Source organism: Microbacterium sp. Root61 (assembly GCF_001427525.1).
Taxonomy (GTDB): Bacteria; Actinomycetota; Actinomycetes; order Actinomycetales; family Microbacteriaceae; genus Microbacterium.
Genome location: NZ_LMGU01000001.1, coordinates 2,605,743 through 2,662,978, shown reverse-complemented (window position 1 = coordinate 2,662,978; position 57,236 = coordinate 2,605,743). Strand labels below are relative to the sequence as shown.

Annotated in this window: 53 protein-coding genes and 3 tRNA genes (1 of these 56 only partly in view); 25 read left to right on the top strand and 31 right to left on the bottom strand. The window is 67.9% G+C overall.

Annotation, left to right across the window (positions count from 1 at the left end; translation table 11 throughout):
- Positions 1-2,736 precede the first annotated feature (2,736 nt).
- From rsmG to rpmH, 6 genes are read right to left on the bottom strand one after another with little or no spacing between them, the layout of a single operon-like run.
- A complete protein-coding gene (gene rsmG, locus ASD65_RS12620; RefSeq protein WP_056223163.1) occupies positions 2,737-3,360 on the bottom strand; it encodes a 16S rRNA (guanine(527)-N(7))-methyltransferase RsmG in 624 nt (207 codons plus the stop codon).
- A 16-nt stretch (positions 3,361-3,376) separates the two neighbouring features.
- A complete protein-coding gene (locus tag ASD65_RS12615) occupies positions 3,377-3,898 on the bottom strand; it encodes a Jag family protein (RefSeq protein ID WP_056223161.1) in 522 nt (173 codons plus the stop codon).
- 36 nt (positions 3,899-3,934) lie between these two features.
- A complete protein-coding gene (gene yidC / locus ASD65_RS12610; RefSeq protein WP_082561743.1) occupies positions 3,935-5,044 on the bottom strand; it encodes a membrane protein insertase YidC in 1,110 nt (369 codons plus the stop codon).
- 3 nt (positions 5,045-5,047) lie between these two features.
- Positions 5,048-5,404, bottom strand: coding sequence for a membrane protein insertion efficiency factor YidD (yidD, locus tag ASD65_RS12605; protein WP_056223159.1), 357 nt, complete (start codon positions 5,402-5,404; stop codon positions 5,048-5,050).
- Positions 5,401-5,736, bottom strand: a complete 336-nt coding sequence (gene rnpA / locus ASD65_RS12600; protein ID WP_056223157.1) for a ribonuclease P protein component — start codon at positions 5,734-5,736, stop codon at positions 5,401-5,403. The genes yidD and rnpA overlap by 4 nt, the downstream gene beginning before the upstream one ends.
- A 9-nt stretch (positions 5,737-5,745) precedes the next feature.
- On the bottom strand, positions 5,746-5,883 hold the full coding sequence (gene rpmH / locus ASD65_RS12595; RefSeq protein ID WP_056223155.1) for a 50S ribosomal protein L34: 138 nt from the start codon (positions 5,881-5,883) through the stop codon (positions 5,746-5,748).
- A 309-nt stretch (positions 5,884-6,192) separates the two neighbouring features.
- Here rpmH and dnaA point away from each other — a divergent pair, with 309 nt between their 5' ends.
- From dnaA to ASD65_RS12560, 7 genes are all read left to right on the top strand, one after another.
- Positions 6,193-7,629: a chromosomal replication initiator protein DnaA gene (gene dnaA / locus ASD65_RS12590; RefSeq protein ID WP_056223152.1), complete on the top strand. Its 1,437-nt coding sequence runs from the start codon at positions 6,193-6,195 to the stop codon at positions 7,627-7,629.
- A 483-nt stretch (positions 7,630-8,112) separates the two neighbouring features.
- Positions 8,113-9,264, top strand: coding sequence for a DNA polymerase III subunit beta (gene dnaN / locus ASD65_RS12585; RefSeq protein WP_056223151.1), 1,152 nt, complete (start codon positions 8,113-8,115; stop codon positions 9,262-9,264).
- A gap of 60 nt (positions 9,265-9,324) precedes the next feature.
- Positions 9,325-10,479 (top strand): DNA replication/repair protein RecF, encoded by a 1,155-nt coding sequence (gene recF / locus ASD65_RS12580; protein ID WP_056223149.1) that lies wholly within the window; start codon positions 9,325-9,327, stop codon positions 10,477-10,479.
- Positions 10,472-10,993 carry a DUF721 domain-containing protein gene (locus tag ASD65_RS12575; protein WP_156378867.1) on the top strand — a complete coding sequence of 174 codons (522 nt, stop codon included), beginning with the start codon at positions 10,472-10,474 and terminating at the stop codon, positions 10,991-10,993. The genes recF and ASD65_RS12575 overlap by 8 nt, the downstream gene beginning before the upstream one ends.
- A gap of 122 nt (positions 10,994-11,115) precedes the next feature.
- On the top strand, positions 11,116-13,158 hold the full coding sequence (gyrB, locus tag ASD65_RS12570) for a DNA topoisomerase (ATP-hydrolyzing) subunit B (RefSeq protein ID WP_056223145.1): 2,043 nt from the start codon (positions 11,116-11,118) through the stop codon (positions 13,156-13,158).
- A 33-nt stretch (positions 13,159-13,191) separates the two neighbouring features.
- Positions 13,192-15,759 carry a DNA gyrase subunit A gene (gene gyrA, locus ASD65_RS12565; protein WP_056223143.1) on the top strand — a complete coding sequence of 856 codons (2,568 nt, stop codon included), beginning with the start codon at positions 13,192-13,194 and terminating at the stop codon, positions 15,757-15,759.
- A complete protein-coding gene (locus ASD65_RS12560) occupies positions 15,756-16,157 on the top strand; it encodes a DUF3566 domain-containing protein (protein ID WP_056223141.1) in 402 nt (133 codons plus the stop codon). Before gyrA ends, ASD65_RS12560 begins: the two co-directional genes overlap by 4 nt.
- Before the next feature lie 54 nt (positions 16,158-16,211).
- Here the strand turns inward: ASD65_RS12560 and ASD65_RS12555 are convergent, their stop codons facing one another.
- Positions 16,212-16,928 carry a VIT1/CCC1 transporter family protein gene (locus ASD65_RS12555; RefSeq protein ID WP_056223139.1) on the bottom strand — a complete coding sequence of 239 codons (717 nt, stop codon included), beginning with the start codon at positions 16,926-16,928 and terminating at the stop codon, positions 16,212-16,214.
- 139 nt (positions 16,929-17,067) lie between these two features.
- Here ASD65_RS12555 and ASD65_RS12550 point away from each other — a divergent pair.
- The 4 genes from ASD65_RS12550 to ASD65_RS12535 all read left to right on the top strand — a co-directional run bounded on the left by ASD65_RS12550 (position 17,068) and on the right by ASD65_RS12535 (position 18,478).
- A tRNA-Ile gene (locus tag ASD65_RS12550) sits at positions 17,068-17,141 on the top strand.
- Positions 17,142-17,157: 16 nt separating this feature from the next.
- Positions 17,158-17,230, top strand: a tRNA-Ala gene (locus tag ASD65_RS12545).
- Between the two features lie 365 nt (positions 17,231-17,595).
- Positions 17,596-18,021 carry a GreA/GreB family elongation factor gene (locus tag ASD65_RS12540; protein WP_056223137.1) on the top strand — a complete coding sequence of 142 codons (426 nt, stop codon included), beginning with the start codon at positions 17,596-17,598 and terminating at the stop codon, positions 18,019-18,021.
- A 31-nt stretch (positions 18,022-18,052) separates the two neighbouring features.
- On the top strand, positions 18,053-18,478 hold the full coding sequence (locus ASD65_RS12535) for an NUDIX hydrolase (RefSeq protein ID WP_056223135.1): 426 nt from the start codon (positions 18,053-18,055) through the stop codon (positions 18,476-18,478).
- Here ASD65_RS12535 and ASD65_RS12530 read toward each other — a convergent pair whose 3' ends face one another.
- Complete coding sequence (locus ASD65_RS12530; RefSeq protein WP_056223133.1) at positions 18,479-18,970, bottom strand: aminoacyl-tRNA deacylase; 492 nt, start codon at positions 18,968-18,970, stop codon at positions 18,479-18,481.
- Complete coding sequence (locus tag ASD65_RS12525; protein WP_056223130.1) at positions 18,967-19,557, bottom strand: hypothetical protein; 591 nt, start codon at positions 19,555-19,557, stop codon at positions 18,967-18,969. The genes ASD65_RS12530 and ASD65_RS12525 overlap by 4 nt, the downstream gene beginning before the upstream one ends.
- 96 nt (positions 19,558-19,653) lie before the next feature.
- On the opposite strand from ASD65_RS12525, the gene ASD65_RS12520 reads away from it, so the two are divergent.
- Both ASD65_RS12520 and ASD65_RS12515 read left to right on the top strand, forming a co-directional pair.
- A complete protein-coding gene (locus ASD65_RS12520) occupies positions 19,654-20,211 on the top strand; it encodes a peptidylprolyl isomerase (protein ID WP_056223128.1) in 558 nt (185 codons plus the stop codon).
- A 21-nt stretch (positions 20,212-20,232) separates the two neighbouring features.
- Entirely contained in the window at positions 20,233-21,135 is a 903-nt protein-coding gene (locus tag ASD65_RS12515; RefSeq protein WP_056223126.1) for a rhomboid family intramembrane serine protease, read from the top strand.
- A gap of 254 nt (positions 21,136-21,389) precedes the next feature.
- Here the strand turns inward: ASD65_RS12515 and ASD65_RS12510 are convergent, their stop codons facing one another.
- Complete coding sequence (locus ASD65_RS12510) at positions 21,390-21,629, bottom strand: cell division protein CrgA (protein WP_056223124.1); 240 nt, start codon at positions 21,627-21,629, stop codon at positions 21,390-21,392.
- 54 nt (positions 21,630-21,683) lie between these two features.
- Here ASD65_RS12510 and ASD65_RS12505 point away from each other — a divergent pair, with 54 nt between their 5' ends.
- The 3 genes from ASD65_RS12505 to ASD65_RS12500 are packed head-to-tail and all read left to right on the top strand — an operon-like array spanning position 21,684 to position 23,307.
- Positions 21,684-22,475 (top strand): class E sortase, encoded by a 792-nt coding sequence (locus ASD65_RS12505; protein WP_235566695.1) that lies wholly within the window; start codon positions 21,684-21,686, stop codon positions 22,473-22,475.
- Positions 22,475-22,630: a DUF4175 domain-containing protein gene (locus ASD65_RS19160; RefSeq protein ID WP_162248501.1), complete on the top strand. Its 156-nt coding sequence runs from the start codon at positions 22,475-22,477 to the stop codon at positions 22,628-22,630. Before ASD65_RS12505 ends, ASD65_RS19160 begins: the two co-directional genes overlap by 1 nt.
- Entirely contained in the window at positions 22,627-23,307 is a 681-nt protein-coding gene (locus ASD65_RS12500) for an anthranilate synthase component II (RefSeq protein ID WP_235566693.1), read from the top strand. Before ASD65_RS19160 ends, ASD65_RS12500 begins: the two co-directional genes overlap by 4 nt.
- 12 nt (positions 23,308-23,319) lie before the next feature.
- On the opposite strand, the gene pknB is transcribed toward ASD65_RS12500, so the two are convergent.
- The 7 genes from pknB to ASD65_RS12465 form a co-directional block, all read right to left on the bottom strand.
- Positions 23,320-25,020, bottom strand: a complete 1,701-nt coding sequence (pknB, locus tag ASD65_RS12495) for a Stk1 family PASTA domain-containing Ser/Thr kinase (protein ID WP_056223122.1) — start codon at positions 25,018-25,020, stop codon at positions 23,320-23,322.
- Between the two features lie 82 nt (positions 25,021-25,102).
- Complete coding sequence (locus ASD65_RS12490) at positions 25,103-26,806, bottom strand: serine/threonine-protein kinase (protein ID WP_056223120.1); 1,704 nt, start codon at positions 26,804-26,806, stop codon at positions 25,103-25,105.
- Positions 26,803-28,260, bottom strand: a complete 1,458-nt coding sequence (locus tag ASD65_RS12485) for a peptidoglycan D,D-transpeptidase FtsI family protein (protein WP_056223118.1) — start codon at positions 28,258-28,260, stop codon at positions 26,803-26,805. Before ASD65_RS12485 ends, ASD65_RS12490 begins: the two co-directional genes overlap by 4 nt.
- A 48-nt stretch (positions 28,261-28,308) precedes the next feature.
- Positions 28,309-29,697, bottom strand: coding sequence for an FtsW/RodA/SpoVE family cell cycle protein (locus tag ASD65_RS12480; RefSeq protein ID WP_056223116.1), 1,389 nt, complete (start codon positions 29,695-29,697; stop codon positions 28,309-28,311).
- Positions 29,694-30,932, bottom strand: a complete 1,239-nt coding sequence (locus ASD65_RS12475; protein WP_056223114.1) for a PP2C family protein-serine/threonine phosphatase — start codon at positions 30,930-30,932, stop codon at positions 29,694-29,696. Before ASD65_RS12475 ends, ASD65_RS12480 begins: the two co-directional genes overlap by 4 nt.
- A gap of 16 nt (positions 30,933-30,948) precedes the next feature.
- Positions 30,949-31,488 (bottom strand): FHA domain-containing protein FhaB/FipA, encoded by a 540-nt coding sequence (locus tag ASD65_RS12470; protein WP_056223112.1) that lies wholly within the window; start codon positions 31,486-31,488, stop codon positions 30,949-30,951.
- Positions 31,485-32,225: an FhaA domain-containing protein gene (locus ASD65_RS12465; protein WP_056223110.1), complete on the bottom strand. Its 741-nt coding sequence runs from the start codon at positions 32,223-32,225 to the stop codon at positions 31,485-31,487. Before ASD65_RS12465 ends, ASD65_RS12470 begins: the two co-directional genes overlap by 4 nt.
- Positions 32,226-32,531: 306 nt before the next feature.
- Between ASD65_RS12465 and ASD65_RS12460 the strand changes: the two genes are divergently transcribed.
- Positions 32,532-32,615 (top strand) — tRNA-Leu (locus ASD65_RS12460).
- 58 nt (positions 32,616-32,673) lie between these two features.
- Here ASD65_RS12460 and ASD65_RS12455 read toward each other — a convergent pair.
- The 3 genes from ASD65_RS12455 to ASD65_RS12445 form a co-directional block, all read right to left on the bottom strand.
- Positions 32,674-34,074, bottom strand: a complete 1,401-nt coding sequence (locus ASD65_RS12455) for an MFS transporter (RefSeq protein WP_235566691.1) — start codon at positions 34,072-34,074, stop codon at positions 32,674-32,676.
- Positions 34,075-34,238: 164 nt separating this feature from the next.
- Positions 34,239-34,724, bottom strand: coding sequence for a GNAT family N-acetyltransferase (locus ASD65_RS12450; protein WP_056224820.1), 486 nt, complete (start codon positions 34,722-34,724; stop codon positions 34,239-34,241).
- 27 nt (positions 34,725-34,751) lie between these two features.
- Entirely contained in the window at positions 34,752-35,396 is a 645-nt protein-coding gene (locus ASD65_RS12445) for a GntR family transcriptional regulator (RefSeq protein WP_056223106.1), read from the bottom strand.
- A 318-nt stretch (positions 35,397-35,714) separates the two neighbouring features.
- Between ASD65_RS12445 and ASD65_RS12440 the strand changes: the two genes are divergently transcribed.
- Positions 35,715-35,921 (top strand): cold-shock protein, encoded by a 207-nt coding sequence (locus tag ASD65_RS12440; RefSeq protein ID WP_056223104.1) that lies wholly within the window; start codon positions 35,715-35,717, stop codon positions 35,919-35,921.
- 49 nt (positions 35,922-35,970) lie between these two features.
- Here the strand turns inward: ASD65_RS12440 and ASD65_RS12435 are convergent, their stop codons facing one another.
- The 5 genes from ASD65_RS12435 to ASD65_RS12415 form a co-directional block, all read right to left on the bottom strand.
- On the bottom strand, positions 35,971-38,052 hold the full coding sequence (locus tag ASD65_RS12435) for a bifunctional lysylphosphatidylglycerol flippase/synthetase MprF (protein WP_056223102.1): 2,082 nt from the start codon (positions 38,050-38,052) through the stop codon (positions 35,971-35,973).
- Between the two features lie 126 nt (positions 38,053-38,178).
- Complete coding sequence (locus ASD65_RS12430; RefSeq protein WP_056224818.1) at positions 38,179-39,447, bottom strand: hypothetical protein; 1,269 nt, start codon at positions 39,445-39,447, stop codon at positions 38,179-38,181.
- Positions 39,440-40,141, bottom strand: coding sequence for an HAD hydrolase-like protein (locus ASD65_RS12425; protein WP_056223100.1), 702 nt, complete (start codon positions 40,139-40,141; stop codon positions 39,440-39,442). The genes ASD65_RS12430 and ASD65_RS12425 overlap by 8 nt, the downstream gene beginning before the upstream one ends.
- A gap of 89 nt (positions 40,142-40,230) precedes the next feature.
- On the bottom strand, positions 40,231-40,926 hold the full coding sequence (nucS, locus tag ASD65_RS12420) for an endonuclease NucS (protein ID WP_056223098.1): 696 nt from the start codon (positions 40,924-40,926) through the stop codon (positions 40,231-40,233).
- A 57-nt stretch (positions 40,927-40,983) separates the two neighbouring features.
- Positions 40,984-42,228 (bottom strand): MFS transporter, encoded by a 1,245-nt coding sequence (locus ASD65_RS12415; protein ID WP_056223096.1) that lies wholly within the window; start codon positions 42,226-42,228, stop codon positions 40,984-40,986.
- Positions 42,229-42,288: 60 nt separating this feature from the next.
- Here ASD65_RS12415 and ASD65_RS12410 point away from each other — a divergent pair, with 60 nt between their 5' ends.
- The 7 genes from ASD65_RS12410 to mnhG all read left to right on the top strand — a co-directional run bounded on the left by ASD65_RS12410 (position 42,289) and on the right by mnhG (position 49,804).
- Complete coding sequence (locus ASD65_RS12410; RefSeq protein ID WP_056223094.1) at positions 42,289-43,374, top strand: LacI family DNA-binding transcriptional regulator; 1,086 nt, start codon at positions 42,289-42,291, stop codon at positions 43,372-43,374.
- A gap of 147 nt (positions 43,375-43,521) precedes the next feature.
- Complete coding sequence (locus ASD65_RS12405) at positions 43,522-46,524, top strand: Na+/H+ antiporter subunit A (protein ID WP_056223092.1); 3,003 nt, start codon at positions 43,522-43,524, stop codon at positions 46,522-46,524.
- Positions 46,521-47,057 carry a Na(+)/H(+) antiporter subunit C gene (locus ASD65_RS12400; protein WP_056223090.1) on the top strand — a complete coding sequence of 179 codons (537 nt, stop codon included), beginning with the start codon at positions 46,521-46,523 and terminating at the stop codon, positions 47,055-47,057. The genes ASD65_RS12405 and ASD65_RS12400 overlap by 4 nt, the downstream gene beginning before the upstream one ends.
- Positions 47,054-48,613 carry a Na+/H+ antiporter subunit D gene (locus ASD65_RS12395; RefSeq protein ID WP_056223088.1) on the top strand — a complete coding sequence of 520 codons (1,560 nt, stop codon included), beginning with the start codon at positions 47,054-47,056 and terminating at the stop codon, positions 48,611-48,613. Before ASD65_RS12400 ends, ASD65_RS12395 begins: the two co-directional genes overlap by 4 nt.
- The gene (locus tag ASD65_RS12390) at positions 48,610-49,185 is read left to right on the top strand and encodes a Na+/H+ antiporter subunit E (RefSeq protein ID WP_442922440.1); all 576 of its coding nucleotides are present in this window, start codon (positions 48,610-48,612) and stop codon (positions 49,183-49,185) included. The genes ASD65_RS12395 and ASD65_RS12390 overlap by 4 nt, the downstream gene beginning before the upstream one ends.
- A gap of 5 nt (positions 49,186-49,190) precedes the next feature.
- Positions 49,191-49,451, top strand: a complete 261-nt coding sequence (locus tag ASD65_RS12385; RefSeq protein ID WP_442922455.1) for a monovalent cation/H+ antiporter complex subunit F — start codon at positions 49,191-49,193, stop codon at positions 49,449-49,451.
- Entirely contained in the window at positions 49,448-49,804 is a 357-nt protein-coding gene (gene mnhG, locus ASD65_RS12380; RefSeq protein WP_056223084.1) for a monovalent cation/H(+) antiporter subunit G, read from the top strand. Before ASD65_RS12385 ends, mnhG begins: the two co-directional genes overlap by 4 nt.
- A 137-nt stretch (positions 49,805-49,941) precedes the next feature.
- Here mnhG and ASD65_RS18820 read toward each other — a convergent pair whose 3' ends face one another.
- The 6 genes from ASD65_RS18820 to argG all read right to left on the bottom strand — a co-directional run.
- Positions 49,942-50,718 (bottom strand): hypothetical protein, encoded by a 777-nt coding sequence (locus ASD65_RS18820; RefSeq protein WP_082561741.1) that lies wholly within the window; start codon positions 50,716-50,718, stop codon positions 49,942-49,944.
- Between the two features lie 344 nt (positions 50,719-51,062).
- Positions 51,063-53,669: a penicillin acylase family protein gene (locus tag ASD65_RS12370; protein ID WP_200948665.1), complete on the bottom strand. Its 2,607-nt coding sequence runs from the start codon at positions 53,667-53,669 to the stop codon at positions 51,063-51,065.
- 172 nt (positions 53,670-53,841) lie between these two features.
- Entirely contained in the window at positions 53,842-55,653 is a 1,812-nt protein-coding gene (locus ASD65_RS12365) for a YhgE/Pip family protein (RefSeq protein ID WP_056223083.1), read from the bottom strand.
- Positions 55,650-56,411 (bottom strand): hypothetical protein, encoded by a 762-nt coding sequence (locus tag ASD65_RS12360; protein ID WP_200948664.1) that lies wholly within the window; start codon positions 56,409-56,411, stop codon positions 55,650-55,652. The genes ASD65_RS12365 and ASD65_RS12360 overlap by 4 nt, the downstream gene beginning before the upstream one ends.
- Positions 56,412-57,035, bottom strand: coding sequence for a TetR/AcrR family transcriptional regulator (locus tag ASD65_RS12355; protein ID WP_056223081.1), 624 nt, complete (start codon positions 57,033-57,035; stop codon positions 56,412-56,414). It abuts the gene before it with no gap.
- Positions 57,036-57,086: 51 nt separating this feature from the next.
- On the bottom strand, positions 57,087-57,236 hold the 3' portion of the coding sequence (argG, locus tag ASD65_RS12350) for an argininosuccinate synthase (protein WP_056223079.1). 1,293 nt of this gene lie beyond the right edge of the window; 150 of the gene's 1,443 nt are visible here — the last part of the coding sequence; the start codon falls outside the window, past its right edge — the gene reads right to left on this strand; the stop codon is at positions 57,087-57,089.

The window sequence follows — 57,236 nt, the reverse complement described above, 5'->3', positions numbered from 1 at the left end:
GATGCCGAGTCGCCCGCACGCGGTCGCGTGGATCCCGCCTCTCGGCGCCGCGTGAGGGAGCTGATTGACGCAGTGAATGACCATTTCCGCGCCCTCCCCCTCTCCGAGCAACCACCGATCCGCCACCTCAGGATCTTCCCCGCTACGTGCCTTCCCAGCCCGCGAGCGGCCTTTGTCTCCTGTCGCTCATCATCCGTGGGTGGGGTCGTTCCTGTCCCGCCATCCCCCATACCGCCGGTTCCCGCGGCCGGTAGGTCACGACCGCGCTCGTTCTGGGCTTGTCGATCTCGATTGCGAGCCAAATCCCATCCGGTGCCGTGACGTGCGGTCATGCCGGGCAGGTTGGGTTCCCCGTGGACGCGTGATCTCCTTGCTGCGACTTCGGTGGCCACAGGACTCCCCTGCCCGCTACTGTCTCTTCCCGGTAGTTGCGCTTCCGTCAGCTCTCCGCCCATTGCGAACTCCGGACCCGAACGATCTTTGCCCCAGGTCACTGATTTGGCCGCCGCCCACACCCGCCCGTCCCCTTGCGTGACACCGTTCCGTGCTTCTGGTCGGCCGACGAGCACAGCGAGGAGACGAAACGCCGCGCGAACCCCAGCCCACAGAAGCGGGTTTGGCCACGCCTCCTCCGTCGCGCGCTGCGATCGCCACTACATGAGGTCGATGCAGGAAGTCGGGCTCCCCTCTCCCTACATCGCGATTCCTGGGCCTGTCATTGGCGGCGCGATGCCTTTCGGAGTCACGGCAGTGTCTACGCCTTCTCGGTTCGGCGATCGCACTTCTCGGGGCTACGGTGACTTCTTCCGCATGTGGCCCTTCCCTCCACCAGGCCAGCACGGCTCCCCGCAACGGCCACTCAGTCGACAAACTCCCCTCTCGGAGCTTTGTGTTCACGCCGAGTGAGTACGAAGTTGGCATCGGCGACATCTGATCCGACCGTCTTGGCGGGCCCTCCGTTGGCAGCCGCTGGACCTGCGCATCGCAGTGCAGCAAGGTGAGGTGACGCGACGCGCTCGCTCCGACGGCCGACCCCACGTCCCTCATATACCTTCCAGCACGCTTCAACGGCATCGCTAAGGGCCCAATTTGCGCTGGTTTTGGGCTCTCTACGGTTCTCTGAGCGCCTTTGAGAGCCCAAACTGCTGCCGAATTGCCAGCCGTGACGGTCTCGGCCGCGCTCTCAGGGCTTCCTGACGAACTCAAATGCCCCGAAGTCACCCGTTTCACGTGAAACATCGTCAAGTTTCGACGTCCAGGATGGCGGTTGCGAGGCCGTCCGCACCACATCGCGCCACCGGTGCGGTGTCGAGACAATGCCCCTCACGGTCGCGAGCCCCGGGTGACAGCCCGGTTCATCCCCCGGTGATAGCTCCACGGAGTCGATCCCCACGGGAACCTCCCCGCTGAATACGTCCAGCGCCTTCTGTACGCCCCACCTCTACTGGTCGACATCGTGATCCGCGTCGTCCAGAGCTATGCGAAGAATGGCGTCACAGTGCGGCCCACGGTGTCGAAGCTCTGGTGAGGGATGGTCGCGTCACCTATCCACCCAGACCTGGTCTCGGCACCGGCACCGCGACAGAGCCCGATCCCCCTGTGAGGGCACGACCATGCTTGTGCTGCGACAACACCCCGCCCATGGCCCCTGGCGGCATCCGGCGGCACGTTCCGCGTGGGTCACGCCGTCAATTCGCACACAGATCGCCTCCCACAGACTGTTTCACGTGAAACATCACACGTTTCAAGCCGCGCTCCGCAGCGCAGCGTTGCTCGTCGGGGCGAGCAGTCCAGCCCGTACCCGATTGACTGCCCCATGAAACGCACGACTCTGGGATGAAGTCAGAAGCGACGCGATGTGTGAATCCGAAGGTGGTCGCGCCCTAAATCGCCGGACATCGGCGGCGCCGGATGCACGCGGCGACGTCATCCCGAATCATCAAGGGCCACGCTTCTTGCCGGATAGTGCGTTCGCGCTCGGAAGCGGGACGCCCCTCTGAGTGGGGATGCGCCTAGTCCTGCACGCTAGACACGACAGGCGAGGCACCGCACATCCGGTTCCCTACTCGGATTCCGCGGCGTTCACGAAACCAGTCAGAACCCGGGCTACCTCCCGTTCGTCCTGATGAACTGCTGGGCACGACGTTTCACGTGAAACATGTTGCTGCTGTCACTGACTTCGCGGAACCCGTCTCAACACAGGTGGCCGCCACAACCACGACGCGCACGGAACGCCACCCACTGTCCGGACGCAGGTGCTCCCGCTCCACCGTCAGCGTTGAGCCGGACGACACCTTCCAGCTGGCATCGACCACAAGCACCACACATTCGGCTGCTCTCTCCGGTGACTCCACTGAGCACTCGATGGACCTCCAGCACGACGACATCGGCGTCCGTGCATCCTTCGATCGCGCACGCGGCTCGATTCTCAACACCAGACCCGTCCGCTCGCGCCGATTCGGGCGCTGTGGGAGCGATTCTGAGGGTCATTCTCCGATGAATCGGCCGCGAAGGCAGCTGGAGTGACGCTCTCAGGGCTTCCTGACGAACTCAAATCGATCGTTTCACGTGAAACATCGACCTGCACGGCTCCCACCGCGCATGTACGCGTCATCCGCAACGCACGCAACAAGCCGGCAGGCTCTCAACGTGAGCACCGCGCGAGTGCGGGCATCCCTCAAAACGAGAGAACGCACCGTTTCACGTGAAACAGTGCGTTCTCGAAGGGTCGGAGCATCAGCCCACCGTGGCGCGCAGGACGCGTGTGGGTTCATCGAGGAGATCCTCCCCGATGAGTTCGACGCGGACATCGGTCAGCTTGAACTTGCGGATCTGTTTCTGCGCCGCATCGATCTCACCTTCGACGCTGGCACCCTTCAAAAGGATCAGCTCACCGCCGCTGCGGACCAGGGGAGCGGTGAGGGGAATCAGTGTACGGAGTGCACTGACGGCACGCGCCGTCACCATGTCCAGTGTGGGCCCCTGACGCCACTCCTCAGCACGCGCCCGCACGACCTCGACGTTGTCGAGGCCGAGAGCATCCACCTGCTCGTTCAGCCAGGCGATGCGTCGTTCCATAGGCTCGATCAGCACCCATTCCACGTCCGGCCGCGCAATAGCGAGGACCAAACCGGGCAGGCCCGCACCGGATCCGACGTCTCCAACTCGTCCGGAGAACAGCGGAGCGGCGACGGCACTGTTCAGGATGTGACGTGACCACAGGCGCGGCGGTTCCAGAGGTCCGATCAGACCGCGTTCCTCACCGTGCTCCGCGAGTGCCTTCGTGAAGCTGCGGGCGAGCTCGATGCGTTCCCCGAAGATGACGGCTGCGGACGCGGGTTCGGCTTCAAGCTCGGTCATTGTTTCACGTCAAACATCAGCCACGGCTGATGACGGTGTGGCGGTCTGCGCCTTCGCCATAGGACTCGGACGTCAGGCCCCGCTCCGACACGATGTCGTGCACGAGCTTGCGCTCGTAACTCGACATCGCGGGCAGCGATGCCTGCGATGCGCCTTCGTCGAGTCGCGCGATTGCGCGGTCGACGAGGTGCTCCAGCTCACGCTGACGCGTGTCGCGCGAGCCGCCGACATCCAGGATCAGGCGGGAGAACCGGCCGGTCTTGTTCTGCACCGCGATGCGGGTGAGCTCCTGCAGCGCCTGCACCGTGTCGGGGTCCGACAGCAGGCGCAGCGAGGCGACGTCGTCGGCTTCGACCGAGACGTACGCGCGGCCGGCGCGCACATCCATCGCCAGGTCGCCGTCGATGTCGGTGATGTCCAGGAGCGCCTCGATGTAGTCGGCCGCGACATCGCCTTCCTGCTCGAGCTGCTCGACGGTGGCCGCCGCGCGCTCGGGGTGCTCTGACACGACAGGGGTGGATTCAGAAGTGCTGGTCATCGGATTCCTCGTCAGGACGGTGCGCGGTCAGGGAAGTCAGGGCGCGGCGGGTTCGTTGGAACCGGCATCCGCTGGACGTGCCGGATCTTTGCGGGGCGGGGGAGTGGTGGACGGCTTGGCCGCATCATTCTTCCCGGACTGCTTCTTCGCACGCTGCTTGCCGACCGGCTGCTGGCGCTTCGGTGCAGCCGCGCGGGCGCGCTCGGCCTCCTCGAGAAGACGCTGCTGCTCAGCCTCGTACTTCTCCATGGAGATGATCTTGCCCTGAGAGTCGATCGCCTTGCCCTTGCGCGCCAGACGCTCTTCGCGCATCTTGGCGGCCTCGGAGCCCGGCGTGGGCATGTTCCGGATGACGAGGAACTGCTGGACCATCGTCCAGATGTTGCTCGTGAACCAGTAGATGACGACACCGAGCGGGAAGAAGACGCCGGAGAACACGAAGGCGAACGGCAGCACGTAGAGCATGATCTTCTGCATCTGGTATGCCTGGCCGGTCTTGGCCTCGGGCGACAGGTTCTTCGAGATGATCTGCAGCTGCGTGAGGAACTGCGACGCGATCATGAGCACGACCAGGACCACGAGGATTCCGACCGTGACCTGCCAGCCCGGCTCCTGCGCTTCCCAGGCACCGACGAGGGTGTCGTGCAGGGAGGCGACGCCGAACAGCTTCGCGTTGTAGAACGAATCGGTGAGCTCGGCGTTCAGCAGACCCACGCCACCGGTGCCGGCGGTGGCGTGTTTGCCGACATCGCTGAGCACGCTGAAGAGCGAGAAGAACACCGGCATCTGAACCAGCAATGGCAGGCAGCCTGAAACAGGGGAGGTGCCGTGCTTCTTATACAGCGCCATGGTCTCGCGGCTCATGGCCTCGCGAGAGAGCTGATCCTTCTTGCCCTTGTACTTCTCCTGAACTTTCCGCAGTTCAGGAGCGATTTCCATCATCTTGCGCTGGCTCTTGATCTGCTTCACGAAGAGCGGGATCAGCGCGGCGCGCACGACGACCACGAGGCCGACGATCGACAGCACCCACGTGATGCCGGCCGTCGGGGGAAGCCCCAGGAAGGAGAAGATGCCATGCCAGGTGACCAGCACGAGTTCGACCAGCCACTTCAGCGGCCAGAGGATGATTCCAAACAGATCCGGCACGGATCAGTCCTTTCTGAGGGGCACGACGAATCCGTGCGGTGTCAGCTCATGCGAGAAATCGCGATGTGGTGGCACATCATCGATTCCACCCGCCGCCCACGGGTGACAGCGTGCGATCCGGGCGGCGGCCAGAGCCGCTCCCTTGACCGCGCCGTGCTGCTGCACCGCGCCGACGGCATAAGCCGAGCAGGAGGGGTAGTACTTGCACACGTCGCCATAGGTATGCGAAATCGTCGCACGGTAACCATGGAGAACGGCGAGAACGCCATTGCGCGGGAGCAGCGGAAGTGCGCTCCAGACCGCGGATGCTGCGAAGTGTCCTTCGCCGGTCGCGGAGACCGGCAGCGTCGCCGAACTCATGCCGGCCTCCGTGCGATGCAGCGGGAGACCTCGGCGCGGAGATCGCTGAAGGGCGCCGTCGCGGCACTCGGGAGTGCGCGGATCACGATGTCCACTCCAGGCTGCACGCCGGGAAGAGCCTCGGCACATACGGCTTTGAGCCGTCTGCGCACAGTGTTGCGCACGACAGCGGAACCGACCTGCCGGCTCACGATGAAACCGAACCGCGCATGGCGCGGATCTTCGGTGACGGTGACGTAGGTGACGGTGTGCGCTCCGGCGCACCGACGACCCCGACGGACAACGGCCTTGTATTCCGCTCCGCGGGTGAGTCGGTTCGGCCTAGCGAGCACCGCTCGGGGTCAAGCCGAGAGCTCGGTGCGACCCTTGAGGCGACGCGCCGCAAGGATCGAACGGCCGGCACGCGTGCGCATGCGGGCACGGAAGCCGTGCTTCTTGGCACGACGACGGTTGTTGGGCTGGAAAGTACGCTTGCTCATGGAGGATCACTTCCGGATCAGGGTTGTCACCGGGACGCTCGAGACCGGGGACGATGGGTACACGGGACTGCCACGAAGGCATAAGTCAACCGATTAAGGCTACGTCGTCTCGGCCGATAACTCAAACTGAGCACGGCCGTCGGGCATTATCCACAATACGCGTGTGCACCCTGGCCAGGACACGCGGGGCGGATCTACAGTGGAGTTTGCTCCTGCGACGCCCGCTGACTAGCGTGGCTCCGGCAGTTATCCACAGGCCCGGCGCGCATCTTTCGTCGGACGTGGCGCATTCGATCTCCCGGGGGGGCCATGTCTCAGCACGATGTTCCAGATGTACCAATCTGGTCGACGGTGCTGAACGAACTCGCGGGCGATGAGCGTGTCACTCCGCAGCTGCAGGGCTTCCTCAGCCTCGCCGTGCCGCAAGGCGTCATGAGCGGCACCTTGTATCTGGATGTGCCGAACGACCTGACCGCAGCCCAGATCAACAAGCGCATGCGCGCCCCGATCATGGAGGCGCTCACGCGCATCGATGAAGGCGTCACCACCTTCCGCGTGGTCGTGAACCCCGAACTCATCGACAGTCATATGACGGCGCCGATCCAGATCACACCGATGCAGGTGCCACCGTCGGCGCAGACCCCGATGTCCCGCCCCACGATGGATGACGCAACGGATGCCTCGCCCTCCGCCTCGGGACCGGGATCGCGCAGCGACACCCGGTTGAACCCGAAGTACACGTTCGACAACTTCGTCATCGGCCAGTCGAACCGGTTCGCACACGCGGCCGCGGTCGCCGTGGCGGAGGCGCCGGCCAAGGCGTACAACCCGCTGTTCATCTATGGAGACTCAGGCCTGGGCAAGACCCACCTTCTCCACGCGATCGGCGACTACGCGCAGAACCTCTACGCCGGCATCCGAGTCCGCTATGTCTCCAGCGAAGAGTTCACCAACGACTTCATCAACTCGATCGCGAACAACCGCGGCTCGGCCTTCCAGGCCCGGTATCGCGACGTCGACATCCTGATGATCGACGACATCCAGTTCCTGCAGGGGCGCGCCGAGACCCAGGAAGCCTTCTTCCACACCTTCAACACGCTGCACGATCACGACAAGCAGGTCGTGATCACCAGCGATGTCCCGCCCAAGCATCTGACCGGCTTCGAAGACCGCATGCGCAGTCGCTTCGAGTGGGGTCTCATCACCGATGTGCAGGCCCCCGACCTCGAGACGCGTATCGCCATCCTGCGCAAGAAAGCGCAGAGCGAGCGGCTCCAGATCCCCGACGAAGTACTCGAGTACATCGCGACGGTCGTCTCCTCGAACATCCGTGAGCTCGAAGGTGCGCTGATCCGCGTCTCGGCGTTCGCCAGCCTCAACCGATCCACCCTCGACATGTCGTTGGCCCAGACAGTGCTGCGCGACATCGTGGATCAGGATGACGCGAACGTGATCTCGCCGACCGACATCATCACCGCGACCGCACAGTACTTCAAGCTGTCCGTCGACGACCTGTACGGGTCCAGTCGCTCCCAAGCTGTCGCGACCGCCCGGCAGATCGCCATGTATCTGTGTCGAGAGCGCACGAGCCTGTCACTGCCGAAGATCGGTCAGCTGTTCGGCAACCGTGACCACACGACAGTGATGTACGCGTACAAGAAGATCAGCGACCTCATGAAGGAACGCCGCTCTCTGTACAACCAGGTCACGGAGATCACCACACAGCTCGGCCGCAACGGCCGCTGACCCGAATCTCCGAAGGCCCTGTCCCCCGCTCAGCGGGCGACAGGGCCTTCGTCATGTCCACAGTCGACCGAACGGACACTTTCTCGACGAAAAGTGCTTGACAGCCCACTCATAGGAGGGCCAAAATCCCGTTCTGCACAGTGTGGATAACCTGTGGATAACTTGTCATCACCGGAGGAATCCTGTGAGCGAAATGACAAAACCTGTGGATGGCGTTCGAATCACATCGGTGCCGCCGACCGCCCGCTCGCGAAGATTCCTCAGCCGTTCCACAAGTCACACTCTTGTAGTTCCCATCGCTCGACAGGCATCGCGGGAGTTATCCCCAGTTTCCACAGCCGTTAAGAAGAAGACACTTAACTCTCTTAATGAATCCCGGTCCGATCACCTTGAGCAACATCGCCGGATCTGAGGTGGTGCATGTGGCACGGTGCATCTCGGGCACTAACATGGGGAGCCATACCCGACGTCGAGGGAGCGCTTGTGAAGTTTCACGTGAACCGTGATGTGTTCAGCGAAGCCGTATCGTTCGTCGTCAAGCTTCTGCCGCAGCGCAACCCGCAGCCGATCCTTGCCGGCGTCCTGATCGAGGCGAGCGAAGCAGGGCTGTCCCTTGCTGCGTTCGACTACGAGGCATCCGCACGCACCACCATCGATGCCACCGTCGATGAGCCCGGCACGATCCTCGTGCACGGCCGACTCCTGTCGGAGATCGCCAGCCGTCTGCCGAACGCGCCGATTCAGATCGAGGTCGACCCCGACGGCGGAATCCTCCTGACCTGCGGGTCGGCGCGCTTCACGCTGTCGTCGATGCCGGTGCAGGAATACCCCGCGATCCCCGAGGTCACGGGCGATTCCGGTCTGGTTCCCGCTGAAGACTTCGCGACCGCCATCGCACAGGTCGCCTTCGCGGCCTCCCGCGACGACGTCACTCCCGTGCTCACCGGCGTGCAGCTCGAGGTCAACGGCAACAGCCTCAGCCTCGTCGCGACCGACCGCTACCGTGTCGCGCTCCGCGAGATCCCCTGGGATGGTGGAAACTCTGCGTCGGACGAGCCGATGACGGCCCTCGTTCCCGCACGCACCCTGCAGGAGGTCGGCAAGACCTTCGCACACGGCGGCGACATCTCAATCGCCTTCTCCGGTGCCGGTGATCGCGAGATCATCGCGTTCACGGCCGGCAACAAGACGGTCACCTCGCTGCTGATCAAGGGCAACTTCCCGCCCGTGCGCCGGTTGTTCCCCGAGCAGAACGAGCACCACGCAGTGGTCAACACCGCCGAGCTCATCGAGGCCGTCCGCCGTGTGTCGCTGGTGCTGGATCGCTCTGCGCCCCTGCGGTTCACGTTCACGAACGACAGCGTGTCGATGGATGCCTCGGGCACCGAGCAGGCGCGCGCGACCGAGTCGGTCGATGCGAACATGGTCGGCGAGGACGTCACGCTCGGTCTGAACCCGCAGTACCTGCTCGAGTCGCTCTCGGCGGTCCGCAGCGAGTTCGCCCGCATCACGTTCACCTCGAGCGAGAACGCGAACAAGCTCAGCCCCGTGCTGGTGACGCCCCAGACCTCGGTCGACAAGGGCGGCGCAGAGACCTTCAAATACCTGCTGCAGCCGAACCTGCTGCTGCGCTGAGTGCGCCGTCTCGGGCGCCCGGCCATGCCGCGCGTCGGACCGGACAGGTAGTCTGACTCGGTGATCGTGGAGCATCTGAGCCTGGTCGACTTCCGCAACTATGCGGTGGCCGAGGTGGCACTGGTACCCGGTCCCAACGTGTTCGTCGGCCGCAACGGTCAGGGCAAGACCAATCTCGCCGAAGCCATCGCGTTCTTCGCCACTCTGGGTTCGCATCGGGTCTCCGGTGACGCCCCGATGGTGCGCGATGGAGCGGATGCCGCCATCATCCGCGCACGACTCACCCACGGAGACCGGCGGGTGCAGCTCGAGGTCCAGCTCAACAGACAGGGTGCGAACAAGGCCCGCGTCAACGGCTCCGCCGTCAAGACCGCCGAGCTTCCGCGCTACGCCCAGGTCGTGCTCTTCGCTCCCGAAGATCTGCAGATCGTCCGCGGCGATCCCTCTTCACGGCGCCGGTTCGCCGATCAGCTGCTCGTGCAGCGCACACCGCGCATGGCTGCCGTGCTCTCCGACTACGACCGCGTGCTCCGGCAGCGCACGGCTCTGTTGAAATCGGCCCGGGCCCGCGGCATCCGCGGTGATGCGCTCTCGACACTCGATGTCTGGGACGACAAGCTCGTCGCCCTCGGCACCGAGGTGATCGAGGCCCGGATGCGCCTCGCCGCCGACCTGCACGGCCCGCTCTCCCGCGCATACACAGCGATCGCGGGCGAGGATCATCGTCCTGAAGCCGAGTGGGCGCTCTCGGTGCGCGGTGGGGATCCGGAGGAGGATGCCGCGGCATCCGACGCCACCACGTCCGCGCCGATCGCCGACCTGTTCCGCGCCGCATTGGCCGCGCGGCGTCCGGCCGAACTCGAGCGCGGGCTCACCCTGGTCGGCCCGCATCGCGACGACCTGGTGCTGCGCGTGCGCGGATTGCCGGTGAAGGGCTACGCATCGCATGGCGAATCGTGGTCGGTGGCGCTGGCTCTGCGCCTGGCCTCCGCCGATCTGCTCCGCGCCGATTCCCGGCTCGGCGATCCCGTCCTGATCCTCGACGACGTGTTCGCCGAGCTCGACGTCGATCGTCGAGCTCGCCTGGCCGAGCTGGCCGGAGGCTATGAACAGGTGATCGTCACCGCTGCGGTGGAGCATGATGTCCCCGACGGGCTGCGTGCACGGATCGTGCGGGTCGAGGCCGGCCGGATCCTGGAGGAAGCCGATGTCTGACGCTCCTCGAGGTGCTGCAGCCCCGGATGCTTCCGCGGGTGAGGAGATGCCGGAGACCATCTCCACCTATTACCGCCTGCGCGGACTCGCGCCGTCGGCGCGCACCAAGCGTCGCCGCCGCGTGCGCGACGACGACGAGAACGTCCCGTTCACCCCGGGTCGCGATCCGCACGGTGTCGGCGATGTGCTCTCGGATCTGACGCGCATGGCCGGATGGAACTCGCAGCTCGCGCGCGAGGATCTCGTCCGTCAGTGGGCGGATGTCGCCGGAGTCGACACCGCCGGCCACACCCGACCGGTCGCTCTGGCCGACGGTGTCCTCACCGTTCAGGCCGATTCCACGGCCTGGGCAAAACAGCTGCAATTGATGCGCGCGCACATCCTGACCGAGATCATCCGCCGATTCCCCGACGCCGCCGTCGAGACGGTGCGCTTCATCGGCCCGGACGTCCCCTCCTGGAAATGGGGTCCGAGAGCCATTCCAGGCCGTGGCCCGCGCGATACCTACGGCTGAGTCACGTTCAGTCTTATCTGGGCACATTTCAGTGCGTCAGAGGGGCGCAGAGACTTCCCTGGCGCCCGTCTCTTGATAGACTGTCCGTAGTCCGACGAATCGATGTGGAGCGCTCGAAACCTATGACGTCTCTGACCCCTGAAAGCGTTCCCGAGGAACCCGAATCGCAGCCGACCGAGAACACTCCGAACGCATACGGGGCCGATGAGATCCAAGTTCTCGAAGGTCTCGAGGCGGTGCGCAAGCGCCCCGGCATGTACATCGGGTCGACCGGTCCGCGCGGCCTGCACCACCTGGTCCAGGAGATCGTCGACAACTCGGTCGATGAGGCACTGGCCGGCGCCAATGACGCGATCATCGTGACGATCCTCGCCGATGGCGGTATCCGCGTCGTCGACTTCGGCCGCGGCATCCCCGTCGATCCGCACTCCTCCGACCCGACCAAGTCGACGGTCGAGGTCGTGCTGACGATCCTGCACGCGGGTGGCAAGTTCGGCGGCGGCGGCTACGCCGTCTCCGGTGGTCTGCACGGCGTGGGCTCCTCGGTGGTCAACGCGCTCTCGACCCGCTTCGAGGTCGAGATCAAGCGCCAGGGGCATGTCTGGCGACACAGCTTCGCGAACGGCGGGCAGCCGCAGCAGCAGCTGGAGAAGGGCGAAGAGACGGACGAGACCGGGACGACGATCACGTTCTGGCCGGACCCGACCATCTTCACCGAGACCATCGACTTCGACTACGACACCCTGCGCACCCGCTTCCAGCAGATGGCGTTCCTGAACAAGGGACTGCGCATCGAGCTGCACGACGAGCGCGTCGGCGCCACGATCGAAGAAGAGGTCGACGGCACCGTCATCACCAAGCAGCGCGAAGACGTCTTCCTTTACGAGCGCGGTCTGGTCGACTACGTCGAGTACCTCAACAAGGTGCGCAAGGCGGAGCACGTCAACGAGGACATCATCGACTTCGAGTCCGAGGACACCGAGCGCAAGATCGCGCTCGAGGTCGCCATGCAGTGGACCACGAGCTACACCGAGAACGTCTTCACCTACGCGAACACCATCAACACGCACGAGGGTGGCACGCACGAAGAGGGCTTCCGCGCCGCACTGACCACGCTGGTCAACAAGTACGCGCGCGCGAACAGCCTTCTCAAGGAGAAGGACGAGAACCTCTCCGGCGACGATGTGCGCGAGGGACTGACGGCGGTCATCTCCGTGAAGCTGTCCGAGCCGCAGTTCGAGGGCCAGACCAAGACGAAGCTCGGCAACACCGAGGCCAAGGCGTTCGTGCAGAAGGTCGTGGGCGATCGGCTCGGCGACTGGTTCGACCGCAACCCGGTGCAGGCCAAGAACATCATCCGCAAGGCGATCGATGCGGCCACCGCTCGGCTCGCCGCGCGTAAGGCGCGCGAGACAGCCCGCCGCAAGAGCGTGTTCGAGAGCGCTGCGATGCCGGACAAGCTCAAGGACTGCACGAGCAAGGACCCCACGATCAGCGAGATCTTCCTCGTGGAGGGTGACTCGGCCGGCGGTTCGGCGGTGCAGGGTCGCGACCCGCACACGCAGGCGATCCTGGCTTTGCGTGGAAAGATCCTCAACGTCGAGCGTGCCCGCCTGGACCGTGCCCTCGGCAACAAGGAAGTCCAGGCGATGATCCAGGCCTTCGGCACGGGCATCGGTGAAGACTTCGACATCACCAAGGCGCGGTACCACAAGATCGTGCTGATGGCCGATGCCGACGTCGACGGCCAGCACATCACGACGCTGCTGCTGACTCTGCTGTTCCGCTACATGCGCGGACTCATCGAAGCCGGATTCGTCTACCTGGCGCAGCCGCCGCTGTACCGCCTGAAGTGGGCGAACTCGGCGCACGAGTACGTGTACAGCGACCGCGAGCGCGATGCCCTGCTCGCGGAGGGCGTCGCCGGTGGGAAGCGCATCCCGAAAGACAACGGCATCCAGCGATACAAGGGTCTCGGCGAGATGAACGACAAGGAGCTCTGGGAGACCACCATGGACCCGGAGACCCGCACCCTCTTGCAGGTGACCATCGACGACGCGGCCGCCGCGGACGAGATCTTCTCGACGCTGATGGGCGAGGACGTCGAATCGCGTCGCACGTTCATCCAGCGCAACGCGAAAGACGTCCGCTTCCTCGACATCTGAGCCGTTCGAGACTTACGCAGGAACTGAGAGAACATGACTGACGACGAACAGCGTCCCGACGCCACCCCCGCGCACAACCACGGGCACATCGACCAGGTCGACCTGCAGTCCGAGATGCAGCGCAGCTACCTCGACTACGCGATGAGCGTCATCGTCGGTCGTGCGCTGCCGCGCGTGGAAGACGGACTCAAGCCCGTGCACCGCCGCGTGATCTACGGCATGTACGACGGTGGCTTCCGTCCCGACAAGTCGTTCTCCAAGTGCGCCCGCGTGGTCGGCGAGGTGATGGGGCAGTACCACCCGCACGGTGACGCGCCGATCTACGACGCGCTCGTCCGTCTCGTCCAGCCGTGGTCGCTGCGTTACCCGCTCGCGCTCGGTCAGGGAAACTTCGGCTCTCCCGGCAACCAGGGTGCGGCCGCGCCCCGGTACACCGAGACCAAGATGGCCCCGCTCGCGCTCGAGATGGTGCGCGACATCGAAGAAGACACCGTCGACTTCCAGGACAACTACGACGGCCAGACGCAGGAGCCCGTCGTGCTCCCGGCGCGCTTCCCGAACCTGCTGGTCAACGGCTCGGTCGGCATCGCGGTCGGTATGGCCACGAACATCCCGCCGCACAACCTGCGCGAGGTCTCCGCCGGCGCACTGTGGTCGTTGCAGAACCCGGATGCCTCGCGCGAAGAACTGCTCGAAGCGCTCATGGAGCGCATCCCCGGCCCCGACTTCCCCACCGCTGCGCAGATCCTCGGCACCCGCGGCATCAAGGATGCGTACCGCACGGGTCGCGGCTCGATCACGATGCGGGCCGTCGTCAACGTCGAAGAGGTCCAGGGCCGCACCTGCCTGGTCATCACCGAGCTGCCGTACCAGGTCAATCCCGACAACGTCGCGGTCAAGATCAGCGACCTCGCCCGCGAGGGCAAGATCACGGGCATCGCCGACATCCGCGACGAGTCCTCGGGCCGCACCGGTCAGCGTCTCGTCATCGTGCTGAAGCGGGATGCCGTCGCCAAGGTCGTGCTGAACAACCTGTACAAGCACACCCAGCTGCAGGAGAACTTCGGCGCGAACATGCTCGCGATCGTCGACGGTGTGCCGCGCACGCTGCCGCTCGACGGCTTCATCTCGCACTGGGTCGACCACCAGATCAACGTGATCGTCCGCCGCACGCAGTTCCGTCTGCGCAAGGCCGAGGAGCGCATCCACATCCTGCGCGGACTGCTGAAGGCGCTCGACGCACTGGACGAGGTCATCGCCTTGATCCGTCGCTCGCCGACCGTCGATGACGCGCGCGGTGGACTGAAGGACCTGCTGGAGATCGACGACGCGCAGGCCGAAGCCATCCTGCAGATGCAGCTGCGCCGCCTGGCCGCGCTCGAGCGCCAGAAGATCCTCGATGACGCCATGGAGCTCGAGATGCAGATCGCGGACTTCCTCGCGATCCTCGCCGACCCGATGCGTCAGCGCACCATCATCCAGGAAGAGCTGACCACGATCGTCGACCGCTTCGGTGACGACCGCCGCACCGAGATCCTCTACGGATATGAGGGCGGCATGACCAACGAGGACCTCATCCCCGAAGAGGAGATGGTGCTCACGGTCACGCGTGACGGCTACATCAAGCGCACGCGCAGCGACAATTACCGTCAGCAGCACCGCGGCGGCAAGGGCGTCAAGGGTGCGCAGCTGCGCGCCGACGACGTGGTCGAGCACTTCTTCGTCACGACGACCCACCACTGGCTGTTGTTCTTCACGAACAAGGGTCGTGTGTACCGCACCAAGACGTACGAGGTTCCCGAGGCCGGTCGCGATGCGAAGGGTCAGCACGTCGCGAACCTTCTCGCGCTGCAGCCGGACGAGGAGATCGCGCAGATCCTCGACATCCGCGACTACTCGGTCGCTCAGTACCTGGTGCTGGCGACCCGCGGCGGTCTGGTCAAGAAGACGCGCCTGACCGAGTACGACACCAACCGTCAGGGCGGCGTGATCGCGATCCGTCTGCGCGAGGGTGACGAGGTCACCAGCGCGCTCCTGGTCGACGAGGGTGACGACATCCTGCTGATCAGCCGGCACGGGATGTCGCTGCGCTTCACAGCGACGGATGACTCGCTGCGCCCCATGGGACGCTCGACGGAAGGCGTCAAGGGAATGTCCTTCCGTGCGAGCGACAGCCTGCTCTCGGCATCCGTCGTGCAGGAGGACGGATTCGTCTTCGTCGTCACCGAGGGCGGCTACGCCAAGCGCACCGAGGTCGGTCAGTATCGCGTGCAGAGCCGTGGCGGATTGGGCATCAAGGTGGCCCGTCTGACCGACGATCGGGGCGACCTCGCGGGCGGTTTGATCGTCTCCGAGGACGACGAGGTCTTGGTGGTTCTTGCCAGCGGCAAGGTGGTACGCTCTGCCGTGGCCGAGGTACCTGCTAAGGGACGAGACACCATGGGTGTCGTGTTCGCCCGTGCGGGCGATGATGACAAGATCATCGCGATCGCGCGGAATGGAGAGCGGGGACTCACCGAGGCCGCGGAGGCCGCCGCCGACGAAGAGTCGAGCGCCGCAGTCGCCTCCTCCGATACCCCCGAAGAGAGTACTGACGCATGAGCACAGTAGCCGACAAGCTCGCAAAGAAGTCCACCCATAAGACGAGCGCCAAGCAGGTCCGCCTCCGCTTGGTCTACGTGGACTTCTGGTCCGCCGTGAAGCTCTCCTTCCTCGCGGCGGTGGCCCTCGCGGTCGTCACCGTGGTGACGTTCTTCCTGGTCTTCATGGTCGTCCAGACCACCGGACTGATCGACAAGGTCGACGAGTTCTTCCAGAGCTTTTCGGGCGACATCTCGATCACGACGTTCATCGGCCTGCCACAGGTCATGGCGTTCGCCGCGATCGTCGCGATCCTCAACCTGATCGTGGTCACCGTGCTCGGCGCCGTGGTCGCCGGCATCTACAACCTCGCGGTCAAGGTCACCGGCGGACTGCTGGTCGGCTTCACCTCGAACTGAGACCTACGACGAAGGGGCGGGCGCCATGCGCCCGCCCCTTCGTCGTTCTCCGGCTCAGACGACGCCGGTCGTGCCCAGCAGTGACCCGATCCCCCACGTGACTATCAGCGCGAGCGCGCCGCCGACCACCAGTCGCAGGGTGGCCCGGCCCTTCCCGCTTCCACCGAGGTGCGCCGAGACCGTGCCGGTCAGCGCGAGCGCCAGCAGGACCGCGACGAAGGTGACCGGAACCCGCCACTCCGGCGGAGGCAGCAGGATCGCCAGCAGCGGGAGCAGGGCACCGAGGGTGAACGACACCGCGGATGACACGGCCGCCTGCCACGGACTCACCAGGTCGTTGCGGTCGATGTGCAGTTCGACCTCGAGGTGCGCGGTCAGGGCATCGTGCGCCGTGAGTTCGACGGCCACTTGCCGGGCCGTGTCGTCGCTGAGTCCGCGGTCGCGGTAGAGCTGGGTCAGCTCCTCCAACTCCTCGTCGGGCATCTCGCGCAACTCGCGGGCCTCCTTGTCGATGAGGGCCTTCTCGCTGTCGCGCTGGCTGCTCACCGACACGTATTCGCCGAGCGCCATGGAGATCGCACCGCCCACGAGACCCGCGACTCCGGCGGTCAGCAGCGCGGCGTTGTCACTCGAGGCGCCCGCGACACCGACGACGAGCGACGCGACCGAGACGATGCCGTCATTGGCCCCCAGGACCCCCGCGCGCAGCCAGTTCAGCCGTTGCCCGATCCCTTCGACATGGGACTCGCCGTCGTGCGTGGTTTGCGTCATCCGCCCAGTCAACCAACGCGAAGAGCGCCGGGCAACGAAGGGCTGGCTGCCCACACGCCCGGGGCGTACGCTCGATTCGAGAAATGGGCGCGCGTCGGGTAAAGTCTTGGAGGTTGACGGCGTTCGCGCCGGCACGGTCGGGGGTATAGCTCAGGCGGTTAGAGCGCTTCACTGATAATGAAGAGGTCCCAGGTTCAAGTCCTGGTACCCCCACAAGAAACAAAGCCCCGGGGCCTTAGCTCAGTTGGTAGAGCGCCTGCTTTGCAAGCAGGATGTCAGGAGTTCGAATCTCCTAGGCTCCACAGTAAGAACGCGTCGACCTCCGGGTCCGGCGCGTTCTGTGTTTCCGGCCGATCGCTCATGTTCCCGCGTCGGCCGCGTGTCCTCGGTGGTCGGTCGTCGAGAAACAGCATCCCGGCAAGGAAACGCCGCGCCGCACCGTTTCTCGGTCGGAGTGTCGTTTCTCGAGGGATGTCGGACGGGACGGGCGGCGTCCAACCACCGCCGCGGGAGTTGTTAACAGGGTTGTTAACAACTGTGGAATCGCACCGTTCGGCTCTCCGGCCTCCACACAGACGGGCACTTCAGCGCGTTCCGGGCTAGAATCATCGTTTACCCTCTCCCCGGTGCGCCTTGCATCGGGGAGATCGCACGAGAGGAGCAATTCATGTCAACGCTCTCGAATCAGACCCTGTGGGTCACCCAGACCGCGTACGACCGGCTGCAGGCCGAGCTCACCGAGCTCACGGCACTCACCGGCGCCGAACGCGAAGCCGCCGAAGTGCGGATCGTCGAACTCCGCGGCATCCTGCGTCGCGCCGAAGTGGGCGACAAGCCCGATGACGGTCTTGTCGAGGCGGGGATGCAGATCACCGTGACGTTCGCGCGCGACACCGAGCCGACCACGTTCCTCCTGGCCCACCGCGAGCTCGCCGGAATCGACCCGAGCGTCGACCTCGAGGCCTACTCGCCCGATTCCCCGCTCGGACAGGCGATCGTCGGCAAGTTCGCCGGCGAGGACTTCTCCTTCTCCGCGCCCAACGGTGCGCAGATCAGCGGCACGATCGTGGCGGCCACACCGTTCCACGGCTGACCCATGCGCGCAGCCTGACTAGGCTGTGCGCATGGACATGAGGGTCGCGGCGTATGCGGTCATCACGGATGCGGATGACCGCATCCTCCTCGCCCATTGGATCGAGGGGCGACGCGGGGCGTGGACCATGCCCGGCGGTGGCCTGGAGCCGGGGGAGGATCCCGAGCACGCCGCGCGCCGCGAGGTGCGCGAGGAGACGGGCTACCGGGTCTCGATCGGCGGCCTGCTCGGCATCCATTCGCGAGTGATCCCGGCCGGTCGTCGCCTGACCGAGAACGCGACCCAGCCGCTGCACGCGCTGCGGATCGTCTATCGGGCGCGGATCACCGGAGGGAAACTGCGCAACGAGTTGGACGGCTCGACCGATCGCGCGGAGTGGTTCCCGCTCGCCACAGTGCGTACCCTGCAGCGGGTCAAACTCGTCGACATCGCGCTGGGGATGGCCGGACTGACCTGATCAACGGTCGGATGCCGCGTCGTTCTTCTCCTGCGAGATATCGGCGACCGTCGCGCCATAGGCGGCGATGAGGTCGTCCGCCTCGACGAAGAGGCCGTACCCGTGGGCGCCCGCCCCCATCGCGATGCGCTGCCCGATGATCCGCTCGTCGGCGTACACCGGCCAATCCACGGTGCTGCCGATGGGCGTGATGGTGCCGCGCTCGTAGCCGGTCGCGGCCAGCGCGTGCTCGGCATCCGGCAGCTGCAGCTTGTTGACGCCCACGACGGCCCGCAGCTTCGGCCACGAGATCGCCCGGTCGCCGGGAACCAGTGCGAACAGATAGGTGTCATCGCTGCGCTTGACCACGAGCGTCTTGACGACGCCACCGGGCGTGACGCCCATCAGCTTCGCGGCCTCCGGGAGGCTGTTCGCGACGGGTCGCTCACGCACCTCGATCGGCAGGGTGCGCGCGGCGGCTGCCGTGCGCACCCTCTCGAGCGGATCGGTCACGCGTTCGGTGCCCGCAGTGGGTCGTCGGCCACCCAGAGCTCGTCATCCGCGCGCAGCGTCTGCCAGGCGGCGTAGAGCACACCGGCAGCGGCGGCGACGCCGAGGATGATGGCGATCACGCCACCGGCCCCGATCCCCGACTTCTGCGGCTGCGGCTGCGCCGCGGCCAGACGGGCGGCGAGGCTGCGCGCGGCATCCTTGCTGTATTTGTCGGCCTTCTGCGCATAGAGCCAAGCGTCCGGCATGGCCAGACCCTTGCCCGCGGCGAGGCGCGCACGCGTGTCGTTCGCGGCATCCCAGACCGACAGGGCCGATCCGACGACGGCGCCCGCGGTGGGGACGACCTTCTCGCTGAGCATCTGCTTGGAGAACTCGCGACCGCGGTCCACATACGGCGCGGCGTACTTGCCGTATCCGGCCTGCACCGTGGGGACGAGCTGCTCGCGACCGTAGTTGCCGAGCTGTCGTCCGGCCTCCTGTGCGACCTTCGCAGCCTGGTTGACGATCACCTGCTGCGTCTCCCACAGGTCATTGGCCTGCGACTGCAGCTTCTGGAGTTCCTTCTTGCGCTTGCGGCTGAGGCTCACGGGGGCCCTCCTCATCATGCGGGATCTGGATTTCCCATCTTGCCAGACGTGAACGCCACCGGGAGAGGATGCACAGAACTCTGAGAGAATGTATGCATGCCTCAGCACACAGCGGTTGCCACTCTGCACACCAACCACGGCGACATCGTCGTCAACCTGTTCGGAGACCACGCTCCCCGTACGGTGAAGAACTTCGTCGGCCTGTCCGACGGAACCGGTGAATGGACCGACCCGAAGACCGGCAAGCCCGGTGAGGGCCCCCTCTACAACGGTGTGATCTTCCACCGCATCATCCCCAACTTCATGATCCAGGGCGGCGACCCGCTCGGTCAGGGCGTCGGCGGCCCCGGCTACAACTTCAACGACGAGATCCACGGCGAGCTGAACTTCAACGCGCCGTACATCCTCGCGATGGCCAACGCCGGCCTGCGCCGCAACGCCATCACCGGGCAGCCCGAGGGCACCAACGGCTCGCAGTTCTTCATCACGACCGACCCGACGCCGTGGCTGCAGGGCAAGCACACCATCTTCGGTGAGGTCGCGGATGACGCGTCCCGCGCCGTCGTGGACGCCATCGCCGCGGTGCCGACCGGTGCCGGCGACCGTCCCGTCGAGCCGGTGGTCATCGAGTCCATCGATATCGCCACGGTCTGACGGCGCCCTGAGCGCCTCCGCGTGAGCACCGACGAGTTCCGTCGCAACCGCGACAACTTCTGCTACCGGCACCCCGACCGGCAGAGCTTCGTGCTGTGCCAGCGGTGCCTGCGCACGATCTGTCCTGAGTGTCAGACTCAGGCGGCCGTCGGTGTGATCTGCCCGGAGTGCCTCAAGGAGCAGCAGAAGGCGCGCACGCCCGCGCAGGAGAAGGCCCAGCGTCGGTGGGGCCGGTCCAGTACCCGCACGATGTCACCGGCGGACTCGCGTCCGCTGGTGACGTACTGGATCATCGGGATCACGGTGGTCGTCTACCTCACGCAGCTGATTCCCGGTTCGCCGGTGCAGCAGTGGCTCGCGCTGAACAGCGCCTATCTCATCCCGTCGCTGCCGACGGGGTTCCAGCCGTGGCGGCTGTTCACGGTGCTGCTGGTGCATTCCAGCATCTGGCACGTCGGCCTGAACATGCTCGCGCTGTGGATGATCGGGCGCAGCCTCGAGCCGCTGCTGGGCCGCTCCCGCTTCCTCGCGCTGTATCTGATCAGCGGGCTGGGCGGATCGGTGGGCGTCGCGCTCCTGGCCCCGGGCCAGTGGGTCGTCGGCGCCTCCGGCGCGATCTTCGGACTCTTCGGAGCGCTGCTGGTGATCGGCCGGCACATCGGAGCGAACGTCACGAGCATCGCCATCCTGATCGGCATCAACTTCGCGTTCCCCTTCGTGCAGGGGCTGATGGCCGGCTCGATGGCCGCCGTGCAGATCTCCTGGCAGGCGCATCTGGGCGGACTCATCGCCGGCGCCGCGGCGGGGTTCATCTTCGCGCGCACGCGGTCGGTGCGACAACGGCGCTTGCAGATCATCCTGCTGGCCGGGCTCACGCTGCTGCTGTTGGCACTGCTCGTGATACCCGCGATCATCTACGTCTAGCGCCCGTTCGGGTCTCGACACGGTCGCTGCGGGACCGTGCTCAGTGTCGACCCTGCGCGCATCAACGCGGGTTGCACGTGGAGTGATCCGCACCGCGATCGCTTACGTCCAGCGGTTATCCCGAAGTTATCCACAGGTTCATCCACAGGGTGGGGATGAATCACACCGGTGTAATTCCACAGGTGTTAACAACCCTGTTAACAACTTCCGGATACGCAAAAGACCCGGTCAAGCCGGGTCATTTGCGAAGAGGGTCAGCGCCAGCGCGTGGTCATCAGGAAGCCGATGAAGGCGATCCCGAAGCCGATCACGAGGTTCCACGGGCCGATGCCCGGGATGGGGTATGCCATGCCGCTGAGGTAGAAGACGAGCACCCAGACGAGTCCGAGGAGCATGAGCCCGATCATGATGGGCTTGAACCACACCGGGTTGGGTGCGGCCTCTCCCTCGCTGCGCTCGACGAGCGAGTCGTCGCCCTTGCCTGTTCGTGCCATGCGCCCATCCTAACTGCCAGGCAGACCCCAGCATGTGCTGACTAGAATCCACCTGTGGACGGTGCGTCGGTGAACACCGCAGGGGGCGGCGAATTGCGTCCTCGGCGCGCTGAGCGACCCCGGCGAAAGGCGTCGTTCTTCGGAGTGGTCGGGGAGATCCTGATCACCGCCGGAGTGATCACGCTGCTGTACGTGACCTGGCAGCTGTGGATCGGCGACGTGATCTACGGCGCCGAGCGCAACGCCGAAGGGGCGTCACTGTCCGAGCAGTGGGAGTCGGACTACCTGACCGCGCCGGAACCGACCGCGGCCCCGGATCCCGAGCCCGCCACGGCCGAGCCGGTGATCCTCCCTCAGCCCGAAGACGCCCAGATCTTCGCCACCATGCGCATCCCCCGCTTCGGTGCGGACTACAACGTGCCCATCGCCGGAGGGGTCACGCGCGCCCGCACGCTCGACACCATCGGCATAGGCCACTACCCCGGGGCACAGATGCCGGGTGAGGTCGGCAACTTCGCATTGGCCGCCCACCGGACGACGTGGGGCAAGCCGTTCAACCGCATCGCCGATCTCCACGTCGGCGACGCGATCATCGTCGAGACAGAGGCCGGCTGGTACACGTACCGCTACCGGACGCTGGAGTACGTCACGCCGACGCAGGTCGAGGTGCTCCTGCCGGTGCCCGAGCAGCCCGGCGTCCCGGCCGGCGGCAAGTACATCACGCTGACCAGCTGCAGCCCCATGTTCGCCATGACCGAGCGCATCGTCGCGTACGGTCTGTTCGAGTCGTTCACACCGCGGACCTCCGGCCCGCCGACCTCCCTCACGGAAGGGCCGACCACCTGATGTACGCCGGACTGTGGCGCATTCTCCCCGGGCCCTGGTGGCTGCGGGTGCTCATCCTGATCGTGCTGGCTGCCGCCGTGCTCTACGGCCTGATCTTCTACGCCTTCCCGTGGGTCAGCCAGTTCGTGAACCCGCAAGAGGTCACCGTCCAGTGAGCCCCGCCACCTCCGCGGCGGCCGGGCACACCGTCGCGGCGGGCGCTCGGGCATCCATCCTCGTCGTGGACAACCACGACAGCTTCGTGCACACCCTCGTCGGGTACCTGCACGAGCTCGGGGCGCAGACCGATCTGATCGAAGCGGACGCGATCGCGACGGATGCCGCGGCATCCGTCATCGCCCCCTACCGCGGTGTGCTGGTCTCGCCGGGACCCGGCACGCCCGCCCAGGCCGGGGCCTCCATCCCGGTCGTCCGCGCCGCAGCGGCCGCCGGCATCCCGCTCCTGGGCGTCTGTCTCGGGCACCAGGCTCTCGCCGAGGCGTTCGGGGCGACCGTGGATCACGCGCCCGAGCTGATGCACGGCATGACCTCGAGCGTGCACCACGACGTCAGCCCGCTGTACGACGGCCTGCCGAACCCGTTCACGGCGACGCGATACCACTCGCTCGCCGTCGTGCCGGAGACCTTGCCGACCGAGCTCGTGGTGACCAGCCGCACGGACGGCGGCGTGATCATGGGCATCGCGCACCGCGAGCTGCCGCTGTGGGGCGTGCAGTTCCACCCGGAGAGCGTGCTGACCGAGGGCGGCTACCGGCTGCTGGGCAACTGGCTCGAACGCGTGGGCATCACGGATGCCGCGTCTCGCGGCGCGGCGCTGCACCCGCGCCGCTGAGCGAACCTCGGACTACGTTCCGGAGCAGAAGGTCAGAGTGACCTCGGAGTGCACCGGCGCCTCGCCCGGAGCGATCGACTGCGTGCGGACGACCGGCGGAGCCGATGCGGGACAGCTGGTGTCCTCCTGGGTGAGGACCGTCAGCTGCGAGTCGGGGCCCTCGAGTTCGCGCGTCGCGGCCTCGATCGTGTACCCGGTGACGTCGTTGATGATCACGCGTCCGGTCGCCACGACGAAGTTCACCGTGGTGCCCACCGGAACGACGGCGCCCGTCTTCTGGTCCGCCGACATCACGACACCGGCGGCGAGCCCGGGATCGTTGCGCGGAGTGATGGCCCCGAGCTTCAATCCCACCGACTCGAGCGACGCCTGGGCCGCCTCCTGCGAGAGTCCCTCCAGGACCGGAACTTCGACGGTCTCCTGGCCCTTGGACACGTAGACCTTGACCTGCTGGCCGGGTGTGACCGACTCGCCCGCCTCGGGATCGGTGCGGATGACGTTGCCCACCGCGACGGTGGCGCTGGACTCGTCGATGCGGAACGAGAGCAGATCCGCCTTGCCCAGCACCGAGTTCGCCTTCTCGTACGTCATGGCGGTGACATCCGGGACGACGCGCGCGCTCGGCGGCACGTCATTGCCCTTCGGCATCTGCAGCACCCAGAACAGCACGGAGATCAGCAGCACCGCCAGCACGGCGACGCCGGCCCAGATCCACGCGACCGGGGGCCCGGCCTGCGTGCGCTTCATGGTGGTGTCCGTGCTCAGCTGACGCAGCGACCGGGCCGTTTCCGCGGCCTGACGCGGGTTCGGGCCGTACAGCTCGCTCGTCAGTGCGCCCAGCTGGCGCTTGGAGGGCTCACGGCCGCCGATTGTGGCATCCAGTGCCTCACGGAAGCTCGCGGCGTCCTGGTACCGCTGGAACGGGTCCTTGGCCATCGCGCGCAGCGCGACCGCGTCCAGCGCGCGCGGCACGGTCTCGTTGACCTCCGACGGCGGCAGCGGCGCCTCGCTGACGTGCTGATAGGCGACCGCGACCGGCGACTCGCCGCGGAACGGCGGACGGCCGGCGAGCAGCTCGTACAGGACGACACCGGTCGAGTAGAGGTCGGCGCGCGCGTCGACGGGCTCGCCCTTGGCCTGCTCGGGCGAGAAGTAGGCGGCGGTGCCGATGATCGCGGTGGTCTCGGCGACCGTGGAGGACGAGTCGGACACGGCGCGGGCGATGCCGAAGTCCATCACCTTGACCTGCCCGGCATCCGTCACCATGACGTTGCCCGGCTTGATGTCGCGGTGCACGACGCCTGCCCGGTGCGAGTACTCCAGGGCCTCGAGGATGCCGTCGACGTAGCGGACGGTGGTCTCGACCGGGACGGGTCCCGCGGCGATGATGTCCTTCAGGAGCTTGCCGTGGACGAGCTCCATGACGATGTACGGCACGGGGTGCGCGACACCGTCGGGTCCGATCTCGCTGTCCTCGCCGGCGTCGTACACGCGGACGACGGTCGGATGCGCCATCCGCGACGCGGCCTGCGCCTCCAGGCGGAACCGGGTGCGGAACGAGTTGTCGGTCGCGAGATCGTGCTTGAGGATCTTGATCGCGACCTGGCGGCCGAGGGTGAGGTCGTAGCCGCTGTACACGGAGGCCATCCCACCGCGCCCGATGAGCTCGTCGACGCGGTAGCGCCCGGAAAGAACACGCGGCTCAGCAGTCAACTGTCACTCCCTGGCATGGAACACAGCCAGCCTAACGGACGGCCGCTGTGCGCCCCGGACGTTCGGTGCGCACAGCGACACATCACGGGGTCGTGGTCGGGTCGGGTGCGGGCGGTGCCTGGATCGCGGCGTTCGCCTCGCCCGAGGGGTCCGTCGTGCGGTTGCCGGCGGCCCCGCCGCTGCAGGTGACGGTGTACGTCACCAGGAGCGAGCCCGTGGCGGTGGTGGGAACGGTGACTGAGGCGTTGCGATCCCCTTGACCGAACGACATCGTCGACTGCCCGTTGCTGAACGTGCCCTGCACCGCGGTGAAGTTGTACGCGCTCACGCTGCCGGTGCCGGACGGGCAGCTGTAGCCCGACCACGACACGGTGACGCTGTCGCCCGGCGCCACGGTCGACGCGCTCAGCGACGGCGCGGCCGGCGTCGGCATCGGCGTCTGGCTGCCGTAGTACGTCAGCGTCAGCAGTTGGGACGCCTCGATGTTGCCCGTGGGGGCGATGCGGTAGACCTTGTTGACGTCGTCGCCCGTCGGTGCGGGATCGCCGGCGACGCACGAGACGGCCTCCACGCCGGCGGCGGTCGCCTTGGCCGAGGCTTCCGTGCAGTCCATGCCCTCCAGAGCGAGCGCGTCGATGTTGATGCGCGTCGGGGTGGGCGTGGGTGTCGTCTTGGTCGGCTTGGGCGTGCTGCTCGTCGAGGACTGGGACGGCTCAGGGGTCGGCTCCTGGTTGGCGAACAGTGCCCACAGAGTCCCGCCGATCACCAGCAGCAGCAGCACGATGAGTGCGATCAGCGGCCAGGTCCACGGGCTGCGCTTCTTCTTCGGTTCCTCGTCGGTGGGAACCGCCGCAGGCATCAGCAGGGTCGCATCCGCGCCGTCGGTCGGCGTGAGCAGCTGCGTCATGTCGTCGCCTACGGCCGCACCGGTGGCGATGGCGGGGATCGCGGCCGCCGCGGCGGCGACGTCTCCGCGGCGCAGCGCCGTCGCCGCACGGGCGACAGCGGCCGATGACGCCGGCCGGTCCTCGGGCTTCTTGGCGATCATCGCCATGATGAGGTTCTGCACCGGCACGGCGACCGTCGGAGGCAGCGGCGGGGGCTGCTCGTTGATCTGCGCCATGGCGATCGCGACCTGCGACTCACCCGTGAAGGGTCGCTTGCCCGCGAGGCACTCGTACGCGACGATGCCGAGCGAGTAGGTGTCGGTTGCGGGGGATGCCGAGTGGCCAGAGGCCTGCTCGGGCGACAGATACTGCACCGTCCCCATGACCTGGCCGGTAGCGGTCAGCGGCACCTGGTCGGCGATGCGGGCGATGCCGAAGTCGGTGATCTTGACGCGCCCGTCGGGCGTGATCAGCAGGTTGCCGGGCTTGATGTCGCGGTGCACGAGCCCCGCGGCGTGCGCGGCCTGCAACGCGGCCGAGGTCTGCGCGACGATGTCGAGCGTCTTGTCGGTGGAGAGGGATCCGTCGCGCTCGAGGATCGTGGAGAGCGCCTCGCCGGGCACGAGCTCCATGACGAGGAAGGCGCTGCCGTTCTCCTCGCCGTAGTCGAACACGCTGGCGATGCCCTCATGGTTGACGAGCGCGGCGTGGCGGGCCTCGGCGCGGAAGCGCTCGAGGAAGCCGGGGTCGCCCATGTACTCGTCTTTGAGGATCTTGATGGCGACGGTGCGGCCGATGACGTGGTCGGTGGCCTCCCACACTTCGCCCATCCCGCCGATGGCGATCCGCGAGTCCAGCTCGTAGCGGCCGCCGAAGGTGACTCCCTGCGTCGGTCTCATTTCCCCAACACCGCCTCCATGACCTTCTTTGCGATGGGTGCCGCGATTGCATCGCCGCTGCCCGATTGACCCTTACCTCCGCCGTCCTCCACGACTACGGCGACGGCGACCTGCGGGTTCGTTGCGGGCGCGAACCCGGTGAACCACAGCGTGTAGGGCTTCGTGCCGCCCATCTCCGCGGTGCCGGTCTTCCCGGCCACATCGACTCCGTCTATTCTTGCACCCGAGGCCGCGCCATCCTGGACATTGGCGACCATCATCGCCACCATCTGCGCGGCGAGATCCGCCTCCAGCGCCCGCCCGAACTCGGTGTTCTCGTACGTCTGCTGCACGGACAGATCAGGTGCGATCACGCGATCCACCATCCGAGGGTTCATCACGATTCCTCCGTTTGCGATTCCCGCCGACACCATCGCCATCTGCAGCGGCGTGGCGGTGACCTTGCCCTGGCCGAAGCCCGTCAGCGCCGTCTGGGGGTCATCCAGCGCGCGCGGGTAGCTCGACGGCGTGGAGACGAGCGGCAGCTCGAACGACAGGTTGAAGCCGTACTTCTCGGCCTCTTCGCGGATCGCGTTGTCGCCGAGCTGAACGGCGAGCTCGGCCATCGGGATGTTGCAGCTCAGGCGCAGCGCATCGGCGAGGGTGACCGTCTCGCCGGGGCCGCACGTGCCGCCGGAGGCGTTGTACACGACGGACGTCGACTGAGGCAGCTGATAGACCGCCGGGTTGGGCAGTGTCGAGGCCGGCGTGTAGTTGCCGGAGGCCAGCGCGGCGGAGGCGACGACGAGCTTGAACGTCGACCCCGGAGGGTTCAGGTCGCCGGCGATCGCGCGGTTGTAGAGCGGATGCGTCGGATCGGTCTCGAGTTGGTTGTACACGGCGTTGACGGCGTTCGCATCGTGCGAGGCCAGCAGGTTTGTGTCGAAGCTCGGGCTGGTCACCATCGCGAGGATGCGGCCGGTGGACGGCTCGATCGCGATCACCGCGCCCTGCAGATCGCCGAGGGCGTCGTAGGCGGCGCGCTGCACGGTGGCGTCCAGGCTCAGCTCGACGTTGGAGCCGCGCGGCGGCTGGCCGGTGAAGATCCGCTCGATGCGGTTGAGGAACTGCGAGCTCGCGGTACCGCTGAGCACCTGGTTCATCGACTGTTCGATGCCGGTCGCCGAGCCCAGGACGGGGTTGATGTAGCCGGTGACGGGCGCCCACATCGCGGCATCCGTGTACACCCGCTGCCAGCTGTAGAGATCGTTCGACGGCACCGAGGAGGCGATCGCCGCACCGCTGGCGATGATCGACCCGCGCTGCACCTCGTACGTGTCGTACAGCGCGCGCTTGTTCGCCGAGTTCTGCGCGAGCGCGTCGGCCTGTACCACCTGGATCCAGCTCGTCGACGCGAACAGCGCGAGGAACATCACCAGCATCACGATGCTGAGTCTTCTCAATTCCTTTGTCATCGGATCGCCCCCTTCGGGCGATGAGCGATCGCCTGTGCATTCGTCATGTCAGCCGATCACCACCCGGGGTCGGCTGCGGACGGCATCGGAGATGCGCAGCAGCAGGGCCACGATGATCCAGTTCGCCACGAGGGACGAACCGCCGGCCGCGAGGAATGGGGTCGTCAGACCGGTCAGCGGGATCAGGCGCGTCACTCCGCCGACCATGATGAACACCTGCAGCGCGATGGTGAACGACAGCCCGGTCGCCAGCAGCTTGCCGAAGTCGTCCTGCCCGGCGAGCCCGATGCGGATGCCGCGGCTGGTGAACACCATGTACAGGCACAGGATGGCGAACACCCCGACGAGCCCGAGTTCTTCGCCGAGGCTCGGCAGGATGTAGTCGCTCTGCGCGAGCGGCGTGAGGTACGGCCGGCCCTGGCCGAGGCCGGTGCCGAGGAGTCCGCCCTGGGCCATGCCGAAGATGCCCTGGACGAGCTGGTAGCTGCTGCCGTCCATGAGGTCGGGGTTGAAGGCGTCCAGCCAGTTCGTGAATCTCCCCTGCACGTACGGCAGGATGCGGGAGGCCAGGAAGGCGCCGCCCGCGGCGAGCACGACACCGATCAGTACCCAGCTGGTCTTGCCCGTCGCGACGTAGAGCATCGCCACGAACATGCCGAAGATGAGCAGTCCGGTACCGAGGTCGCGCTGCAGCACGATGATCGCCATCGAGGTCAGCCAGACCACCAGCAGCGGGCCGAGTTCGCGTGCTCGCGGCCAGGTCACGCCGAGGAATCGCGTGCCGACCGAGGTCAGGCTCTCCCGCGTGCGCACGAGATACCCGGCGAAGAAGATCGCCAACGCGATCTTGGCGAGCTCGCCCGGCTGGAACGAGAAGATGCCGAGTGAGACCCAGACATCCGCGTTGGCGTCCGTGCCGAGCCCCGGCACGAGCGGCAGGAGGAGCAGGACGACGCCGACGAGCCCGAAGATGTAGGTGTAGCGGAACAGCACGCGATAGTTGCGCAGCAGGATGACCACGACGATGGCTCCGACGAGGGCGATGCCCGCCCACGCGAGCTGGCGCGTGGAGAAGGCCTCCCAGCCGTGCAGTCGCTTGGCGATGTCGATGCGATAGATCATCGCGATGCCGAGGCCGGTCAGCAGCGTCGCGATCGGGACGACGAAGGGGTCGGCATCCCGCGCCACCAGACGCAGCACGATGTGCAGCGCGACCACCAGGGCGGTGAGGCCTCCGCAGTAGACGAGGAACTTCGCGTCGATGATGCCGGTGGCGCCGAGCTGCACGAGTGCGACAGCGGAGCCGTTGATGACGAAGGCGAACACGAGCAGTGCGAGTTCGCGGTTGCGCTGCGTCTGCGGCACCCGGATGCGGCGCAGCGCGCGGATCACCGCCGTGTCGGCGGAGACGTTCTCGGGCGGGCGCGTGACCGTCATGGGCTGGTCTCCGCGGTCGTGCGCAGGCGGTCCACGATCTGCTGCGCGTCCTCGAGGGAGCGCGCGCTGATGGTGGCCTCGACGGTGCCACGGGTGAACGAGGGAAGGTCGTCCAGCGAGATGTTGGTCTCCTCGTACGGGGATGAGAGCGAGATCGGTCCGATGCCCTGCTGGATGCCGCGGTAGATCACCACGGTGTCTTGATCGGCGCCGACGAAGTACCGCGTCTGCGTCCACTGGTAGGCCGCGAACAGCACGGTCGCGATGAGTACGAGCACCACGACCAGGCCCGAGATCCATCCGATGCGCCGGCGGCGGGCGCGGCGGCGGTCCTCCTCGATGAGCTCCTCGAGGAACTCGGCGGCCGGCTCGAAGTGCGTGGGTTCGTTCGCCGCCTGGCGGTTCGGGTGCAGCCAGCCGCCACGGCCGGACCGTGCGGCGGGCACCTCGATGCCGGCGGGATTGGACGCGGATCCCACGATCGTGGGCGTGCCGGAGAAGAGCGGATGCTGCCCCCCGACGTCGACGAGCACGATCGTGACGTTGTCGGGGGCACCGGCATCCAGCGCCTGCTTGAGCAGCACGTCTGCCGTGCGGCCGGGGGCCAGGCCCAGCCCCATGGCCTTGGAGGTGTGCGTGTCGTCGACGACCCCGGAGAGGCCGTCCGAGCACAGCAGCCACCGGTCGCCGGGCTGCGTCGGCATGATGAACGTGTCGAGCTCGGGATCGGGATCCATGTCGCCGAGCACGCGCATCAGCACCGAGCGGCGGGGGTGGTACCGCGCCTCTTCGGGGGTGATGCGCCCGGAGTCGACGAGGCGCTGCACGAAGGTGTGGTCGGTGGTGATCTGCGTGAGGGCGCCGTCGCGGTAGAGGTACACGCGCGAGTCGCCGATGTGGGCGATCACGGCGTAGTCGTCGACCATCAGCAGGGCGCTCACCGTCGTGCCCATACCGGCCAGCTCGGGCCGCATCACGACGGTGTCGATCAGCTCGGCGGCGGTGTCGGCGATGGCGTCGCGCAGGGCGAGCTCGGCCTCGGAGGTCGAGGCGAACGGCTGGTCGAGTGCCTCGAGGCGTCCGACCGCGAGGCTGGAGGCGACATCCCCACCGGCGTGCCCGCCCATGCCGTCGGCGACGACGAAGAGGTTGGACCCGGCAAACCCGGAGTCCTGGTTGTTGGAGCGCACCTTGCCGGTGTGCGAGATGGCGACGCTGGAGCCTTGGAAGACCATGGGTGCGGGTCCGCTGCTACTTCCGCAGCTCGAAGGTCGTCGCGCCGACCTTGATGGGGGCGCCGACCGTGACCGGCACGGGGGCGGCGACCCTTGCACCGTCATGCCAGGTGCCGTTGGTCGAGTCGAGGTCCTGGATCATCCACTGCTCGCCCCACAGCACGAGGCGCGCATGGTGGCTCGACGTGTAGTCGTCGCGGATGACGAGTCCTGATTCGCTCGAGCGGCCGATGGTCAGCGGCTCGGTGCCCAGCGGCAGCTCGAGTCCGGCCTTGGGTCCGCTCGTGATGACGATGCGCGAGACGGCCGAGGTCGTGGCCGGACCGCCCTTCGGGCCCGAAGCGGTCGGAGCCGTGGGCGCGGGTGCGACGGGCGCGGTGGCGCCGCCCTTCGACACGGGCATGGGCGCCGGCGCGGGGGCTGCGGCGGGTTCCGGCAGGCGACGCACCTTGACGCCGAACAGATCGGCGCGCAGCGAGTACACGACGGCGAACACGAAGAACCACATCAGCAGCAGGAAGCCGATGCGCAGCAGGAGAAGCGTCAACTCGCTCACGACGCACCACCGCCGTCGTGCAGATCGAAAGCGCGGGTGGCGTCCGAGGCGGGCGTGGTCGGACGGGGCGGGGCGGCCTGTGCGACCACGCGGAACACGATGTCGGTGCGCCCGATGGTCACAGTCGAATCCGGCGGCAGGGCCGCCTCGGTGACCTTGCGGCCGTCCAGGCGGGTGCCGTTGGTGGAGTTCATGTCGCGCACCATCGCGCGCTCGCCGTCCCACAGGATCTCGACGTGCTTGCGGCTGGTCCCGGCATCCGAGATCGTGATGTCGGCATCGCTGCCGCGCCCGATGACGGTGCGGGCCTTGACGAGCGGATGACGCTTGCCCTCGACGTCGACGACGCCGCGCCAGGCGACCTGCCCCTGGGCGGAGGACGACTCGACGCGCAGGGTTCCGGTCGACAGCTGTTCATCGCGCTGCAGGGTGATCGTGACGGGGCCGGCGAAGGAGTATCCCTGCGACTTCGCGTGCGTGCGGACCAGGGTGTCCAGCTCGTCGCCGAGGGTGCCGCCCAGCAGGCGCATCTTCTCGTCGTCGGCCGCGGACAGCCGCACGACGAACGTGTTCGGCGCCAAAATGCGGTCGCGACTGACAACGGCAGCCTTCTTGTCGAGCTCGCTGCGCAAAGCGGAGGCGATCTCGACAGGCTGGATGCCGCTACGGAAGGTCTTCGCGAACGCGCTGTTGACCGCGCGCTCGAGTCCCTTCTCGAAACTGTCAAGTAGTCCCACGGGGCTCCTCAGGCAGGCAGACCAGTGCGTACATGCTAGTTGCCTCCGCTGTGTGGACCATGGGTGGCGCGCACAGGCGAGCGGTCTGCGCACACCGGATCTGGATCGGGCTCCCGATTTGGGTGCCTGCGAGAGCGTAGCCGAGGTCACCCGTGGAATCGAGGAGCGCTGCGGCGCGGGGCCGCCTGGGTGCCGTGAACCTCGTCGTTCCCCGGCACGCCGCGGGGCGCGGCGGGTGCCCCGAGTCTTCGGACCCGAATCTGTCGTGATATCCTCGGGAGGTTGGTCAGCCCGCTGGGTTGAATCGCGCGAGTGGCGGAATAGGTAGACGCGCTGGCTTCAGGTGCCAGTGCCCGCAAGGGCGTGGGGGTTCAAGTCCCCCCTCGCGCACAACGACGAAGAACCCCTGGTCGGGAACGACCAGGGGTTCTTCTTTTCGGATGTCGGATCAGACGCGCTTCGTCCGGAAGAAGACGAGTGTCAGCACCGCTCCGACGAGGGCGATCACCGCAGCGCCGACGAAGGCGGCGGAGAATCCGTTCGTCAGCGCGACGGGATCACCGAGCGTGCTCGCACCGCACCCGGCGGCGATCGCGGAGACCACGGCGAGGCCGAGTGCGGAGCCGACCTGGTAGCTCGTGTTGACGATGCCGGAGGCGAGGCCGCCCTGCTCCGGCGGAGCGGCGGAGATCGCCGTCTGCAGCGACGGGATGAAGGCCAGTGCCTGGCCGAACGCCACCAGCAGGGACGGTCCGAAGGCGTCCACCCAGTAGTTTCCGTCCGGACGGATGGCGGACATCCAGATGAGCCCAGCGGCGAGGATGAGCAGTCCGAGGACGATGGGGACCTTCGGCCCGAATGCGGCGATGACGCGAGGGGCGAGCACGATCATGCCGATCATGATGAGGATCGTCATCGGCAGCAGAGCGGCGCCCGCGGGGAAGGCGGTGAATCCCAAGACCTGCTGCAGGTAGAGGTTGAGGAAGAACCACATCGGCACCCAGGAGGCGCCCAGCAGCACCTGAGCGATGTTGGCCGCCCCGAGGTTCGGCGAGCGGAAGATCGACAGCGGCATCAGCGGATCACGCTTGACGCGCTGGATGATCAGGAAGGCGCCGAGCAGGACCACGCCGAGGCCGATGGCGACCCAGGTCTCGACCGACATCCATCCCGCCACCTCGGCGCGGACGATCCCGAAGACGAGCGCGGCGAGACCGACCGTGACGGTGAGGGCGCCGAAGACATCGACCGAGCCGCGCGCTCCGAGCTTGCCCGACGGCATCAGCTTCCAGGCGCCGACGAGGGCGACGATCGCGATCGGGACGTTGATGAAGAAGACCCACGGCCACGACACGAATTCCGTGATCACGCCGCCGAGGAACACCCCCGCCGTGCCGCCCGCCGGCGCGGCAGCCCCGTAGAAGGCCATGGCCTTGGTGAGCTCCCTCGGCTCGGAGCCGAACAGCATCATCAGCAGCGTGAGGGCGGCCGGGGCGATCAGGGCGGATCCCGCACCCTGCAGCACGCGACCGGTGAGCTCTATGGCGACGTCGCCGGCGAATCCGGCGACCAGCGAGCCGATACCGAGGATGACCCAGCCCGCCATGAAGATCCGTCGGGGCCCGAACAGGTCGGAGAGGCGCCCGCCGAGCAGGAGCAGGCCCGCCAGTGCGATGACGTACGCGTTGAAGACCCACGAGAGGCTGTTCTGGGTGAAGCCGAGATCGGCCTGCATCTTCGGCAGCGCGACGCCGATGATCGAGGCGTCCATGATGACCATGAACTGCGCCATGGCGATGAGGGCGAGGCCCCACCATCGTGTGCTGCTTCGAGTGACCTGTGTAGACACGGTCTGCTCCGTCCTTGTAGAGGTGCGAGTGCGCAGGGACAGGAGCGCCCCGGCTACAACCGTTAATACCCTAGGGGGGTAGGGTATCCCCATCAACCCTAAGACAGGTCGCCGAGTACGCCGAGTACCGCCGCCCTAGACCTCGGCAGCGGGGTGCGTCCGGACTACTCCAGCGTCGGTACGAGGGTGAGGACGATCTCGTCGACCTCGCGACCGACACCCGGAGCGAATGCCGAGCCGCGCTCCACCTCGGTGAAGCCGACTTTGGCCAGGACGGCGAGCGAGGCGAGGTTGTGCGCCGCGCAGCGCGCGAACAGAGGGCGCTCCGGTTCGCGCGCGACCAGCAGGCGCAGGGAGGTCGTGCCCACACCGCGCCCCCAGCCGTGACGGGCGATCCAGTAGGTGACCTCGCGGTCGCCGTCGACGGTGAACAGGGCGGCCGTGCCGGCGAATCCGCCGTTCTCGGTGACGACCCACATCGACACATCCGGACTCGAGCGCTCGCGCGCGATCCAGGCGTCGAACGCTGCGCGGTCTTCCGGATCGGCGGCGGTGAAGGCCGCGCGCTCGACCGAGACGGGGTCGCGCATCATCTCGAAGATCGCGTCGAGGTCGTCGTCGTCGAGGTCCCGCAGCTCGATATGGGCCACGAAGCCCACGCTAGCGATCGGCGCGGCTCAGCGTAAGCCGTGGATGCGCCGCAGGGTCGCCTCGGCCAGAGCTCCATCGCGGGTCGCAACGGCCTCCCGGAACGCGACGTACTCGGTGGTGCGCTCGATCGGGCATTCGATGCTCGGATGCCACCCTCCGAGATTGCGACGGATGGCGACGTCGCCCTCCTGCATGACCCGTTGGAACGCCACATTCTCGGTCGCGTTCACGATCAGCACGAACAGGCGCGCACTGGCGGCCATGATCTCTCCATGATCGTCGGCTCGCGATGCTTCGACGATGTCGTCGACGATGGCCACGGCATCCGCCAACGCTTCATCGGAGCACCGCGGCACGGCCAGGCTGACCGCATTGCCGAGAAAGAGGGCCGCGAACTCGTGCGTGTCGTCGCGGACCGCGTCGGACGGGCTCGACACTCGGGTGTAGCGGTTGGCGGCGACTTCGACGAGACCGATGCGCTCCAGACGCTGCAGCGCCTCGCGCACGGGTGTCCGGGACACCCCGAGCCACGTCGCCAGCTCGACGTCGCGCAGTCGCTCACCGGGGGCGAGGCGCCCGTCGAGGATGGCGTCGCCCAAGCGCTCGTACACCTCGTCGCCGAGGATCGCCCCGGTCGGATCGACGGGCGCGAACGATGCTGCGGTGCTCATGAGGGAATCCAGCGTACGTGGCGCGCGCGGAGCGGACAGCCGCAGAAATCCGCTCACAGCAAACCGTCACCGAACTGATATATCGGTAGAATGAGCGCTGTCACGCTTTGCGTGGCCTATCCGGGGGGATCCGTCGACGCCCGGGCCATGGAGCGAAAGCCCGAGGCCCGGGCGTCGAATGGTTGTAGGCGCATGCTCGAACGCTCATGCAACATTTGTGTCACCATCCGTCAGCACCGGGTGCGCGCGGTCGGTGGTTTTCGTTACCGTGGGGAAATCCGCGCAGGAGGCGCGGTTTCCTCAGCAGAACGGCATGCAATGAGCACCCAGGGCACGGTCAAGTGGTTCAACTCCGAGAAGGGCTTCGGCTTCATCGCCCCCGATGACGGCGGCGCGGACGTCTTCGCGCACTACAGCGCCATCGAGGCGAGCGGTTACCGCTCCCTCGAGGAGAACCAGCGCGTGGAGTTCGAGGTCGCGCAGGGCCCCAAGGGTCTCCAGGCCGAGAACATCCGACCGATCTAGCATCGGTCACGCGCGGTCCCCGCACACCGTTGTGGCGGGGACCGCGCGTTCAGTCCTTGCCTGTGCCGCGCACGAGTTCGAGCCCGGCACTGGCGAACTGACGCAGTGTCGCGTTCGGCAGGAACGCGCGAGTGAGCCCCGCGCCGATCCGCGTGAGGTCCGCCTCGTCGTGGAACAGCAGATACATGGTCTCGTATCGCGGGTTGAACTTCTGCTTGAACTTATGCAGCGACTGGAACCCGTAGACCGGTTCGAGCGCGTCGGCGAGCTTCTCGCTGAGTTCGGCGATCATGCCGGCACCGGGCGGATAGTCGTGCGCCAGCGGAGCCCCCGACAGCGACATGATCTCGGCGCCCTCTTCGGAGAACTGGCGCGCCGACGATCCGATGAGGTACTCCATCACGGGGCCGAACCCGCCGTCACGGCGGCGCATCAGATCCAGCGTCCAGCCCCGCACCGCTCCGCCGGGACCGTAGACCGGAAGCCACGACAGGAACCCGTCGACATCCCCCTGCGGGGAGAGCGCGAGCGCGAGGCGCACCTCCGGGTCCTCCGCCTCGACGAGCGTGCCGAGAGTGAACCCCATCTCGGGGAGCCCCTTGTCGCCGACCCACATCTCGGAGATGGCGCGGATCTGCTGCTGGATGCCCCACGTCTCGTCCTTGAGATGCGTCATCCGGAATGTCATCTCCTCGCGCCCGGCGCGATTGAGCGATGACCGCACCGAATTCCACTGCTTGCCGGTGAACTGTAGCCCGGGCAGGTCGACGATCGTGTCGTCGGCCACCACGAGGCTGCGCCAGGTGGAGGGTACGGCGGCCTTGGTCGCGTCGGAAGAGCTGAAGAAGCACGGGATGAGGCCGGCGCGCTCGGCCATCTGGATGAACTCGCGCACCGAGGCGTCGCGGCCCTCCTCGGGACCGAGCGGATCGGCCAGGACGATCGCGACGCCGGCCCGACGCTGGTAGACGACGAGCCCCGTCGAGGTGCGGGCGTAGCTGTTGCCGTCCCATGTGCTCATCCACGAGAGCGTGCCGCCGCCGAAACGACGGATGTCGTCCTTCACCTCGGTGATGTCGGGCGGAGCCGTCGCGCCGAGGGTCGCCTTGCGGTGGGCGCGGAAGGCCTTGCGCACCCAGATCAGGTAGATGAACAGGAGCATCCACAGCACGGCCGTGGCGATCGCGAGGCTCGGGTCGCCGTCGAGCGAGATGTCGGTCTCGCCGAGCTGGCGGGCGATCACCAGGACCGCGACCAGCAATGCGCCGATCAGCATGTTGAAGATCGCCAGGATCAGCGACACGACCCAGGCCCACCGGCGACCGCGCCGCAGACCGTTCGCGACGATCAGGATGACGGCGGTGTCGATGGCGACGTCGATGAACCCGCCGGACGCCGGCTCGGTGGCGCCGAACGGTCCACTCGTGGGGACGAGAAGCGTGATGATCTGGGTCGCCCCCAGCACCAGGATCGCGATGAAGGCGATCAGGCGCTGTTCGCGGATCGTGGTGCGCTGGATGCGCAGCGAACGGTCGACGAACAGGACCAGCCCGACGGCCATCGCGTGCTCGACGTCGGCCAGCGCGCCCCAGAACAGCATCGCGATGAAGACGAACGCGATGAGTACGAGCCAGGCGCGCACGCGCCAGGGGGCCACGAGCAGGCCGATGGCGGCGGCGATGCACGCCATCGTTCCGCCGGAGGGCCCGACGTCGGTCAGGAGTGCCTCCGCCTGTGCCCACGGCCAGGGCAGCAGCGAGCCGACCCACAGGAGCAGCGCGGTGCTGAAGATCGCGAACAGCTGCCCGAGGCTGAAGTACGCGAGTGCGACGCGCGAGCCGCGCTTGAGCTCGAGGTAGGCCATGCCGAAGAAGCCGGAGATCGTGAACAGGTACACCCACGGCTGGTTGACGAAGAAGGTGCCGGTGACCGGCGTCCACCATTGGCCCTCGAGCAGGGCCGGCAGTCCATATGCCACATACGGGAACAGCGGGTTGTCCTCGAACGGTGACCACAGACCTCCCCACACCACCCCGACCACCAGCAGCACGCCGATGAACGAGAGCGTCGCGGGAATCCTCGAGAGCACCGTCAGGAGCGGGGAGCGGGTTCGCGCGGCGGTGTCAGTCACGCCCTCACGATAGCGGCGCGTTCCGTCGCGCGTGGGCGGGTGCGTCGGGCGCGGCGGGAGTCGGGTGGGGGTGCGGTGGGGTCGGGCGGAAGCTTCGCGAGGTTTCGGCTGATGTCGCGCGTGGCGTCAGCGACCGCTGAGCCGCTCGTACGCGGCCAGCGCCTGGGCGTCCTCGGCGTGCCGCATCGCGCGTCGTGCGGCATCCAGTGCCTCCACCGGGTCCTGCGACTGGCGGGCTCCGGCGAGCTCGGCCTGCGCGGCGGCGAGTCGCACCCGCGCGTCGGCGCCGGCGTGCGCGTGGGCGACGGATGCCTCGGCCTGCGCGATCGCGTTGCGCGCCGCCGCGACCGTCCCGGGCAGCGCTGTGCGTGCCCCGCGGAGCCGCTGCTGCGCCGTCCGGGCGTCGCCGAGGGCCATGTCCAGCCGATCGCGGATGCGGGCGATGGCATCGATCGTCGCGGTGGGGCGTCGGTCCGCGTGGGGCTCGAGCGCGGCCAAGGCGGCGTCGGCCTCGCGGATCGCCGCGCCGAGTCGGTCGGCGTCGACGGGCTCGAGTCCTTCGCGAGTTACCCGCGCCTGGCGCAGCGCCGCATGCGCGGCCTCGAACTCACCGGGAAGCGCGGCGGAAGCCTGGGTGACGAGTCGGTGCCGCTCCTCGAGCGTGCGCGCCTCGGACTGTGCCCCGCGCAGCGCCCGTTCGGCCTGCGCCAGTTCGGGCAGGGCGGTGCGGCTCGGATCGTCGGCACGCTCGGCGGCGGTGGCGAGCAGGCGTGCTGCGGCGTTGGCCTGTGTGACGGCTGCGTTCGCCGCGGTCGCGGCATCCTTCCACTCGCTCTCGTCGAAGCGGGTCGAGAGGTCGCTGACGAGCGCGCCCGGGTCGCCCATCGACTCGCGCAGACCGGCGAGGCGGCGGGTCGCGCCGGTCACCTGGTCGCGCGCCGTGACGTTGCGACGCACCCACTCCGTGTGCTCGTCGCGCGCACGGGCGATCACCCCGAGGGCCTGGTCGGCGCGCGAGCGGATGCGGGCGGACGTGCGCTCGATGTCCTGCGGCAGGGCCGCGGTGTCGGAGGAGATCGCCCGGTAGTCCTCGAACGCCTGGTCGCGCGCATGCTGAGCGGTCATCCGCGCTCGGCGGAGCGACGGCGGCGCATCGCCCCCGTACAGTGCGCCGGACAGCTCGACCTCGAGGTCGGCCTCCTCGATCGCATCGTCCAGCGCGACCAGCGCGACGCCGGCGCGCGTGCGCTCGGCTTCGGCCGCGGCACGGGCACGGGGTGAGCGGCGCGCGCGCCGTGCGGCCCAGAAGATCGCGGTGAGTGCGATCGCGGTGACGCCGAACACCACCAGAGCCGGCACGAGCCAGCTCAGGATGGAGGCGACGATCTCAGGCATCGCGGTCGCCCTCGGTGTCGGCATCCGGAATCAGGAGGAGGCTCCGCAGCTCCTCGATCGTGGCGACCGCGGCTTGGGCGCCTTCGGCCTCGTGCGGCCAGCTGAAGCCCCAGTGCACGAAGATGACGGGGACGTCGTGGATCGCGCCGCCTTCGACGTCGTGGTGCCGGTCGCCGATCAGCACGGGGCGGCTGGTGTCGACACCGGCGCGCTCCAGGCGGCGCAATGCCTCGGCGATGACGTCCGCCTTCGAGCTGCGGAGGTTCTTGTCTTCGTCGGCGCCCACGATCGCGGCGAAGTGCGGGGTGAGTGCGAAGTGCTCGAGGAGGGCGACCACCTGCACCTCGGGCTTGGAGCTGGCCGTCGCCTGCGGGACGCCCGCGGCATCGAGATCGGCGATCAGTTCGCCCACACCGGGGTAGAGGCGGGCGCCGGTCGTGTAGCCGTCCTGCTTCCCGAGCGTGCGGTAGAACGCGACGGCCTCGGTGGCCTGCTCCGGCGTCATGCCGAGCTGCTTCTGGAACGTCTCGAACATCGGCGGACCGATCCAGTGCACGAGCTCGGCGGTCGTGACCTCGGGGTGCCCGTAGTGCCGCATCGCGATGCCGAGGCGGCGGAGGATCCCCTCGGAGGCGTCGACCACAGTGCCGTCGACATCCCACAGAACACAGGACCAGGGGGATCGGTGCGGCATGCCCTCAGCCTACGGGCTGCCCCCATCCGGTCTGCATGCTCGCGACGCGCGGGGAAGCCCGTACATTCAGGGCAAGTGAAGCGAGGTTGTCAGAACAGGCGCGGGGCGCCCGAGTCGATGCCCTTCATCTCGTCGTAATCGAGCGTGACGCAGCGGATGCCGCGGTCCGTTGCCAGGACGCGGGCCTGAGGCTTGATCTCCTGGGCGGCGAACACGCCCGTGACGGGGGCGAGGTGCGGGTCGCGACCGAGCAGCTCGAGGTAGCGGGTGAGCTGCTCGACGCCGTCGATGTCGCCGCGGCGCTTCACCTCGACGGCGATGGTGCCGCCCTCGGGGTTGCGCAGCAGCAGGTCGACCGGACCGATCGCGGTGGGGAACTCGCGGCGCACGAGGGTGAGGCCGTCGCCGATGACGCCGACCTGATCGGCCAGCAGACGCTGGAGGTCGGCCTCGACGCCGTCCTTGATGAGCCCGGGATCCACGCCGAGCTCGTGCGCGGAGTCGTGGATGATCTCGTGGATGCGGACGAGCAGCGTGTCGCCGGACTTCCCGTGCGTGACCCGCCACTGCTCGACGACACCGTCGGCGATGGCCTCGTCATCCGGGATCTCCGTCGTCAGCGAGCACGGCGGACTCATCCAGTTCAGCGGCTTGTAGGAGCCGCCGTCGGAGTGCACGAGCAGGCTGCCGTCGGCCTTGTGCACGAGCAGGCGGGTGGCCAGCGGCAGGTGCGCATTGAGACGCCCCGCGTAGTCCACGGAGCATTGGGCTATGACGAGACGCACCCGACGAGCCTACCCGCGCTCACGCAGGGCCGGCCCCGCGTGAGCGCTCGGACCGGATCAGTCGTGGGGGTGGCCGGCGCCCACCGTCGAGCCGGCGATGGGCTTCGCGGCGGAGGAGGCCAGACCGGATGCCACGATCAGGCCGACCAGGATGTACAAGGTGTTCAGCAGCCCGATGTGGTCGCTGATGAAGCCGAGGAGGGGCGGTCCGGCGAGGAACGCGATGTACCCGATCGTCGCAGCCGCGCTGACTCGCGCAGCGGCCTTTGCCGGGTCATCGGCTGCGGCGGACATGCCGAGCGGGAAGCCGAGGGAGACTCCGGCGCCCCACAGCGCGGCACCGACGAAGACGAGCGGGATGTTCGGCGCGAGGATGAACAGCAGCAGTCCCGCGGTGGCGGTGACCGCCAGCACACGCAGCGTGGCGACACGTCCGAACCGGTCCACGAGCGGGCCGCCGGCGATGCGGACGACGGTCATGCTGACCGAGAACACGGCGAGCCCCGCGGCGCCCAGCGCCTGACCGGCGCCGTGGCCCTCGGCCACCCCGAGCGCGAGCCAGTCATTGGCCCCGCCCTCCGCGAAGGCCATGCCGAGCATGATCACGCCGAGGGCATAGGTGCGCGCCTCCTTCCACGGTGAGAGCGCGAGGCGCAGGCGATCCCGCCACGTCGAGGCCGGGACGGCGGCGTGCGGGTCCTCCGGATCCATCGCGACGTCCCGGCGCGGCACGTTGGCGATGCTCACGAGGGCGATCACCACGATCAGCACGGTGATGATGGCGGTGTGCGCGAGCACGTCGATGTTCCAGGCGATGGCGAGGAAGCCGAGTGCGGCGCCGATCACGGTGCCGAAGCTGAAGAAGGCGTGGAACAGCGGGAGGATCGTCCGGTCCGAGTACTTCTCGATCGCTGCGCCCTCGACGTTCATCATCACGTCGACGGCGCCGTTGCCCAGTCCGAACATCGCGAGGCCGACGGCGACGAGCGCGTAGGAGTGCGCGACATCCGTCCCGATCCCGACCACGACCACACCGGCCGCGAAGACGAGCATCGCCCCGAGCATGCCGCGGCGGGCACCGACTCGCGCCAGGATGACCGAGCTCAGCGAGAGCCCGATGATCGACGCGATTCCGGCCGCGAGCAGCAGCAGTCCGACCTCCGAGTTGGAGATGTCGAGCTGCACCTTGATCGCCGGCACGCGCGACGCCCACGTCGCGATCGACAGTCCGCTGGCCAGGAAGATCGCGAAGATCGCGGTCCGCCAACGGACGAGCTGAGAGCGAGTGAGCGTGGAGTCCATGGAGAAAGCGTACTCGAATCGATTCGACGCCTGGAATTGCCCCGAGTACGATCAATCTCGATGAGCACCCGCAGAGCCACCATCCTCGACGTCGCCCGCCAGGCGGGCGTATCCCCGTCGACGGCGTCGGTCGTCTTCAGCGGCAAGACGCCGGTGTCGGATGCCACGCGCCGGCGTGTGCTGGACGCCGCCGAGTCGCTCGGCTACACCGGCCCGGATCCGCGTGCCGCCTCGCTGCGGCGCGGGCGCTCGGGCATCGTCGGGGTCGTCTTCGAGGAGCACCTCGGTGCCGCGTTCCAGGACCCGGTGAAGATCCTCGTGATGGACGGCCTGACCGACGGCGTCGCCGCGCTCGGGGCCGGACTGCTCCTGCTGCGCGACGATGGCCCCGCGGGCGTCGAGCCGACGGTCACCTCGGCGCCGCTCGATGCCGCAGTGCTGATCGGCTGCAGCGGTCGGATGCGCGAGTCGCTCGAGATCCTCAGGGGTCGCGGCATCCCGGTCGTCGTGATCGAGGGCGATGCGGGCGAGGGCATCCCGCAGATCCGTCTGGACAACCGCGAGGCGCAGCGGCACGCGGCCAGCCACCTCCGCTCGCTCGGCCACGCGCGCGTCGCGATCGTGTCGCTGCCGAAGGACAGGGCGCGCATCCCCGGTCTTATCGTCGACGAGTCCGGCATCGAGGTCGACGTCACCCGCGATCGGCTGCGCGGCGCGCGCGACATCTTCCCGGATGCCCCTGCCTATGCCGCGGTCAAGAGCTCGATCGACGAGGGGCTCGCCGCCGGTCGGGTGCTGCTCGCCGACCCCGCCGACCGGCCCACCGCGATCATCGCGCAGAGCGACCTGCTCGCGGCCGGGGTGCTGCGCGCCGCCGAAGAGGCGGGACTGCGCGTGCCCGAGGACCTCAGCGTCACCGGCTTCGACGGGATCGTGGTCGACGGCCTGGCGCCATACGTGCTGACCACCCTCGTGCAGCCCGCGACGGACAAGGGGCGTGCGGCGGGGCAGGCCGTGGCCGCCATGCTCGAGGGCCGGGATGCGGCATCCATCCTCTTCACGTGCGAATTCCGGGAGGGCAACACCACCGGCCCCGCCCCCGATCAGCCCGCGAAATCGCGGAAAGTGGCCGCATTCGGGGCCTAGATCGAGCACTTTTCGTGATCTCGCGGGGCGGTGTGGGGCCAGGAACGTCGGCGGCACGAAACGGCCGCCCGTAGAATAAAGGTCACCCCGATCGCCTGAGCAGCATCCCGTTCCGCTGCCGTCGACGACCATGAGGAGGCTGCAGCCATGCTGATCCTCCTCGGCGCGTTCGCGATCCTTCCTCTGGCACTCCCGTGGCTGGTGCGCCGCATCGGCGCCCGCGCGTTCTACGTCGCCGCGCTGCTCCCGGTTGCGGCATTCGCGCACACGCTGTGGCTCACGCCCGAGGTGCAGAGCGGTCACACGCCGTTCGAGTCCTTCGACTGGATCCCGTCGCTCGGCATCTCGCTGTCGATGCGGATGGACACCCTCGCGTGGGTGATGACCCTGATCGTCACGGGTGTCGGCGCGCTCGTGATGATCTACTGCCGCTGGTATTTCCGGGGCAAGACCGAGGGCCTCGGCCAGTTCTCTGCCGTGCTCCTCGCCTTCGCCGGCGCCATGTACGGGCTGGTGCTCACCGACGACCTCGTCGTGCTGGTGATGTTCTGGGAGATCACCAGCATCCTGTCCTACCTGCTGATCGGGTACTACCACCGCCGCGGAGCGAGCCGTCGCGCCGCGCTCCAGGCCCTGCTGGTCACCACGCTCGGCGGACTGGTCATGCTGATCGGCGTCGTGCTGATGGTCGTGGAGACCGGCACCTCGAGTCTGTCCGGCATCCTCGCCATGGCACCGACCGGACCTGTGATCGATGCCGCGCTGATCCTGCTGCTGGTCGGAGCGCTGAGCAAGTCGGCCATCTTCCCGTTCCACTTCTGGCTTCCCGGAGCAATGGCCGCGCCGACCCCGGTCAGCGCGTACCTCCACGCCGCGGCGATGGTGAAGGCGGGCATCTACCTCATCGCCCGCCTCGCGCCGGTGTTCGCGATCGCGGCCCCGTGGCGCCCCATCGTCATCTCGCTCGGCGTCTTCACGATGCTGCTGGGCGGCGTGCAGGCCCTGCGCGAGACCGACCTCAAGCGCATCCTCGCCTTCGGCACCGTGAGTCAGCTGGGCCTGCTGACCGTCGTGCTCGGCTACGGCACCCAGGATGCCGCGCTCGCCGGTCTCGCGCTCCTGATCGGTCATGCCCTCTTCAAGTCCGCCCTCTTCCTCGTCGTCGGTGTGATCGACCGGCAGCTGTCGACCCGCGACATCAGCGAGCTCAGCGGCGTCGGGCGCCAGGCTCCGGTCATGGCGGTCGCCTCGTTCATCGCGGTCGCCTCGATGGTCGGCGTCATCCCGACGATCGGCTTCGTCGCCAAGGAGGGCGCGATCACCGCGCTTCTGAACGAGGCTCAGGGCGGTGCCGTGTGGGGCATCGTGGCGCTGGTCGGTGTTGCCCTGGGCTCCGTGCTCACCGCCGGCTACGGCATCCGCTTCCTCTGGGGCGCGTTCTGGACGAAGAAGGTCGCCGCACCCACTCCGGCCGGCGCCGACGCCGTCCGCTCCGGTCGTGGCGGACGAGGCGCGCGCACGGCCCTGCCGCCGACGCCGTGGCCGGACCCGCCCATCGGCTTCCTCGGCGCCCCGGTGCTGCTGGCCGTCATCACCGTCATCGCCGGCATCCTGTCTCCGATCATGGATGCCTCGCTGCAGGGGTACTCCACCACCCTCCCGGCCTCGACGCCCGGCGTCCCGCCGCCGGACCACGCCTACCACCTGGCTCTCTGGCACGGACTCGAACCGGCGCTGTGGATCTCGCTGGCCGCGCTGACCGTCGGTGCAGTCGTCTTCTGGTTCACCAGATCCTGGATGCCGCGGATGCGCGTGCTGCCGTTCACCGCGGCCGACGTGTACAACGCACTGCTGCGCGGCATCGCGCGTCTCTCGGTCGTGACCACGACCTTCACGCAGCGCGGCTCGCTGCCGGTGTACGTCGGCACGATCTTCATCGTCTTCGTCGCCGCGGAGGGCACCGCACTGCTGGCCGGAGACGACTGGAAGGCGCAGCTGGACCTGTTCCACACGCCGATGCAGCTGGTCGTGGCCCCGATCATGATCGTCGCAGGACTCATCGCCGTGCGGGCGCGCAAACGCTACACCGGGGTCGTGCTCGTCTCGGTCACCGGCCTCGGCATGGTCATGTTGTTCGCGACCAGCGGCGCCCCCGACCTGGCTCTCACGCAGATCCTGGTCGAGACCGTGACGCTCGTCGCGTTCGCCCTGGTGCTGCGGCGGATCCCGGCGCGCATGGGCGAGCACAACGCCTCGGTCTGGCCGGTCGCCCGTGCGCTGATCGCCGTCGCGGTGGGTGTGACCATGGCCGTCGTCGCGGTGGTGGCGACCGCCGCGCGCAACGTCAAGCCGATCTCCGAGTCGTTCCCCGAGCTGGCCTACGAGCTGGGTCACGGCAAGAACGTCGTCAACGTCGCCCTCGTCGACCTCCGCGGGTGGGACACCATGGGCGAGCTGTCGGTGCTGATCCTCGCGGCCACGGGCGTGGCATCCCTCGTCTTCGTCACCCATCGCGCCGACACGCTCTCGACCCTCACCGCCCCGCTGCCTGCCGGCTCACGCCGCACGCGCCGCCCCCTGGTCGAGACCGACGAGGGCATCCGCCCTCGCATCGACGGCGGTCGCCGCCAGCCGCAGGCGTGGCTCGTCGGCGGCCAGCGGGTGCGACCCGAGAACCGGTCGATCATGCTCGAGGTGATCGTCCGCATCCTCTTCCACACCATCATCATCGTGTCGCTGTACCTGCTGTTCGCGGGGCACAACCTCCCGGGCGGCGGCTTCGCCGGCGGGCTCGTGGCGGGCATGGCGCTGGTCATGCGGTACGTCGCAGGCGGACGCTACGAGCTGGGCGCGGCGGCACCGACGGATGCCGGACGACTGCTCGGCGTCGGCATGACGCTGGCCGTCGGCTGCGCGGTGGTCCCGCTGTTCTTCGGACTCTCGCCTCTCACCAGCGCCTTCTTCGAGGCCGACATCCCCGTCCTCGGTCACATCGAGTTCGTGACCTCCACGATCTTCGACATCGGCGTGTACCTCGTGGTCATCGGGCTCGTGCTCGACGTGCTGCGCAGCCTCGGCGCCGAGGTCGACCGCCAGGCGCAGGCACTGCGCACGACCGCTCCGCGACAGAGTGGGGTGAGTCCTTCATGAACGTCTCGCTCGTCCTGATCGTCGTGATGGCGGTGCTGTTCGCGTGCGGTGTGTACGCGATGCTCGAACGCAGTCTGACCCGCGTGCTGATCGGGTTCCTGCTGCTGGGCAACGCCACCAACCTGCTGCTGCTCATCGTGATGGGCAAGCCGGGCGTCGCGCCGTTCTTCGGGGCCGCGGCATCCCCCGAAGACATGTCCGACCCGCTGCCGCAGGCCCTCACGCTCACCGCCATCGTGATCACGTTTGCGGTCTCGGCGTTCCTGCTGGCCCTCATCTACCGCTCGTGGCAGCTCGGCCAGGCGGACACCGTCGAGGACGACGCCGAGGACATCGCGATCCGTGAACGCGGCATCGAAGACGAAGACACGATGGATGACGACAACGAGGACGACACGGACGACCTGCCCACCGACTTCGTGGGTATGGAGACCTCGCCGATCATGATCCTCGGCAGCGGCGATGTGACCGGGCTGCGCGACGACGCTCCGACAGACCGGCCTCACGCCGATCCGAACGGCGGCGACCGATGAACGTCAGCGCGCTGGTTCCCCTCCTCGTCGCCCTCCCCCTGATGGGGGCGGCGGTCGCCCTGATCGCCGGCCGCCATCGGCGCACCCAGGTGGTCGTCTCGATCATCACCCTGACGCTGGTGCTCGTGATCGCCGCGGTGCTGCTGTACGTGGTGGACACCGGGGACCAGCCGATCGCAGTGTCCGTGGGCGGATGGCCGATCCCATTCGGGATCGTGCTGTACGTCGACCGGCTGGCCGCCCTGCTCGTCGTGGTCTCGAGCATCGTGCTGCTCGCGGTGCTGCTGTTCTCCGTCGGCCAGGGCGCCGCGGACGGCGACGACGACACCCCGGTGTCGATCTTCCACCCGTCGTACCTGATCCTCGCCGCCGGCATCTTCAACGCGTTCATCGCCGGTGACCTGTTCAACCTGTACGTCGGATTCGAGATCCTCCTCGTGGCCTCGTACGTGCTGATCACCCTCGGCAGCACCGAGAACCGCATCCGCACCGGCGTCGTCTACATCGTCGTCTCGCTCGTCTCCTCGATCCTGTTCCTCGCGGCGATCGCGATGATCTACGGCGCCCTCGGAACGGTCAACATCGTCCAGCTCTCGATGCGGATGACCGAGCTTCCGCAGGAGATGCAGCTCGTGCTGCATGTGATGCTGCTGCTCGCCTTCAGCATCAAGGCGGCCGTCTTCCCGCTGTCGTTCTGGCTGCCGGACTCGTACCCGACCGCCCCGGCGCCGGTCACGGCGGTGTTCGCGGGCCTGCTGACCAAGGTCGGCGTCTACGCGATGATCCGCACCGAGACCGAGATCTTCCAGGACAACGACGTCAACACTCTGCTGCTGGTGGTGGCGCTGGCCACGATGATCGTGGGGGTGCTCGGTGCCGTCGCACAGGCGGAGCTCAAACGCATCCTGTCGTTCACCCTGGTCAGCCATGTCGGCTACATGGTGTTCGGGTTGGCGATCGCCACACCTGCGGCGATCGGGGCCACGATCTACTACATGGTCCACCACATCGTGGTGCAGACCACGCTGTTCCTCGCGGTCGGGCTGATCGAGCGTCGGGCGGGCAGTACGTCGATCCTGAAGATCAAGGGGCTGATGCGCGCGGCCCCCGTGATCGCCGTGCTGTACTTCATCCCGGCCGTCAACCTGGGCGGGCTGCCGCCGTTCTCCGGGTTCATCGGCAAGTTCGCGCTGTTCGACGCGGCGGCCTCGGTGGGCACACCGCTGATGATGGTGCTGATCGTGGCCGGCATCGTGACGTCGCTGCTGACGCTGTACGCGCTGATGCGCGCGTGGAACCTGGCGTTCTGGCGCGAGGAGGAGGACTCGGCCGAGACGGAGGCGCGCATCTCCTACCTCGGCGGAGCTCCCGCGGGAGTGCAGACGGAGCGCCGCGTCATCCCGCGCATCATGACCGCCGCGACGGCCGGCATGGTCGTGGTGACTCTCGCCCTCACGGTCTTCGCCGGACCCCTGTACGAGGTGTGCGAGCGCATCGGTGCGTCACTGCTGGAGCCGCTCAGTCTCGTCCAGCTCGAGAAGGAGGCGGGGCAGTGAGCCCGCAGGCCGGACGGATGCAGCAGCTGTGGCGGCAGCTGCCCTTCTTCGTGTGGCTGATCGCGCTGTGGATGCTGCTGTGGGGCCAGTTCACGGTCGTCGCGTTCGTGACGGGCCTGCTCGCGGCGATCTTCGTGACCCGGATCTTCCGGCTCCCGCCGGTGGAGCTTTCCGGTCGCGTCAACATCTGGCACGGCCTCGTGTTCGTGGTCGAGTTCGTCGCGGCGCTCGTCATCGGATCGCTCACCGTCGCGTGGCAGGTGCTGGACTTCCGCCGTCAGCCGGGTGCTGCGATCATCGCCGTTCAACTCCGCACCGACGACGACCTGATCATGACGCACGTCGCGGTCACAGCATCCCTCATCCCCGGCTCGCTGATCCTCGAGGCCGATCGCGATCGCCGCATCCTGTATCTGCACATCATCGGCGTCCGGTCGGCGGAGGCCGTCGAGAAGCAGCGCGCAGGCGTGCTGCGGTGGGAGAAGCGGATCGTCATGGCCGTGGGTTCGCGCGCACAGGTCGTGAAGGTGCGGGATGCCGCGGCCCCGGCGTCGACGGGAGGACGCTCGTGAACCCGATGCTCATCACGATCTACGTCGTGTTCTCGCTCGCCGCGCTGCTGACGGTGGTGCGGATCGTGCGCGGGCCGTCGATCCTGGATCGAGCCGTGGCATCCGATGTGCTGCTCACGCTGGTGATGTGCGTGCTGGGCTCCGAGATGGCGATCAACCACCACACGCGCACGCTGCCGGTGCTGCTGATCATCGCCGCCGTAGGCGTGTTCGGCTCGATCTCGATCGCGCGATTCGTCGCGAGAAGGGACAACGAGCAGCGATGAACGAGATCCTGGACACCGTTTCTCTCGTGCTGATCCTGATCGGCGCCCTGCTGTGCCTCACCGCGGCGATCGGTCTGCTGCGCTTCCGCGACGTGCCGACCCGACTGCACGCGGCGACCAAGCCGCAGGTGCTCGGGCTCATCCTGATCTGCCTCGCGATCGCGCTGTCGCTGCGCTCTTGGCCGGTGGTCGCATTCCTCGTGCCGGTCGTGCTCATCCAGCTCGCGACCGCGCCGCTGTCCGCGCACATGGTGGGGCGACAGGCGTACCGCAACGGCACCATCGATGAGCGCTCACTCCTGGTGGACGAACTCGCCGAATCCCGCGAGACGCCGCCAGGAGCGGGCGGCTGAGGACCGTCCGGCATCGCTGAGACGCCGAGACTGCAACCGGGGGTCGAGACACCGGGTGATTCCCGCGGTCTCGACGTCCCGGTGCAGTCTCGCGGAGATGAGCGAGGGGTTCCGGATGCTGCGGCCGGACGCGCGGATCAGTACCAGTTGAACGACTGGGAGTGGCCCCAGGCCGAGCACGGCGTGCCGTAGACGGACGCGATGTAACCCAGGCCCCAGCTGATCTGGGTGGTGGCGCTGGTCGCCCAGTCCGAGCCGGACGAGGCCATCTTCGAGCCGGGGAGCGCCTGCGGGATACCGGTGGCACCGCTCGGGTTGTATGCCTGGTAGTTCCAGCTCGACTCCTTCTGCCACAGCGAACTGAGGCAGGAGAACTGGGCGTCGCCCCAGCCATAGGAGGAGGCGGCCATGGCACGCGCGGTGGCGCGGGCGCCGTCGGGAGTGTTGGCCTGGGCGAGTGCGTCGGCGGCCGCCTGTGCGGCAGCGGCTGCAGCGGCGGCAGCTTCGGCCGCGGCCTGGGCGTTGTACGCGGAGACCGCCGTGGCGACCTCGGCCGCCGACTCGCGGACCAGGCGCGTGAGCACGCGCACCGAGCGGTCGGGCAGGGAGGAGGAGTCGTCGAGCTCGCTGATGCGCTGCGTCAGGGTGGTCGCGTCGACCTTGCCGGCGGCGGACTTCTCGACGGCGGAAGCGACCACGACGTTGAACGCGGCATCCTGATCGATGGGCCGCTCGACCGTGGCGACGACGGTCGCGGCGGGAGTTTCGGCCGGTGCAGTGGCGGCCACGGCGCTCGCGGCGGCTCCGAAGGAGATGCCCGTTGCGGCGACGAGGGCGATGGCGATGGTGGCGGTGGTCAGATTCCGCTTCGCGTGGTGGACGTTGCGAAGGCGGGCGAGGGTGCGAAAGCGCACGGGGCTCCAATGGTCGCGCTTCCCTGCGATACCCCGCGGACGGGGCAGCGGGACGCGTGCGATGACGCGCTCCCCAGCAGGCTGGTCTGCCTCGGCGCTCTCACGGTCGGAGCGGCCGGGAGGCCGCAAGGATCGACGGGAACGTGCCGAGGCATCCGTCGCGATCATCTCGGGTGGGATGCCGCGGCGAACCCGTACACGCTAGACCAGGGTTCCTGGGTGTCCCCTCCGAGCCCACCGCATCCGATTCCCGCGAGCCCACCGCATCCGATTCCCGCGAGCTCACAGAAACGGCCCGCTCGCCGGGGCGGGAACGGGCCGTTCTTGTGAGCTCGCGGGTGGAGCTAGGGGGTCAGGGTCAGCGTGTAGGTCGCGGCATCCTGCACCGCGCCGAGGGTGAACGGCCACGGCGAGAGCTCCACCTTCTGCCACGCCTCGGTCTGGTCGATGTAGTTCGGGTGGAACGCGTGGCCGCTGTTGCCGGTCAGGTGGTTCCACTGCGACGCGTCGAAGTCGGCGAGGTCGACGATCATGCGCATCGAGGGGACCGTGATCGTCTCGAAGCCGTTGCCGATGCTCCAGCCGGTGGCGTTCACGACGGAGGATCCGCCGCCCACGGGGTACGGTCCGCGGTTGAAAAGCCACTCGATCGGTGCGATGCCCGACGAGCCGAACGTGTCGCTGGTCAGAGTCAGCGCATGCAGCGAGCCCCAGTTCCACTTCGCCACGTTGTCGCCCTGGATCGTCGCCAGGCGCTTGTAGGCAGATGTCGCGGCGTGCTCCAGCATCTCCTCCTGGCTGCTCACGCCGAGCTCGTCGTTGATCCACCACTGCGAGCTGGGATCGTCCAGCAGCGTGTCGACGACCTCGAAGAGTCGCCCCTGCCCGGTGGTCGGCGCCGGGTTCTCGCGGCCGCGCACGAACAGGTCCTGCACCAGCTCGTCCCACAGCACATTCGCGTAGGCCGCCGCAGCGGAGTCCGCCTCGTTGCGGGCATCCCACTCGTGCAGCAGCGCGAGCGCGGCATCCGCGCCAGTGTCCCCGGTCTCGACGTCGGCGTAGGCCATCGTGAGGCGCTTGCCCATCCAGAACTCGGTGTCGGCCTGGATCGCCCGCATGTTCTCCGCGGTGAGGTCGCCCTCGGCGGCTTTGCGCTCGATCAGATCGACGATGCGCGCCGCGCGCCACCCGTAGTCCCAGTCGTTCGTGAGGAAGTACGGGTAGTCGTCGCCGACGATCGCGTTGTTCGCCGTGACGATGTAGCCGCTCTCCGGGTTCAGCGACATCGGCAGTTCCTCGAACGGGATGAAGCCCTGCCAGTCGTAGGCGGAGTCCCAGCCCGGTTGCGGCATCGAGCCGTCGCCCGCGCCGCGGATCGGCAGGCTGCCGGGCGTCTGGTACCCGATGTTGCCGTCGATGTCGGCGTAGACGAGGTTCTGGGCCGGCACCTCGAACTTCGCCGCGGCCGCCCGGAACGCCGTGAAGTCCTGCGCGACGTTCAGGGCGAAGATCGCGGTGGGAGTGGTGCCGGGGGTCAACGCCGTCCACTTCAGGCTGACGGCATACTCGCCGGCGGGGTCGTCGGCGGGCGCGGACACGCTGCCGTCTGTGCCGGTGTACGGGTCCTCCGCGATGGTGGTGAAGTCGTCGGTGAGTCCCGAGACGATCGGCCCGTGCACGGTCGACCGGATCTTCAGGGTCACGTCTTCGCCGCCGGCGACCTTGATGGTCTCGGTGCGCTCCTCGAGCGGCACCAGGGCGCCGTCCCGCCAGTACTGGTCGCCCTCGATCTTCTCGAGGTACAGGTCGGTGACGTCCGTGGTCAGGTTCGTGAAGCCCCACGCGATGCGCGCGTTGTGGCCGATGACGACGCCGGGCACGCCGGAGAAGCTGAAGCCGGAGACGTCGAACCCGCACTCCGGGCTGACGACGCGGCACTTCAGGCCGATCTGGTGCCACACGCTGGGCAGGGCCGCGCCGAGGTGAGGATCGTTGGACAGCAGCGGAAGCCCGGTGTCGGTGAGATCGCCCGACACGACCCACGAGTTGGAGCCGATGCCCTCGCCGGCACCGCCGAGCAGGGCGCTCGCGGCTTCGATCACACCGTCGACCTCCTGCCATTGGATGGATGCCGTCACCGTTCCGGTGTCTGCTCGAGCCGACGCGCTCGCCGGCTGCACGGCGGTGAGAGTGGGCACGATCACCGGATTGCGGTCGAACGGATAGCCCGGGTAGAGCTCGGCGAGCTGCGCGGAGTCATAGCCCTGACCGGCGAGCACGGCGCGCTCGGTCTCGTCCTCGATGTTGGTGCGGAGGTCCCAGGCCATCGCCTTCAGCCACGCGACCGAGTCGGCCGGCGTCCACGGCTCGATCTCGTAGTCGGAGTTCTGCAGACCCAGCACGGCGTACTCGAGCGACACGTCGGCGCCCTCGTGCTCGGCGAGGTATGCGTTCACTCCGTCGGCGTAGGCCTCGTAGTACGCGCGGGACGTGTCATCCAGCGCCTTCACCTCCTGCTCGGCGATCTCGTGCCAGCCGAGCGTGCGCAGGAACTTGTCGGTGCCCAGCTGCGATTCGCCGAACAGCTCGGACACGCGCCCGCTCGTGACGTGGCGACGGAAATCCATTTCCCAGAAACGGTCCTGGGCGTGGACGTATCCCTCCGTGAAGAAGAGGTCGTGCGGGTCGTCGGCGACGATGGTGGCGACCCCGAGGTCGTTGCGCAGCACCTCGACCTCTCCGTTCAACCCCTCCACCGCCACCGTGCCGTCCCGCTGGGGGAACGATCGCTGCACGGTCCACATCACGAACCCCGCGGCGATGAGCGCGATCACGATGACGCCGGCGACGATGCCGAACGCCGTGCGGCCGATGATCTGACCCGCGGATGCCTTCTTCCTGCGAGGGACGGCGGGCTCGTCGGTCGTGGGCGCGGTGGGAAGCGTCGTCATTGAAGGCTCTTTCGCATTGTGGAGACTCGGTGCCGGTGCACGCGGACCTCGGTCCCATGCGTTCGGGTCGCACGGGCTGTCCGGGAATAGTATCCCGAGCTCGCACGAAGACGGGCAGCGCGGCGGTTTCACACGAACCCGGCGCTCGACCGAGCGCCGGGCTCGTCACGCTTCAGCCGATGAGGCTCGGCTGGAGGTCGCGCAGCGTGCGGTGATGCGTCTGGCGCGTCACACCGATCGCGGCGGCGATCACGCCCGCGACGAGCCAGCCGCCGAGCACCAGCAGATCCGGGCCGACGCGTGACAGATCACCGCCGTACATGAGCTGGCGGAGGGCGTCCACCACATAGCTCATCGGCAGCACATGATGCAGGCCGGCGAGCGGCGCGGGCAGAGTCTGCCACGGGAACGTGCCACCCGCTGTCACCAGCTGCATGACCATCAGCACCAGCCCGAGGAACTGCCCCACCGATCCGAGCCAGATATTGAGGGCGAGGATGATGGCCGCATAGGTCGCGGAGGCGAAGAGCAGGATGCCGAGGGTGGCCAGCGGATTGGCGAACTGGAAGCCGAGCGCGATCGCCAGCACGCCGAACAGGCCGAGCATCTGGACGCCGCCCAGCAGGGCCGGCGTGGCCCAGCCGGCGAGCGTGACGCGGAACGGCGAATGCAGTGCCGTGACCGCGCGGCGCGAGACCGGCTTGACGATCAGGAACAGCGCGTAGATGCCGATCCACGCCGCGAGTGCGGCGAAGAACGGCGCCAGACCCGCACCGTAGTTCTGCGCGGCCGCAACGGTAGTGGTGTCGATCGCCACTGGGCTGCCCAGTGTGGTGGCCTGCTCCTGCCGGGTCGCGGCATCCGTATCGGGCAGCTGCGCGACACCGTTCTCCAGCCCGGTCTGCAACTGGGCGGCGCCGTCCGAGATCTGCGCCAGCCCGCTGTTCAGGGTGGCGGTGCCCTCGCTCAGGCGCGCGGCGCCGTCGGCCGCCGTGGCGGTGCCGCCCGCGAGCTGCGCGCTGCCGTCGGCGACCTGATGCGCGCCGGAGTTGAGCTGGTCGATCTGCGAGACCGCGGACTGCACGCGCTGGTCGACCGTCGCGACGCGCGCACCGATCGGGTCGAGCTTCGCGAGCACCTCGTCGATGGTGGCCTGGTCGAGCCCGGCATCGGCGAGGCGCTGCGCGATGTCCGCGCGCAGTTCGGGCAGTGCGGCGACGGCGTCGCTGGAGGCCGCACTCACCCGCTGTGCCACACCATCGAGCTCCTGCGTGCCCGCCGCGACCTGGCTCGCGCCCGACGCCAGGGTGGCGGCGCCGTCGCGAAGCGTGGCGGTGCCCGCGGCGAGTTCTGCGGATCCCGAGGCGAGCTGAGCGGCGCCGGATTGTGCCGTGGCAAGGCCATCGACGAGCTGGCCGGCACCCGTCGCCGCATCGCTGAGCTGGAGGCGGATCGTGTTGAGCGCGTCGAGCATCGTGAGACCGGCCTCGCTCACGACCGTCTGGGTGATCGTCGCCTGGATCTTCTCGACCGCCTGCGTGCCGATGGTGGTGGCGAGGTAGTTGTTGGCGTCGTTGGTGCGCAGCTGCAGCTCGGCTTGCCGAGGGTCGGAGGTCGCGATCGAGGCGATCGCCGCGGAGAAGTCCGCGGGGACCTCGATCGAGAAATCGTAGGTGCCGTCATCCAGACCCTGCGCGGCGGTCGCGGCATCCACGCGATGCCAATCGAACGTGCCGTCCTTCACCAGCTCATCGGCGACTTCGTCACCGATGTTGCGGGACGCGCCGTTGATGTCGGCGCCGTCGTCGGCGACCACGAGCGCGACCGGCACCTGGGAGAGGCGGCCGTACGGGTCCTGGTTGGCCCAGAGGTAGAGCCCCCCGTAGAGGATGGGCACGATGAGCAGCGCGGCGAGGGCGAGGATCGCCATCGGTGTCGAGACCAGTCGCCGCAGCTCGGCGAGGATCATCTGCGGGACCTTCATTTCGGCTCCTCCCCCGGAATCGAGCTGTCCGCGCCCGGTGGGGTGATCTCCGGCGTCCCCCCGAACAGCGGAGCGCCGCCGCTCTGCGCCCACGCGGCCTCACGCTCGTCGAACGCGCCGAGCGCTTCGCCGAGGGATGCCTCGGCCTCGGCGATGTCCTTGAGGCTCTGTTCGTGACGGATCGACCACTCCGAGGCGTAGCCGGCGATGACCAGCACGGCGAGCCCGCGAGCGGCGAACTCCTGCGCGAGGCGCCACCAGACCAGCGGTTCGCCGCCGTGGCGGTCGGGCGCCACCAGGACGATGCCCTCGACGCCCTTGCGCAGCACCGCCAGCTCGCACAGCACGCGCAGCCGTTCGGCCGGCCCGACGTTGGCAATCGGTGTCGTCGCCAGCCCCTTGAGTCCGAGCTCGTCCAGCCACCGCCAGGCCGCGAGCGGGTTGGAGCGTCGGCCCGCGAACATCAGCTCCTCCGACACGATGCCCGCCAGCAGCACGCTCGAGTCGGGATCAGACACGTCCGGGGCATCGACCAGCGCAATGCGACGGCGCAGCGCAGAGGCATCCGCTCGTCCGTCGATCAGGACGGTGCCGGAGTCGGGGACCATGCGTCCGGAGGCGAGGAGGCCGAGCACCGTCGGACGCTGCTCGGTCTCGGCGGCGGCGAGCACCGCGGTGCCGGAACGGTAGGCGACGCTCGTCTCGGGCAGCGCCCGCCCCTTGCGGCCTTTGGTGACCGCCTTCAATTCGACGCGCATTCAGTCCTCCTCGAGGATGCCGGGATGAGCAGACAGCAGGTCGACACTCGCCTGCCAGGAGAGACCCGCGATGCTCAGAGCGGCCTTCACGGCGATGGCACGAGCCTCGGGGCTGGAGGCGTCGATTCGGGTGATCGCGCTGCGCGCGGCCTCCTCGATCAGCCGGGCGAGGGTTGCGGCGGGCATGTCGGTGCGCAGCACCGCTTGCTCCTGTCCGCGGCGGACGATCGCCCCCACGGCCTCCCGCAGTGGAGCAAGTGCGACGGCGGTGTCGTGCACGTGTGTTTCGTCCAGGGCGAGGGTCGCGACCACCTGCACGTGCGCGGCCTCCTGCCACAGCAGGGAGGCGAGCCGGGCCAGCGCGACGCGCGGGTCGTCGTCGTCGATCCGCAGGACGACGGCGTTGAACCGCTGCGCGCCGGTGGCGATGACGTCGCGCACGAGTGCATCACGGTCGGGGAAGTGCCCGTACAACGCGCGCCTCGAAAGGCCCGCCGTGCGGGCTATCTCATCGACGGACGCGCGCGGGTCCCGCGCGATCGCCTCGGTCGCGGCCAGGAGGATGCCGGCGCGATTCTCGATGGCATCACGGCGCGGTCGACGGACAGGGGTGGTGGTGGTCACCACACCAGAGTATTAAGTTGCACACTGATGTGCAACTAAATTCGGGAGGGGTCAGTCGGTTCCCAGGTCGAACGCGGAACCCTCGGATGCCTCGTCCACCGCGGCGGCGAGAGCCTCGCCCTGCGCGTCCAGCGGCACGGCGCTCTCGGTGATCTCGTCCGCTTCGCCGGCAGTGACGCGACCGACCAGTTCGCCGGTGGC

Bases quoted from the DNA above. Each gene is read 5' to 3' on its own strand.
- rsmG (WP_056223163.1), bottom strand. From the start codon at position 3,360: ATGACCGAGCTTGAAGCCGAACCCGCGTCCGCAGCCGTCATCTTCGGG.
- ASD65_RS12615 (WP_056223161.1), bottom strand. From the start codon at position 3,898: ATGACCAGCACTTCTGAATCCACCCCTGTCGTGTCAGAGCACCCCGAG.
- yidD (WP_056223159.1), bottom strand. From the start codon at position 5,404: ATGAGTTCGGCGACGCTGCCGGTCTCCGCGACCGGCGAAGGACACTTC.
- rpmH (WP_056223155.1), bottom strand. From the start codon at position 5,883: ATGAGCAAGCGTACTTTCCAGCCCAACAACCGTCGTCGTGCCAAGAAG.
- dnaA (WP_056223152.1), top strand. From the start codon at position 6,193: ATGTCTCAGCACGATGTTCCAGATGTACCAATCTGGTCGACGGTGCTG.
- ASD65_RS12575 (WP_156378867.1), top strand. From the start codon at position 10,472: ATGTCTGACGCTCCTCGAGGTGCTGCAGCCCCGGATGCTTCCGCGGGT.
- gyrB (WP_056223145.1), top strand. From the start codon at position 11,116: ATGACGTCTCTGACCCCTGAAAGCGTTCCCGAGGAACCCGAATCGCAG.
- gyrA (WP_056223143.1), top strand. From the start codon at position 13,192: ATGACTGACGACGAACAGCGTCCCGACGCCACCCCCGCGCACAACCAC.
- ASD65_RS12560 (WP_056223141.1), top strand. From the start codon at position 15,756: ATGAGCACAGTAGCCGACAAGCTCGCAAAGAAGTCCACCCATAAGACG.
- ASD65_RS12555 (WP_056223139.1), bottom strand. From the start codon at position 16,928: ATGACGCAAACCACGCACGACGGCGAGTCCCATGTCGAAGGGATCGGG.
- ASD65_RS12540 (WP_056223137.1), top strand. From the start codon at position 17,596: ATGTCAACGCTCTCGAATCAGACCCTGTGGGTCACCCAGACCGCGTAC.
- ASD65_RS12535 (WP_056223135.1), top strand. From the start codon at position 18,053: ATGGACATGAGGGTCGCGGCGTATGCGGTCATCACGGATGCGGATGAC.
- ASD65_RS12520 (WP_056223128.1), top strand. From the start codon at position 19,654: ATGCCTCAGCACACAGCGGTTGCCACTCTGCACACCAACCACGGCGAC.
- ASD65_RS12510 (WP_056223124.1), bottom strand. From the start codon at position 21,629: ATGGCACGAACAGGCAAGGGCGACGACTCGCTCGTCGAGCGCAGCGAG.
- ASD65_RS19160 (WP_162248501.1), top strand. From the start codon at position 22,475: ATGTACGCCGGACTGTGGCGCATTCTCCCCGGGCCCTGGTGGCTGCGG.
- ASD65_RS12490 (WP_056223120.1), bottom strand. From the start codon at position 26,806: ATGAGACCGACGCAGGGAGTCACCTTCGGCGGCCGCTACGAGCTGGAC.
- ASD65_RS12485 (WP_056223118.1), bottom strand. From the start codon at position 28,260: ATGACAAAGGAATTGAGAAGACTCAGCATCGTGATGCTGGTGATGTTC.
- ASD65_RS12480 (WP_056223116.1), bottom strand. From the start codon at position 29,697: ATGACGGTCACGCGCCCGCCCGAGAACGTCTCCGCCGACACGGCGGTG.
- ASD65_RS12475 (WP_056223114.1), bottom strand. From the start codon at position 30,932: ATGGTCTTCCAAGGCTCCAGCGTCGCCATCTCGCACACCGGCAAGGTG.
- ASD65_RS12445 (WP_056223106.1), bottom strand. From the start codon at position 35,396: ATGAGCACCGCAGCATCGTTCGCGCCCGTCGATCCGACCGGGGCGATC.
- ASD65_RS12440 (WP_056223104.1), top strand. From the start codon at position 35,715: ATGAGCACCCAGGGCACGGTCAAGTGGTTCAACTCCGAGAAGGGCTTC.
- ASD65_RS12430 (WP_056224818.1), bottom strand. From the start codon at position 39,447: ATGCCTGAGATCGTCGCCTCCATCCTGAGCTGGCTCGTGCCGGCTCTG.
- ASD65_RS12425 (WP_056223100.1), bottom strand. From the start codon at position 40,141: ATGCCGCACCGATCCCCCTGGTCCTGTGTTCTGTGGGATGTCGACGGC.
- ASD65_RS12415 (WP_056223096.1), bottom strand. From the start codon at position 42,228: ATGGACTCCACGCTCACTCGCTCTCAGCTCGTCCGTTGGCGGACCGCG.
- ASD65_RS12410 (WP_056223094.1), top strand. From the start codon at position 42,289: ATGAGCACCCGCAGAGCCACCATCCTCGACGTCGCCCGCCAGGCGGGC.
- ASD65_RS12405 (WP_056223092.1), top strand. From the start codon at position 43,522: ATGCTGATCCTCCTCGGCGCGTTCGCGATCCTTCCTCTGGCACTCCCG.
- ASD65_RS12400 (WP_056223090.1), top strand. From the start codon at position 46,521: ATGAACGTCTCGCTCGTCCTGATCGTCGTGATGGCGGTGCTGTTCGCG.
- ASD65_RS12395 (WP_056223088.1), top strand. From the start codon at position 47,054: ATGAACGTCAGCGCGCTGGTTCCCCTCCTCGTCGCCCTCCCCCTGATG.
- ASD65_RS12385 (WP_442922455.1), top strand. From the start codon at position 49,191: ATGCTCATCACGATCTACGTCGTGTTCTCGCTCGCCGCGCTGCTGACG.
- mnhG (WP_056223084.1), top strand. From the start codon at position 49,448: ATGAACGAGATCCTGGACACCGTTTCTCTCGTGCTGATCCTGATCGGC.
- ASD65_RS12370 (WP_200948665.1), bottom strand. From the start codon at position 53,669: ATGACGACGCTTCCCACCGCGCCCACGACCGACGAGCCCGCCGTCCCT.
- ASD65_RS12365 (WP_056223083.1), bottom strand. From the start codon at position 55,653: ATGAAGGTCCCGCAGATGATCCTCGCCGAGCTGCGGCGACTGGTCTCG.
- ASD65_RS12360 (WP_200948664.1), bottom strand. From the start codon at position 56,411: ATGCGCGTCGAATTGAAGGCGGTCACCAAAGGCCGCAAGGGGCGGGCG.